General features: G+C 60.5%; 44 protein-coding genes and 2 pseudogenes. 27 read left to right on the top strand and 19 right to left on the bottom strand.

Features of this window, described 5'->3' with window-relative positions:
* The 6 genes and pseudogenes from Q4Q11_RS12470 to Q4Q11_RS12445 form a co-directional block, all read right to left on the bottom strand.
* Positions 1–366, bottom strand: a pseudogene (locus Q4Q11_RS12470) (cytochrome c); the annotation flags it as partial.
* Between the two features lie 126 nt (positions 367–492).
* On the bottom strand, positions 493–2,757 hold the full coding sequence (locus Q4Q11_RS12465; protein WP_498569666.1) for a xanthine dehydrogenase family protein molybdopterin-binding subunit: 2,265 nt from the start codon (positions 2,755–2,757) through the stop codon (positions 493–495).
* Positions 2,754–3,215, bottom strand: coding sequence for a (2Fe-2S)-binding protein (locus Q4Q11_RS12460; protein WP_498569665.1), 462 nt, complete (start codon positions 3,213–3,215; stop codon positions 2,754–2,756). Before Q4Q11_RS12460 ends, Q4Q11_RS12465 begins: the two co-directional genes overlap by 4 nt.
* Positions 3,216–3,491: 276 nt before the next feature.
* Positions 3,492–4,211 carry a CDP-diacylglycerol diphosphatase gene (locus Q4Q11_RS12455; RefSeq protein ID WP_498569664.1) on the bottom strand — a complete coding sequence of 240 codons (720 nt, stop codon included), beginning with the start codon at positions 4,209–4,211 and terminating at the stop codon, positions 3,492–3,494.
* A gap of 254 nt (positions 4,212–4,465) precedes the next feature.
* A pseudogene (locus Q4Q11_RS12450) lies at positions 4,466–4,618 on the bottom strand (IS6 family transposase); the annotation flags it as partial.
* A 13-nt stretch (positions 4,619–4,631) separates the two neighbouring features.
* Positions 4,632–4,979 carry an NIPSNAP family protein gene (locus Q4Q11_RS12445; protein WP_498569663.1) on the bottom strand — a complete coding sequence of 116 codons (348 nt, stop codon included), beginning with the start codon at positions 4,977–4,979 and terminating at the stop codon, positions 4,632–4,634.
* 538 nt (positions 4,980–5,517) lie between these two features.
* On the opposite strand from Q4Q11_RS12445, the gene Q4Q11_RS12440 reads away from it, so the two are divergent.
* Genes Q4Q11_RS12440 through Q4Q11_RS12430 form a run of 3 tightly spaced genes read left to right on the top strand, consistent with a single transcriptional unit; the run spans position 5,518 to position 9,259 of the window.
* The gene (locus tag Q4Q11_RS12440; RefSeq protein ID WP_113214381.1) at positions 5,518–5,991 is read left to right on the top strand and encodes a (2Fe-2S)-binding protein; all 474 of its coding nucleotides are present in this window, start codon (positions 5,518–5,520) and stop codon (positions 5,989–5,991) included.
* Entirely contained in the window at positions 5,991–6,974 is a 984-nt protein-coding gene (locus Q4Q11_RS12435) for an FAD binding domain-containing protein (protein ID WP_498569668.1), read from the top strand. Before Q4Q11_RS12440 ends, Q4Q11_RS12435 begins: the two co-directional genes overlap by 1 nt.
* Positions 6,971–9,259, top strand: coding sequence for a xanthine dehydrogenase family protein molybdopterin-binding subunit (locus Q4Q11_RS12430; protein WP_498569662.1), 2,289 nt, complete (start codon positions 6,971–6,973; stop codon positions 9,257–9,259). Before Q4Q11_RS12435 ends, Q4Q11_RS12430 begins: the two co-directional genes overlap by 4 nt.
* A gap of 83 nt (positions 9,260–9,342) precedes the next feature.
* Here Q4Q11_RS12430 and Q4Q11_RS12425 read toward each other — a convergent pair whose 3' ends face one another.
* The 4 genes from Q4Q11_RS12425 to Q4Q11_RS12410 form a co-directional block, all read right to left on the bottom strand.
* Complete coding sequence (locus tag Q4Q11_RS12425; protein ID WP_498569661.1) at positions 9,343–10,377, bottom strand: ABC transporter permease; 1,035 nt, start codon at positions 10,375–10,377, stop codon at positions 9,343–9,345.
* A complete protein-coding gene (locus Q4Q11_RS12420) occupies positions 10,377–11,858 on the bottom strand; it encodes a sugar ABC transporter ATP-binding protein (RefSeq protein WP_498569660.1) in 1,482 nt (493 codons plus the stop codon). The genes Q4Q11_RS12425 and Q4Q11_RS12420 overlap by 1 nt, the downstream gene beginning before the upstream one ends.
* Before the next feature lie 557 nt (positions 11,859–12,415).
* Positions 12,416–14,299, bottom strand: coding sequence for an MFS transporter (locus Q4Q11_RS12415; protein ID WP_498569659.1), 1,884 nt, complete (start codon positions 14,297–14,299; stop codon positions 12,416–12,418).
* A gap of 306 nt (positions 14,300–14,605) precedes the next feature.
* Complete coding sequence (locus tag Q4Q11_RS12410; protein ID WP_498569658.1) at positions 14,606–16,003, bottom strand: glycosyltransferase family 39 protein; 1,398 nt, start codon at positions 16,001–16,003, stop codon at positions 14,606–14,608.
* Between the two features lie 290 nt (positions 16,004–16,293).
* On the opposite strand from Q4Q11_RS12410, the gene Q4Q11_RS12405 reads away from it, so the two are divergent.
* Both Q4Q11_RS12405 and Q4Q11_RS12400 read left to right on the top strand, forming a co-directional pair.
* The gene (locus Q4Q11_RS12405; RefSeq protein ID WP_112509858.1) at positions 16,294–17,244 is read left to right on the top strand and encodes a glycosyltransferase family 2 protein; all 951 of its coding nucleotides are present in this window, start codon (positions 16,294–16,296) and stop codon (positions 17,242–17,244) included.
* Complete coding sequence (locus Q4Q11_RS12400) at positions 17,244–18,050, top strand: ChbG/HpnK family deacetylase (RefSeq protein ID WP_498569657.1); 807 nt, start codon at positions 17,244–17,246, stop codon at positions 18,048–18,050. Before Q4Q11_RS12405 ends, Q4Q11_RS12400 begins: the two co-directional genes overlap by 1 nt.
* A 166-nt stretch (positions 18,051–18,216) precedes the next feature.
* Here the strand turns inward: Q4Q11_RS12400 and Q4Q11_RS12395 are convergent, their stop codons facing one another.
* Positions 18,217–19,416, bottom strand: coding sequence for an MFS transporter (locus Q4Q11_RS12395; protein WP_498569656.1), 1,200 nt, complete (start codon positions 19,414–19,416; stop codon positions 18,217–18,219).
* Positions 19,417–19,851: 435 nt separating this feature from the next.
* On the opposite strand from Q4Q11_RS12395, the gene Q4Q11_RS12390 reads away from it, so the two are divergent.
* From Q4Q11_RS12390 to Q4Q11_RS12365, 6 genes are all read left to right on the top strand, one after another.
* On the top strand, positions 19,852–21,411 hold the full coding sequence (locus tag Q4Q11_RS12390; RefSeq protein WP_113217844.1) for a B12-binding domain-containing radical SAM protein: 1,560 nt from the start codon (positions 19,852–19,854) through the stop codon (positions 21,409–21,411).
* 407 nt (positions 21,412–21,818) lie between these two features.
* Positions 21,819–22,061 (top strand): DUF1127 domain-containing protein, encoded by a 243-nt coding sequence (locus Q4Q11_RS12385; protein WP_113217845.1) that lies wholly within the window; start codon positions 21,819–21,821, stop codon positions 22,059–22,061.
* 354 nt (positions 22,062–22,415) lie between these two features.
* Complete coding sequence (locus Q4Q11_RS12380; protein WP_498569655.1) at positions 22,416–23,090, top strand: response regulator transcription factor; 675 nt, start codon at positions 22,416–22,418, stop codon at positions 23,088–23,090.
* Positions 23,087–24,442 carry a sensor histidine kinase gene (locus Q4Q11_RS12375; protein WP_498569654.1) on the top strand — a complete coding sequence of 452 codons (1,356 nt, stop codon included), beginning with the start codon at positions 23,087–23,089 and terminating at the stop codon, positions 24,440–24,442. Before Q4Q11_RS12380 ends, Q4Q11_RS12375 begins: the two co-directional genes overlap by 4 nt.
* 102 nt (positions 24,443–24,544) lie before the next feature.
* Positions 24,545–25,135 carry a class I SAM-dependent methyltransferase gene (locus Q4Q11_RS12370; protein WP_112509844.1) on the top strand — a complete coding sequence of 197 codons (591 nt, stop codon included), beginning with the start codon at positions 24,545–24,547 and terminating at the stop codon, positions 25,133–25,135.
* Positions 25,132–25,752, top strand: coding sequence for a DedA family protein (locus Q4Q11_RS12365; RefSeq protein WP_498569653.1), 621 nt, complete (start codon positions 25,132–25,134; stop codon positions 25,750–25,752). The genes Q4Q11_RS12370 and Q4Q11_RS12365 overlap by 4 nt, the downstream gene beginning before the upstream one ends.
* Positions 25,753–25,773: 21 nt before the next feature.
* Here Q4Q11_RS12365 and Q4Q11_RS12360 read toward each other — a convergent pair whose 3' ends face one another.
* Complete coding sequence (locus Q4Q11_RS12360; RefSeq protein ID WP_498569652.1) at positions 25,774–26,805, bottom strand: class I SAM-dependent methyltransferase; 1,032 nt, start codon at positions 26,803–26,805, stop codon at positions 25,774–25,776.
* Between the two features lie 192 nt (positions 26,806–26,997).
* Here Q4Q11_RS12360 and Q4Q11_RS12355 point away from each other — a divergent pair, with 192 nt between their 5' ends.
* A complete protein-coding gene (locus tag Q4Q11_RS12355) occupies positions 26,998–28,986 on the top strand; it encodes a putative bifunctional diguanylate cyclase/phosphodiesterase (protein WP_498569651.1) in 1,989 nt (662 codons plus the stop codon).
* 34 nt (positions 28,987–29,020) lie between these two features.
* Positions 29,021–29,407: an ester cyclase gene (locus Q4Q11_RS12350; protein WP_498569650.1), complete on the top strand. Its 387-nt coding sequence runs from the start codon at positions 29,021–29,023 to the stop codon at positions 29,405–29,407.
* 32 nt (positions 29,408–29,439) lie between these two features.
* Here Q4Q11_RS12350 and Q4Q11_RS12345 read toward each other — a convergent pair whose 3' ends face one another.
* The 5 genes from Q4Q11_RS12345 to Q4Q11_RS12325 form a co-directional block, all read right to left on the bottom strand.
* Positions 29,440–29,688 carry a hypothetical protein gene (locus Q4Q11_RS12345; RefSeq protein WP_498569649.1) on the bottom strand — a complete coding sequence of 83 codons (249 nt, stop codon included), beginning with the start codon at positions 29,686–29,688 and terminating at the stop codon, positions 29,440–29,442.
* 106 nt (positions 29,689–29,794) lie between these two features.
* The gene (locus tag Q4Q11_RS12340; RefSeq protein ID WP_498569648.1) at positions 29,795–32,116 is read right to left on the bottom strand and encodes a cation:proton antiporter domain-containing protein; all 2,322 of its coding nucleotides are present in this window, start codon (positions 32,114–32,116) and stop codon (positions 29,795–29,797) included.
* A gap of 152 nt (positions 32,117–32,268) precedes the next feature.
* Positions 32,269–33,474, bottom strand: a complete 1,206-nt coding sequence (pcaF, locus tag Q4Q11_RS12335) for a 3-oxoadipyl-CoA thiolase (protein ID WP_498569647.1) — start codon at positions 33,472–33,474, stop codon at positions 32,269–32,271.
* Positions 33,475–33,588: 114 nt separating this feature from the next.
* Entirely contained in the window at positions 33,589–34,278 is a 690-nt protein-coding gene (locus Q4Q11_RS12330; protein WP_162701550.1) for a CoA transferase subunit B, read from the bottom strand.
* Positions 34,275–34,982, bottom strand: coding sequence for a 3-oxoacid CoA-transferase subunit A (locus Q4Q11_RS12325; RefSeq protein ID WP_498569646.1), 708 nt, complete (start codon positions 34,980–34,982; stop codon positions 34,275–34,277). Before Q4Q11_RS12325 ends, Q4Q11_RS12330 begins: the two co-directional genes overlap by 4 nt.
* A gap of 150 nt (positions 34,983–35,132) precedes the next feature.
* Here Q4Q11_RS12325 and Q4Q11_RS12320 point away from each other — a divergent pair, with 150 nt between their 5' ends.
* Entirely contained in the window at positions 35,133–35,888 is a 756-nt protein-coding gene (locus Q4Q11_RS12320; RefSeq protein WP_112509825.1) for an IclR family transcriptional regulator, read from the top strand.
* Between the two features lie 176 nt (positions 35,889–36,064).
* Here the strand turns inward: Q4Q11_RS12320 and Q4Q11_RS12315 are convergent, their stop codons facing one another.
* Complete coding sequence (locus Q4Q11_RS12315) at positions 36,065–36,949, bottom strand: helix-turn-helix domain-containing protein (RefSeq protein ID WP_498569645.1); 885 nt, start codon at positions 36,947–36,949, stop codon at positions 36,065–36,067.
* A gap of 112 nt (positions 36,950–37,061) precedes the next feature.
* Here Q4Q11_RS12315 and pobA point away from each other — a divergent pair, with 112 nt between their 5' ends.
* The gene (gene pobA, locus Q4Q11_RS12310) at positions 37,062–38,234 is read left to right on the top strand and encodes a 4-hydroxybenzoate 3-monooxygenase (RefSeq protein ID WP_498569644.1); all 1,173 of its coding nucleotides are present in this window, start codon (positions 37,062–37,064) and stop codon (positions 38,232–38,234) included.
* Between the two features lie 6 nt (positions 38,235–38,240).
* Here the strand turns inward: pobA and pcaQ are convergent, their stop codons facing one another.
* Entirely contained in the window at positions 38,241–39,167 is a 927-nt protein-coding gene (gene pcaQ, locus Q4Q11_RS12305; RefSeq protein WP_112509942.1) for a pca operon transcription factor PcaQ, read from the bottom strand.
* Between the two features lie 94 nt (positions 39,168–39,261).
* Here pcaQ and pcaD point away from each other — a divergent pair, with 94 nt between their 5' ends.
* The 12 genes from pcaD to Q4Q11_RS12245 form a co-directional block, all read left to right on the top strand.
* Positions 39,262–40,068, top strand: a complete 807-nt coding sequence (pcaD, locus tag Q4Q11_RS12300; protein WP_112509819.1) for a 3-oxoadipate enol-lactonase — start codon at positions 39,262–39,264, stop codon at positions 40,066–40,068.
* Positions 40,068–40,472: a 4-carboxymuconolactone decarboxylase gene (gene pcaC, locus Q4Q11_RS12295; RefSeq protein ID WP_112509817.1), complete on the top strand. Its 405-nt coding sequence runs from the start codon at positions 40,068–40,070 to the stop codon at positions 40,470–40,472. The genes pcaD and pcaC overlap by 1 nt, the downstream gene beginning before the upstream one ends.
* 12 nt (positions 40,473–40,484) lie before the next feature.
* Complete coding sequence (gene pcaH / locus Q4Q11_RS12290; protein ID WP_112509815.1) at positions 40,485–41,234, top strand: protocatechuate 3,4-dioxygenase subunit beta; 750 nt, start codon at positions 40,485–40,487, stop codon at positions 41,232–41,234.
* On the top strand, positions 41,234–41,848 hold the full coding sequence (gene pcaG, locus Q4Q11_RS12285; protein ID WP_112509813.1) for a protocatechuate 3,4-dioxygenase subunit alpha: 615 nt from the start codon (positions 41,234–41,236) through the stop codon (positions 41,846–41,848). The genes pcaH and pcaG overlap by 1 nt, the downstream gene beginning before the upstream one ends.
* 3 nt (positions 41,849–41,851) lie before the next feature.
* A complete protein-coding gene (locus tag Q4Q11_RS12280) occupies positions 41,852–42,904 on the top strand; it encodes a 3-carboxy-cis,cis-muconate cycloisomerase (protein ID WP_498569643.1) in 1,053 nt (350 codons plus the stop codon).
* Positions 42,905–43,049: 145 nt separating this feature from the next.
* Positions 43,050–44,222: an ABC transporter substrate-binding protein gene (locus tag Q4Q11_RS12275; RefSeq protein WP_498569642.1), complete on the top strand. Its 1,173-nt coding sequence runs from the start codon at positions 43,050–43,052 to the stop codon at positions 44,220–44,222.
* An 88-nt stretch (positions 44,223–44,310) separates the two neighbouring features.
* On the top strand, positions 44,311–45,174 hold the full coding sequence (locus tag Q4Q11_RS12270) for a branched-chain amino acid ABC transporter permease (RefSeq protein WP_498569641.1): 864 nt from the start codon (positions 44,311–44,313) through the stop codon (positions 45,172–45,174).
* A gap of 1 nt (position 45,175) precedes the next feature.
* Complete coding sequence (locus Q4Q11_RS12265; RefSeq protein WP_498569640.1) at positions 45,176–46,180, top strand: branched-chain amino acid ABC transporter permease; 1,005 nt, start codon at positions 45,176–45,178, stop codon at positions 46,178–46,180.
* Positions 46,177–46,941 carry an ABC transporter ATP-binding protein gene (locus Q4Q11_RS12260; protein ID WP_112509803.1) on the top strand — a complete coding sequence of 255 codons (765 nt, stop codon included), beginning with the start codon at positions 46,177–46,179 and terminating at the stop codon, positions 46,939–46,941. The genes Q4Q11_RS12265 and Q4Q11_RS12260 overlap by 4 nt, the downstream gene beginning before the upstream one ends.
* Positions 46,922–47,638: an ABC transporter ATP-binding protein gene (locus Q4Q11_RS12255; RefSeq protein WP_112509801.1), complete on the top strand. Its 717-nt coding sequence runs from the start codon at positions 46,922–46,924 to the stop codon at positions 47,636–47,638. The genes Q4Q11_RS12260 and Q4Q11_RS12255 overlap by 20 nt, the downstream gene beginning before the upstream one ends.
* A gap of 138 nt (positions 47,639–47,776) precedes the next feature.
* Entirely contained in the window at positions 47,777–48,169 is a 393-nt protein-coding gene (locus Q4Q11_RS12250) for a GFA family protein (protein WP_498569639.1), read from the top strand.
* A gap of 126 nt (positions 48,170–48,295) precedes the next feature.
* A partial coding sequence (locus tag Q4Q11_RS12245) for a hydantoinase/oxoprolinase family protein (protein ID WP_498569667.1) occupies positions 48,296–49,727 on the top strand: 1,432 nt, incomplete at its 3' end.

The following is a 49,727-nucleotide window of genomic DNA, read 5'->3' as shown; positions in this document are numbered from 1 at the left end:
CATTGCCGGATAGAGGCGGTGTCCGTCTCGCGCAACGCCCTGGCGGACGGCGCGGTCGAAATCGGCCAGCGTATAGTTGCCGATACCCGTTTCCTTGTCTGGAGTGATGTTGGTCGTGAAGATCGAGCCGAGCGGCGTCCCCATTTCGAGGCCGCCGGCGAAGGGGGCGCTCTTCGGCGTGCTGTGGCAGGCGACGCAGTCGCCGAGCCGTGCGACATACTCACCGTGCTGCAGCATGTCCTCCGAGGGAGCCTGCGCCGCGGCGACATTGTCGAAGGGAGATGCCGGCGTGCGCGTGACGAACCACGCGATACCGCCGGCCACAAGCACGACAATCAAAAGAAGAACCAGAAGAAATTTCTTCAAGGGTGTGCCCTCACATCTTTGCTTCGGGATTTCGTAGGCGGCTAATGGGGGAATCGACAAAACCGGCTCTCGGACCAGAAATGGGTCGAGAGCCGGAGCTGTACTTGGCGCAGGGTAAGCTGCGCCTTAGCTTTCAAAGGTGTAATTGGAGAGAGGCATGCTGCGTATTCGCTTGCCCGTCAGCGTGGACACCGCATTGGCGACCGCCGGCGGGATGGCCGGGAGTCCCGGCTCGCCGATACCGCCCATCTCGGCGCCGCTTTCGACGATGCGGACGTGGACGCGGGCCATGCGGTCCGGCGGCAGGATCGGATAAAGGTCGTAATTGCGGGCGACCGGCTCGCCGTTCTTGTAGACGGCTTCCTCCATCAGCACCTGCGACATTCCGAGTGCTGTCGCCGAATTGACCTGTGCTTCGATGATCGCCGGATTGACGATGCTGCCGGGATCGATCGCTTCCCAGACATCGTGCACGACGACCTGACCGTTGCGGATGGAGACTTCGGCAATCGCCGCCGTATGGCTGCCGAACGGAGAGGCCATGGCCACGCCGCGTGCCCGCCGCGAACCGTCGTCCGCGGTGAAGGGACCGCGCTTCCAGCCGCCGGAGAGATCGCCAGCTGCCTTCAACAGGTTGCTCAGCCGCTCGTTCTTCTGCAGCAGCTTGAGCCGCAGCTCATAAGGGTCTTGCCCGCCCTTGTCGGCCAGCTCGTCCATGAACGTCTCATAGAAAAAGTCGTTCATGGAGTTGCCCACCGAGCGCCAATAGGCGAGCGTCGCCGGGTTTTTCACATAGATCTGGGCGATGCGGTAGTTCGGGATGGCGTAGGATTTGCCGGTCAGACCCTCAAGAGCGGTTGGATCGAGCGAATCCTCCTTGTGACCGAAAACGCTTTCGGTCGGTCCTTCGCATGCACTGATTGCCTCGAGCGCGACGGGCATGCCGCTGGCATCGAGGGCGCCGCGAAAGCGCACGGCCGCCATCGGGCGCATGGGGTCGCGCAGAAATTCCTCCTCGCGGCTCCAGATGAGCTTCACCGGCCGCCCGACCTCCTTTGCAAGCTGGATGGCTTGCGGATAGGGATTGGCGGACGGATAGAGGAAGTGTCGCCCGAAGAAGCCGCCCAGGATGGGGCTGTAGAGCTTCACCTTCGATGGATCGAGCCCCGTCAGCTTGGCAATGTCGGCCTGGAATTGCTCGGGTGCCTGATTGGGCAGCCAGACTTCGAGACTGCCGTCCGGATTGAACCGGGCCAGGGTGGATGGCGGCTCCAGCTGCGCGTGACGCAGATATTGGCTCCTGTAGGTCGCCGAAACGACGGTCTTCGCACCTTCGAACGCTTTGGCGATATCGCCGACATTCTCCGCTTCCTTGCCGTTTCCCGGCTCGTTGGCGAGCTTGTCGTTGAAGGCCGAGGTCGCGAAATCCGCGGGCATATAGCGGAGGGCGGCATTGGCATCGGGACCCGGTTCGCGCCAATCGACTTGGGCCGCCTCGGCTGCGCGCTTGGCATTCCACCAGCGTTCGGCAACGACGGCAACGGCGCCGGGCAGGCTATGGACGGAATGGACGCCCGGCATTGCCTTGAGCTGGTCCTCGTTACGGATTCTGCCGATCGTGAGACCCAGGCGCGGCGCATGCTGGACGGCGGCATGCAGCATGCCGTCAACCTTGCAATCGATTGCGTAGACCGCCTTGCCCGTCGATTTGTCATGGATATCGAGCCGTTCGACCGGTTTGCCGATCCAGCGGAATTTGCTCGGGTCGCGGAGTGTCACGCTTTCGGGGGCGGGAACCGGCAGATCCAGTGCCTCGGCAGCAACATCGCCATAGGCGAGGCTCCGCCCCGATGCGGCATGGATCACGCGGCCGGGCTCGGTGGTCAGCTCGGCGATGGGTGCGTTGAGGCGCTTTGCAGCCGCCTGCAGGATCATGTTGCGCGCCAGCGCGCCCAGCCTGCGCATGGTCTCGTAGCTTGTGCGTACCGACATGCTGCCGCCGGTAATGCGCATCTTGCCGTGCACGACGAGATAGTCGCTGCCCGTCGGTGCATTTTCGACGACGAAGGTTTTAGGATCGGCATCAAGCTCCTCGCCGACGATCTGGGCCATCGCCGTGAAGACGCCCTGACCGCCTTCGACGAAGGGGCTCATGAAACGGATGGTGCCGTCCGGGCGGATTTCGAGGAATGCCGGAACGCGGGTGCCTGGAGGCATTGGGTTTGCCGCCTGCTGGGCTCGTGCGGAGCCGACTGGCACGCCGAAACCGAGGACGAATGCGCCGGCTGCGGCACCGGCCGAGGTCAGGAGAAAGTGCCGGCGCGAGATATTGACCGGAGATCCGATGGGGAATTCATTTTCGGGGACAAGGTTGCGGCTGGCTTCGGTCACAGCGTTTCTCCTTCTTTCGAGGAGAGATCTTTGACCGCCGCCTTGATCGCGTTGTAGGTTCCGCATCGACAGAGATTGATCATCGCCGCGGCGATTTCGTCATCGGAGGGATTGGGCGTTTGCTTGAGGAGCGCGGTCGCGGCAACGATCTGCCCCGATTGGCAGTAGCCGCATTGCGGAACCTGATGCTTGATCCAGGCGGCGACCACGCGCTTGCCGATAGGGTCGGCTTCGATCGCCTCGATCGTCGTGATCTGGCGGCCGGCGACGCTGTCGAGCGGCGTTACGCATGAGCGCACGACTTCTCCATCGACGAGGACCGAGCAGGCACCGCATTGTGCCAGCCCGCAACCATATTTCGTACCGGTCATGGCCAGCTCGTCACGGATGATCCAGAGGAGCGGCGTGTCTCCGTCCGAATTGACTTGGTAGGATTGATTATTGATCTGAAGATTCACGAGGCGCCTCCTGAGGCTTTCGATGGCGAGCCTTCGATGCCCGGCGCTACGCGATGATCTGAATGCTGGACAATCGGACGACGCATAGCTCAGGCTCACAACCCGGACCATAACACTGAACCGACCGCATCAAAAAGATTAGTAGGTGAATCGCGATAGACGTTAGAAGCCAGATTCATAAATCGGCTTTCAGCTCATTTCGATCGCTGAAGCAAGGTCCCCGCCGGCCGACGGGGCGGCGATGCAGTCTTCGAGCCGCGCCGTAACTTCCTGTTTCTAATGTGTAATCGCGCAGCTATGGTCCTGCACGTCCTCGCCGCCCATGCCGGGCGCTGCGACATCGGTGAGGACGATGAAGCCGGGACCGTCGGCGAAATCGGCGCCGACAACCACGAGATTGTGATCGCCCATTTCCTTCGCCGGGTCCTTCAACGTCTTGGCAAGCGCCAGGAACGGATTGAAGTCGCCCAATGTCTCGCCCTTGACCCGGACCGCCGTGAATTTATGGCCGGCGATGGTATCAGGAAGAGGTGCCCAATCGACACCGATCGTGTCGGCATCGGCCTTGAGCGCGGCCCGCGCATCGGCGCCCAGGCAATCGACGTGGATATGCAATTGGTTCTGCGAGCGCGCCTGCTGCGCGTTGACGGCCAGGCTGAGGCCGTCACGCGGGAGCGCGTGCGGCAGCCGAGCATCGACATCGCCCCGCTCGGCCCAAGCGTCGGCAAAGAAATTATGCGTTGCAGGATCGAGGAGTGCCGCGCTCTCCATGCCCGTGATCTTGTCGATCGGAATGAGCAGAACTTGCGCAACGCCCCGCAGATCCTTCAGCATCGCGTAGTGCTCGGTCGTATTTACCGAGAGGCAGGGCGCGGTCTGCACCACGCATTTGTCGTGAACGATCTTCCACAGCACGTCGGAGTCGGCAAAGGCCGGCGCAAAGAGGAGGGGAAGGAAGGATACGGCAAGAGCTGTGACGCGGCGCGAGTATGTCATGACAGGAAACTTCTCTGGTTCAAAAGGTTTGGCATTGTCCGGAATTCCGGTGGACTTATCACAGGTCTATTAGGCTCTTGTGACGGCTTGGACAAAGAACGGGAACCGGCCGCCGACAATGGCGGCGACCAGAACGGCCGACTGGAAAGCGGCAGCCACGCCTGCCAAAAAGATAGCTTTCTAAGCTGGAAGCCGGGCCTGTCCCGGCTTTCTGGTTCTCCGGCCATGGCTGCACCATCCCTCAATAGCGAGCGATAGCGCCACTTGCCGCGGATCTCGACGCAGGTCTCATCGATCCGGACCGAACTGCAATGGGATCGGCGAAACTGGCGCAACCGCTTCTCGATCATCGGCGCATCGGCGAGGACATAGCGGCTGATCGTGCTGTGGTTCACTTCGAAGCCGCTCTTCCATCCGTCTTCAGCCATCGACCTCGACGGAGATAAGAGGGCGAAAGAATCCAGTCGGCTGCAGGATCGAACTGGCGATGTTGGCAATGATCGGGCCTGCCGCCTCGCTCTTTGCGCTAGCCTCCTTCCAGGCCGGATCAGCCACGAACTCCGCCCATTTCCGCTCGCGCTCCTCCAGCGATTGCCATTCGAGGAAATAGACGAGGTCGTTGCTGGAAGGCCCGATCATGGTCGTCCAGAAACCGAGGGGGCGGATGCCGAGCCGGTCCCAGATCGCCAGCGTCGCCGTTTCGAAACGCTCCTTGAGGGCTGGCAGCTTGCCCGGCAAGCAAGTATAGATGCGCATTTCATGAATCATGGAAAATCCTCCTTGAGCGAATTCAGGATAAGCGGAGCCTACTGCTGAAAGCCCGATTCAAAAGCAGCTAAGCGATAACAGCAGGTTGGTGAATCAAAAGAAGATCCGGGGCTTGCGCCACTATTGCTCAGTTTGAGCATAATAGGGATGCGATTCATTTTTCAAGTGATTTCACGCACCGCAGATGGATGTTGATCGGTCTTTTCGATCCCATCGGTACGCAGCGGCGGCGATTGAGGACAAATAGCAGAGGCTCTTTCGGCTTCCACCTCTTCTCCCATCCTCCATCTCGGTCGGTTCAAAGCTAGATTTGCCCGTTTGCCAGGACTTGACGAAAACAAGCCAGGCATTAATTTAAACGGAGGCGCCTCCGTTTATTCGTGGCGCCCTTGCTTCCTAATTCAGACGAGAGCCGACCATGACGCCAGAATTCCATCGGCTCCGTCTTCCTGAAAGAAACTATAGCAACGGTAGGCCGACGGACAGATTCTATTCGATTCCGTAGGTCTCATCTTCGTGACGATGGCAGGAGCTTATCATGACACGAACCATCCATATCGCGCTCGACATTAACGGGCAGCGCCACGAACTCGATATCGAGCCGCGTGTGACGCTTCTCGATGCGTTGCGCGAGCATCTCTCGCTCACCGGCACCAAGAAGGGCTGCGACCAGGGCCAGTGCGGCGCCTGCACCTGTCATGTCGACGGTAAGCGCGTGCTATCTTGTCTGACGCTTGCCGCGCAGGCCGAAGGTCGCGAGATCACGACGATCGAGGGGCTGGCGAGCGAGGCCGGCGACCTGCATCCGGTACAGGCTGCCTTCATCGAGCAGGACGCCTTCCAGTGCGGCTATTGCACGCCGGGCCAGATCATGTCGGCCGTCGCCTGCATCCGCGAAGGGCATGCAGGTTCCGATGCGGAGATCCGCGAATATATGTCCGGCAATCTCTGTCGGTGCGGAGCCTATAACAGCATCGTTGCGGCGGTGCGCCAGGCTGCGGAGGTCGCATGATGCGAAACTTCTCCTATCTGCGCGCCACATCGACAGCCGAAGCCGCTCAGGCGGCGCAACAGGCCGGCGCCATGCTGCTTGCCGGCGGCACGACACTGCTCGATCTCGCCAAATGCGGCGTGGGTGAGCCCGATAAGGTTATCGATATCACTCATCTCTCCGGCATGAGCGGCATCACGGTCGACGCAGTCGGCGCCCGGATCGGCGCGCTCGCCAGGATGAGCGAGGTTGCCGACCACAAGGATATTCGCGCAGCTTTCCCGGCGGTTTCCGAATCCCTGTCCCTGGCCGCCTCCGCACAGCTTCGCAACATGGCGACCATCGGCGGCAACCTCCTGCAGCGGACGCGTTGTTCCTATTTCCGCGACCCCGGCGCCTTTGCAGCCTGCAACAAGCGTGCCCCCGGCTCGGGCTGTTCGGCGATCGGCGGTATGACGCGCAATCACGCCGTGCTTGGAACCAGCGAAGCTTGCATCGCCTCCTATCCCGGCGATCTGGCGGTTGCCCTGGTCGCGTTTGACGCCGTAGTCGAGACGGATGGCCGCAAGGTTGCCATCGACGATTTCTTCCTCCTTCCCGGTGACACACCGGATAGGGAGACCGCCCTGCAGAGCGGCGAAATCATTACCGCCATTACCATTCCTGGCTCCGCCGCTGCTCGGAACTCCACCTACATCAAGGTCCGCGACCGACAGTCCTACGAATTTGCTGCCGCGAGTGCCGCTGTTGGCCTAGAGCTGGAAGCCGACGGCAGGACAGTGCGCGATATTCGCGTGGCCATCGGCGGCGTCGCGACCAAGCCCTGGCGAGCGCGTGTCGTCGAGCAGGCATTGATCGGCAAGGCGCTCGTTCCGGAGGAGGTCGAAAAGGCTAGCCGTCTCGCCATGGAGGGTGCCGTCGCGCATGGCGGCAACCGCTACAAGATCGAACTTGCGCCGCGCGTCATCGCCCGCGCCATTCTGAAGATGGGAGGTCTTGCATGACCATGATGGAACCCCGCAAACATGGTGACGCGTCCGACGGTACCGTCGGCGGTCGTCAGTCGCGCTTCGAAGGCAATATGAAGGTGACGGGGGCTGCGACCTACGCGCTGGAATATCCGGTCGAAAATCTCGCCTATGCCGTTCTCATCCAGAGCACGATTCCGGCTGGCCGTGTCGTCAAGGTCGATGCTTCGGCAGCGCTTGCGATGCCCGGCGTACTGCTGGTGCTGACGCCGGAGGACGATCTCGGTCTCAAGCTTTCGGCTGACTGGGGCGGCAACAAGCCCGCCGACGGCCCTTATTATCCGCTGCCGCGCGAGGTGCGTTTCAACGGGCAATCGATCGCAGCCGTTGTCGCCGAAAGCCGCGAACTGGCGACGGAGGCTGCCAGGCTGGTGCGCATCACCTATGAAGAGAGCAGGCATGTCGCCGACCTCAACGACCCGAATGCCGGCGAGGGTAAGCTCATGGAGCCGCTTTCGATCGCCTGGGGTGATGCCGAGGCAGCTCTTGCCGCATCCGCGGTGAGGATCGAAGCGGAATATTCGACGCCGCGCGAATATCACGTCGCGATGGAGCCGCACGGGCTGACGGCGAAATGGGATGGCGACCAGCTGACCATCTGGGAACCCAGCCAATGGTCGCATGGCATGGCGCGCATGTATTCCGAATGGTTCGACATGCCCTATGACAATGTCAGGATCATCTCGCCCTTTATCGGCGGTGGCTTCGGCTCCAAGGGGCAGCCGCTTGCCTATGGCGCGGTGGCTGTCGCGGCCGCCAGAAAGCTCGGCCGGCCGGTGAAACTCGCGGTCACCCGCCCGCAGAATTTCACGAGCTATGGCGGGCGCGCTGCAACCAGACAGAAGATTGCGCTTGGCGCGACGCAGGACGGTATCCTCCAGGCGATCGTCCATCGCGGCGCCAGCGAAACCTCGCTCGATGCGGACTGGCCGGAACAGACGGGGGCGGCAACGTCGATCCTCTACAAGGTCGAGAATTTCTCCTCGCAGCATCGCGTCGTGCCAGTCAACAGCGTGACACCAGGCGCCCTGCGCGGTCCGGGCAAGAACCCGAGCGCCTACGGCATCGAATGTGCGATCGAGGAGCTGGCCTACAAGCTCGGCATGGACCCGCTCGAGCTCAGACTGAAGAACTATGCCGATCACGACTACCAGTCCGGCAAGCCATGGTCGACGCGCTGGCTGCGCGAGGCGCTGACGGAAGGGGCCGAAGCCTTTGGCTGGTCGAAGCGCAGCCACGCGCCGCGCTCGATGCGTGACGGCAAGACGCTGATCGGCTGGGGCATCGGCTGCGGCACGTTCCCCGTCATCCGTGCCCCGAGCGAAGCTATGATCCGCATCCTTGCCAACGGTCGGGTGGAGGTCGTCAGCGGCGCCATCGACATGGGGCAAGGGACCTATACGATCCTTGCGCAAGGCGCCGCGGAAGTCTTCGGCATTCCGGTCGATCAGGTGGACGTCCATCTCGGCGATTCGCGCCTACCGGGCTCGGCGATCGCCGGCGGCTCGATGCTCGCCGGCTCGATCATGGGAGCCGTGCACAAGGCTGCGGTCGCGGCCCGCGACGAACTCATCGGCCTTGCTCTCAGCGACGGCAATTCACCATTCCGCGAGACGGGGGCGAATACGCTGAATTTCGCCGAGGGGCGCATCGCGGCCCCCCGCGGCGAGGCACCGTCGCTGACGCTGGCCGAACTGATGTCAGCGCTAAAGCGCGAGGAGATCGAAGTCCGGCGCAACACCTTGCCTGACGGCACGAATGCACAGGAGCAGCTTCAGGCCTGGACCACCATGGCTAGAGTTCAGGGGCCGACCATGGGCGATTATTCCATGCATAGCTGGTGTGCCCATTTTGCCGAAGTGCGGATCGACGAGGATTTCGGCACGGTGCGCGTCTCCCGTATGGTCTCCGCCTTCGATTGCGGCCGCCTTTACAATCCCAGACTGGTCGAGAGCCAGTGGCGTGGCGGCATCATCATGGGCATCGGCCAGGCTCTTCTGGAGGAAGGATTGGTCGATCCGCGCAACGGACGAACCGTCAACAACAATGTGGGCGACTATCTCGTGCCGACGAACTCCGACATCCCGGATATCCAGGTGATCTCCGTCGGCGTGCCCGATCACAATGCCTCGGCGCTCGGCGGTAAGGGCGTCGGCGAAGTCGGCATCGTCGGCGTGGCGCCTGCGATCGCCAATGCGGTGTTTCATGCAACCGGGCGGCGCGTGCGTGATCTGCCGATTACGCTGGAAAAACTGCTGTAAGGGAAGTGAGGTTCGAGCCGCATTGCAATCGGCAAGCGGCTCGAATGTCTACTCGGGAGTGGTTTATTCTCAATTTTTGCAGATCAATTTCTGCTCCGGCCGATCCCATAGGTCAGTGCAAGCGCACCGACGAGAACGGCACCCTTGATGAAGTCCTGCGTATAATAAGGCGCGTTCAGCATCGTCAGCCCGTTCAGAAGAACGCCGACGAAAACCGCGCCGATCGTCGTCCCGAGAACATTGGGCCGCCGCAGTCCGAGCACGGCAAAGCCGATGAGCGAGGCTGCGACGGAGTCCATCAGCAGCGAGGCGCCGGAGGAGACATCGCCGCGGCCGACACGGGCGGCAACGATGATGCCGCCAAGCGATGCGAGAACGCCTGACAGCACATAGGCGAAGGTCTTCAGGCGGGCGATGTTGGCTCCGGCCAGCCGTGTTGCCGCTTCATTGCCGCCGGTCGCATAAAGCAGGCGGCCAAGGCGTGTGCGCTCGGTGAGGATGTAAAGCACGAAGGCGACGATCAGCATGAGAATGACGGGGAGGGGGATGGTGCCGAAGAGGCTCGAGCGGCCAATCGTCAGGAAGGCGGTATCGACCTTGCCCGTCGCCGTCGTGCCATCTGGAAGGATGAGGCCCACCGAGATCGAGCGACCGGCCGTCGGGATGAGCTGGAGGCCGGTCAGGAGGAACATGGTGGCGAGGGTTGCCAGCAGATCCGGCACTTTCAACCGGACGATCAGCAAGGCATTGACGAGCCCGACGATTGCGCCGAACGCAAGAACCAGGGGCACTGTCTGATAGGCGTCGAGATTGAGCACGATCATGGCATAGCTTGCGGCCATGACGCTGAAGGCAGCCACAGCGCCGACGGACAGATCGAAGCCGCCGATGGCAAGCGTCACGGTGACGCCCGCGCCGATGATGGCGACCACAGAGACGGCCTGCAGGATGCTCATCAAATTGTTGATGTTGATAAAGGCCGGCTGAGCGAAGCCGAAGATGATCACGAGGGCAAACAGAAGAAGAAATACGGCTCCCCGCCGCACGAGTTCCTGCGGCGATACCGTGCCGTCTGCCGTCCTTCGCTCTTCGGGGATGTCAGCGGTTCCTTCGCTCATCAGGCATATTCCTCGTTTTGCCGGTCAATGGCCTTCGCATCGGCACCATCCTTCAGGCCATGATCCTCCATCACCAGAACCCGGTCGACGACTTCGAATGCCTCTTCGGGGTCGGATGTCGCGATCAGCGTGGCGCGATCGCCATGGGCGCGTATGGCGGCAATAATGTCCTGGCGCGCGCCGACGTCGACGCCCTGAAAGGGTTCGTCGAGCAGCAGCAGGCGGCTCGGCTCGGCCTCCCAGCGTGCGAGCACGACCTTTTGCTGATTGCCGCCGGAAAGCGACCAGACGGATGCATCCGGGCCAGGCGCCTTTATGCCGAGGCGCCGGATGGCCTTTGCGCCCTCGCGAGCCTCTCGTCGCGAAAACAGGAAGCCGGAGGGATACCATTGCTTCAGATGCGGCAGGCTGATCGTCGCCGCAATGCTTTCTCCCGGCCAGTCCGGAGGCATGAGCGAAGAGCGATGCCGATCGGCGGCAGCCATGACGACGCCGCGCGCGATCGCATCCGCAGGCGAGCCGGGCTGAAAGGGGAGGCCATCGAGAAGTGCGGTGCCCGCGGCGGAGCGTTCGAGGCCGAAGAGGATCGAGAGAAGCCGGCTCTTGCCGGCTCCAAGAACGCCGGTAATCGCCACGACTTCGCCGGCATGGAGCTTAAGATCGATCGGCGGGCTGTCGGCAAACAGCCGGACATCCCGAAGTTCCAGTATGGTCCGGTCGAACTGCTCGCGGCGATGCGGACGGGCTGCCGTCATCGATCGCCCGATCATGGTTTCAATGGCGGCGCCAAAATCGATGGGACGGGTAAAGGCACCGACATTGCGGCCGCCCCGCAGGACGACCGCGCGATCGGCAAGCGCATCGAGATCGCCTGTTCGATGCGAGATATAGAGAATACCCAGGCCACGGGTTTTCAGCTTGCGGACGATATCGTAGAGCCGGGCCGTTTCGCGCGCGGACAGGCTTGCCGTCGGCTCGTCCAGGATCAGCAACTGCGCCTTGTTGGAGAGGGCGCGGGCAATGGCGACCATCTGCCTGTCCGCCGTGCCGAGTTCGGCAAAATCCCGGTCAAGCGGCAGATCGAAGCCGGCTTCCGACAGAATGGCTTCCGCTTTCCGCCGCAGCGAACGCTTCGACAGAAAGAAGGGTTGGCGCCCGTCGACGAATTGATTGAGCAAAAGGGCATCCGCCACGGAAAGACCGGGCACACCGACGACATCGGTCGACTGGTGCACGGTCACGATGCCCTGGGCGCTTGCCGCTGCCGGACTGTCGGCCCGATAGTCACTGCCATTCCAGAGGATACGGCCCGCGTCTGGACGATGAATACCGGAAAGAATCTTCACCAGCGTCGACTTGCCGGCGCCATTGGCTCCCATCAGTGCGACGATCTCGCCGCGATCGATGGTCAGGGACGCATCCGCCAGGGCCCGCGTCGAGCCGAAGGCAAGCGAGAGATTTCGAACATCAAGCAAGGTCATGGGTGCGGGTTCGGTGATCGTTCGTGACTCATAAGCCACAGCCACCCAATCACAAGGATCGGCCTTGCTTTGTTCATTTATTCTATAGAATAAATTTTCATTTGATTTCGGCTTGCGCTCATTGACAGTTTTAATGAGCAGACCACGAGATCGATCAGACGATGTCCTGCCCGCAACGGATGGGTTTTTATTTGTCCGAAATGCCAGGGAAGCCGGAAAAGCTTTTCTTTTGTCTATTAAATTTATAGACAATAAAAAGGCTCCAACATTCCGGATTTCCGCACTTGCGACGGCGTTCGTCCAGCTTATGCGGATGTTTGCGTCAGGAGTCTTTATGGACACGGTTCTCTATCTTGCTTCTCTTGCAACTCGGCCAAGCCGCGCCGCATCTGGTCGATCCTGCAGCACCTCCTGGCCGGCCTCATGGTTTTCTTTTCCCTACTATTGTTGCTGCACGCCCTTTGCGGGACCTGAGATCAGCGTTTCGCCAGAAAGGGCTAAGGATAAACCAACGAAAGGCCCGGCGTGCCGCATCTGAACGCCGGGCCTTCATGTGGCTATTTGATAGTGTGAAGATCGACGCCCTTGGTGTCGCGAACGAAGATAAGGCCAATGACGAGTGTCATCGCCGCGATCGCGATCGGATACCAGAGACCATAGTAAATATCGCCCTTGGCGGCGCTCATGGCGAAAACCGTTGCCGGAAGCAGACCGCCGAACCAGCCATTGCCGATATGATAGGGCAGCGACATGCCTGTATAGCGGATGCGGGTCGGGAACATCTCCACCAGGATTGCGGCAATCGGGCCGTAGACCATGGTCACATAGATGACGAGGATCGTCAGGATCAGGATGGTGAGCGGCCAATTGATGGCCGCGGGGTCGGCAACCATCTTGAAGACGCCGCCGTTGGCGATGGTGTAGACTGGCATGTCCGTGGCGCCGCCAGCCTGATCCGCCGTCAGAAGCTTCGCCTTCACCAGATCGGCGACGGGTGTCACTGTCTTTTCGCCCGCCCGAACAGTCGCCGCGTTGAGCCCCAGTTCGGGGTTGGCGGCGATGAAGGCGTCCAGCTTGGCGTCCGGCACCTTGGCAGGATCGCGCGCCAGCGGGAAACCTGCCTTTTGCAAGGCGAGGTTCATGTCATGCGTGAATGCGCCGCTCTTGGCCGCAGCACCGGCTCCGGCCGCCGTTGCGTCGTAGGAGGTCACGGTCGCGTCGCCGAGCTTGACGGTTGCCGGCTGCCCGGCTGGGCCTACGACGATCGTATAGGGCACGGACGACTTCGACAGGAAGGATGTGGCGATGTCGCATGAATTGTTGAACTTGGCGGTGCCGACCGGATTGAACTGGAACGTGCAGTCGCCAGGAGCAGCCGTCACCGTGGCCCGGACGGTCTGCTCCGCTTGGGCGAGCGCAGGGTTTGCGGCATGGGTCAGCGCTTTGAACAGCGGGAAATAGGTCAGGATCGCCAGCGCAAGGCCCGCCATGATGATCGGCTTGCGGCCGATCTTGTCGGACAGCCAGCCGAAAACCACGAAGAACACGCTGCCGATCACAAGCGCGATCGCGATCATGATGTTGACCGATTGGCCATCGACCTTCAGGACGTTCTGCAGGAAGAACAGCGAATAGAACTGACCGGCATACCAGACGACTGCCTGACCGGCGGTGAGGCCGAGCAGCGCGATTAGGGCGATCTTCGCATTCTTCCACTGGCCGAAGGCCTCGGAAAGGGGTGCTTTGGAGCCCTTGCCCTCTTCCTTCATCCTCTTGAACGCCGGCGATTCACTGAGTGACAGCCGGATCCAGACGGAGATGGCGAGCAGAATGCAGGAGAGAAGGAAGGGAATGCGCCATCCCCAGGTGGCAAAGGCATCCTTGCCGACGGCATTCTGCACGATGAGGATGATGATCAGCGACAGGAAGAGCCCGAGCGTCGCAGTCGTCTGGATCCAGGACGTGTAGTAGCCGCGCTTATTGTCGGGCGCATGTTCGGCGACATAGGTGGCGGCACCACCATATTCGCCACCTAGCGCCAGGCCTTGCAGCATGCGCAGGGCAATCAGGATGACCGGAGCGGCCAGACCCCAGCTCGCCGAACCTGGGAGGACACCGACCAGAAACGTCGACAGGCCCATGATCAGGATCGTGACGAGGAAGGTATATTTGCGGCCGACGAGGTCGCCGATCCGTCCGAAAACCAGTGCGCCGAACGGCCGGACAAGGAAACCCGCGGCAAAGGCCAGCAAGGCGAAGATGTTACGGGTTGCTTCCGGATAATCGCTGAAAAAGGTCGCGCCGATGAAGGCGGCCAGAGACCCATAAAGATAGAAATCGTACCATTCGAACACGGTTCCCAGGGAAGAGGCGAAGATGACCTTCTTCTCTTCCTTGGTCATGCCTCGACTCGTCGTCTCGGCTACGGACGTAGTTGCCATGAATCAATCCTCCCAATTGCACCAGGGACATGGTCAAAAGACCCGTGTCATGTCCCCCATGATGACATTACGCAGGACTTTCCCGCCGATGTACGCGGAAAGTCGCGCCAGTGGGTGCTCTCCTGATTTCCTCCCCCAGGAGATCACGCACCTGATGCATTTGCGAGTGTTGGCCAAAAATTGAAAATTGCAATGGCTGCAACTGCCGCCGCTTATGAAAAACTGTGTGTAGGCATCAAGAAATACGGATATGTCGGGCGTTTCTCAATGCGCCGTGCGGGGCCGAGCGCTTCTGAGCGGCAGGCCCTATTGCCGGGCAGACGCATCAGCCGGATAGCAGGCCGTGGCATATAGGGGCGGAATATGCCGGTTCGAAAGCTGGATCTCGTGGCTGGCCCCGTGAGCGATGCAATAGGGCGGCAACTGGTCGTCCTTGATATCAGACATATAGAGCATGCCCTTGGTCGCCACGTCGCTTGCCGTAACCCACGGCGAAAGCCTGAGATCACGATCGACGGCAACGTCGGGCCTTTGCGGCAATCCGAGTGAAACCAGGCCGGCAAGCCAAATCGTTCCTCCCGTGATTTGCAAGGGCGTGGCGACTTCGGTCTTCCACACGGCGTTTGCCTTGTCGGCAAGTTCCTGCATCGGCCAGGATGTTCTCTGCGGTTTATGCGATTTCGACCAGACGGCTTCGCCGATAAACACGGCTGCGGTGAGGGAAACACACACCACAGCGCCGGCCGTCAGGCGCTTGATCATGGTCTCGCTCCAATCGCCGCCGATTTCGGCAACCAGCCAGAGTCCGACGGTGGTGAACATCGGCAATCCCCACATGGTGACGAGCCCTTTTCCGGTTGCGAGTGCGCCAATGACCAGCATTGCCAATGGGGTAAACGTGAATAGTTGGAGAAACAGTTTTGCCGCAGACGGGGTGTTGCCGTCGCGCGGCTTACGGAAGGCCGAAAAGCCGACGCAGCTCAAAAGGAGAAGCATGGGCATCTGGTTTAGGATTTGGGTGAGCAGGAATATGAGCGGCTCTTCGGCAAATCTGCGGCCAGAGGTGCGATCTGAGACATATTTGAAGGTCAGGAAATCGGTCTGAAACAACCATAGAACATGCGGCAGGAAGATCAGCCCGGCGATCGCGACCGCGATATAGGGTCTCGGTGTCTTCAGCTGTGCCCTGACGTCCGAAAAGACGAAGCCGGCAATGGCTGCCGTGGTTGCGATGACGCCGACGGAATATTTGGCGTACATGCCCGCGCCGACGAGCACTCCCAGCATGATCCAGAGCGATGTTTTTCCCGGTCTTTTCGTTATGTGTGCAAAAACTAAAATGATCGCTGACCAAAATGGCAGCTGCAGAACATTATGATTAAACTGCGTGGAGAAGTAGTTGAAATATAGCGATCCGGTCAGCAGCAGGGTGCCGGCCAATGCACGCCATCTGCTCATGAAGACGCAACCCGTAAGATAGACGAAGAGATAGGTCAGGGCTACGGCAATCTGTGACAGCAGATAGGGACCCAGCAAATAGCCAGGTATCAGGGAGTGCATGATTTCGATCGACCAGGCCGGCCCGGGCGGGTGCTTGTACGTGCCGATCAGCCAGTGGGGTGCCCAGGTCCAGCCTTCGACAACGTCGAGCGGGGGCGCAGAACTGAATATGGTCGGGACGATCGTTAGAAGGAAAATTTGCAACGCAATGAGAAGCCACAGAATATTCGTGGGACGTTGGAAGATGCTGCTGAAAGCCGTTGGCAAAGACTATTCCCTCAAGTTCGGCGCCGCAGCGATGCTCCGCGGCGAAATGCGGCAACGGATTACCTTAATCCATTGTTTATTCAAGCATCCGTCATCATCGATATCTTTTGTAAGATTTGCGGCTGCATGCGGGAAGCATTTACCGCAAAACTCAGTTTTAATTCACCAAAATGTGCAAGGGTTCAATCCAAAATTGGACGAATCTATTCTGTCGATATGAGTATCAAATGCCAGTCTTATCCCTAGTCGCACCGTTTCTGAACGAGCAAGCCTCGGCTGAAGCTTTCGCGCAATTCACGAAAGCAATAGCAACCGATGTCAAAAACCGCTTTGGCCTCGATCTGGAGGTTGTGCTGGTCGACGACGGCAGCACGGATAACAGCATCGGCCGCTATCGCGAGGTCCTGGATGGCAATTGGCGGATTGTCGAACTCAGCCGGAACTTTGGCAAGGAAATAGCGCTTTTCTCCGGCATTGAAGAAAGCAAGGGCGATTTTGTTCTGATGGTCGATGCCGATCTGCAGCATCCCTATGAGGTCTGCATCGAGATGATCTCAACCCTGATGGCAGACGATGATCTCGACGTCGTCTATTCCGTGCGAAGCGACCGAAGGGACGAATCCTGGGCCAAGGCGTTTGCGAGCAAGCTTTTCTACAAGGTGATCAATGCGGGCCAGCGCTTCGACATGCCGGAGAATGCCGGTGATTTTCGCATCATGCGCCGCCAGGCAGCGACGGCTCTTTTGAGCATTCGCGACAAGAGGCGCTTCAACAAGGGGCTTTATGCCTGGATGGGGTTCCGGCAGAAGGGCATACCCTATGTTCCCGCCCCGCGCGCGGCAGGCAATACCAAATGGTCAAAGCGAGCTTTGGCAGCCCTCTCACTTGAAGGCATCACGTCCTTCTCGTCGCTGCCACTGCGTTCCATGTCGGTCGTTGGCGTCATTATCGGCATTCTTGGCATGCTCTACGGGGCCGAAATCATCGTTGAGGCTTTGCTATTCGGTACCAATGTGCCCGGTTATCCGAGCCTGATGGCGTCGATTTCCGTGCTTGGCGGCTTCAATCTCGCTCTTCTCGGTCTGCTTGGCGAATATGTCTGGGTGACGATCGGCGAGGTGAAGGATCGGCCGCTCTATATCGTGCGGCGGATCCATCGATCGGACGACGCAGCTTGATGACGCCGCAAATCCCGCAAATCAATGTCATTGCCGACGACTACGGCCTTTCCCCCGGCGTCAGCGGCGCTATCAGGGAGCTGATAAGTTGCGGCAGGCTGACGGGTACCGGATGCATGACGCTTTTCCCGGAATGGCCGGAGCAATCGCAGCTGCTTCGCCGGCTCAACCCCGAGTCCCGGGCCGACATCGGCTTGCATCTGACGCTGACCGATTTTGCGCCGCTCTCCCGACCGGGCGCGGATAAGAAATTGCCATCGCTGCCACGGCTGCTCTCCGCAAGCCTCCTGCACCAGCTCGATCAGGAGATGATCAACGCGGAACTCGATGCTCAGCTGGAGCGCTTCGTTGATGGCATCGGGCGGCTTCCCGACTTCATCGATGGGCACCAGCATGTGCATTTCCTGCCCGTTGTGCGCCGCTGGCTGGAAGCCCGCATCGACAGGCTTCGACGTGACGGCAACCTACCGTGGCTGCGCGGAGCGCCCTCGATACTGTTGGGCACAAGTGTCGGGATAAGGGCGAAGATCGCTTTCGTCGAAACGGTCGCGACCGGTTTCGATCGCCGCATGACGGCAGCCGGTTTCCCCGTACGCGGTCCCTTGGCCGGTTTCTACAATTGGAACCGGCCCGGCGATTTCTTGACGGTTATCGGCCAGCTCCAAAGCGGACTGCCGCAGAATGCGGTTTTGATGTGTCATCCGGGTTGGATCGACAATACGCTGGTCGATAGGGATAAAATGGTTCAGGCGCGACCGGTGGAGTTCGAAGCTCTAGAGCGGTTCAGTTTTTCACGGAATCTATGAACCGCTCTATCTCTTTGTTTTCACACGATTCCGGACGGAAAACCACTGCGCACTTTTCCTGGAATTGCTCTAAAGGGCAACCTGTGGAACAGGCTCGCATACAGGGCATGACCGCCGGCCCGCCTCGGACGCGAGCCGGGCCATCAGGAACCAGTTTCGATATGCTTCACGCCGGCTGAAGCCGCAGGCGCCGTATCGGCGGAAAGGCAAGGGCAATGGCGGCAGCCCCCAATCCGACCATGGACGAGCCGATGAAGAGCCAGGAATAATTGGCGAAGGTGTCGAATATCCAGCCGCCGATCAAAGGTCCCGCCGCCATGCCGATGCTCGACAGCATCGATGCCGCGCCGAAGACGGTGCCGATGACGCGTGGCCCGAAATATTCGCGCGCAAGTACGGCATAAAGCGGCATGACGCCGCCATAGGCGCTTCCGAAGATGACCGCCAGCGCATAGAACTCGCCGAGTTGGCTCACCAGCAGATAGGTGGCAAGTGCTGCCGCCTGCACCAGCAGGCCTGCAACCAGTACCGGCTTTACGCCGAGCCTGTCGGCCAGGGTTCCGTAAAGAAGACGGCCGCCAAGCCCGGCAAGCCCTTCGACACTATAGATGCTGACGGCAGCCATCGGCCCCACGCCGCAGATGGTGGCGTAACTGACCATGTGGAAGATCGGTCCGGAATGGGCCGCGCAGCAGGCAAAGAAGGTCGCGCCGAGAACAAGGAACTGCGGCGAGCGGAAGATTCGGCCAAGCGGCAGATCCTGCTCCTGCCGCTGCCCGTTTACTCCCGAGCTTTCGGCAAGGACAGGCGCCCGCCGTACGAACAGTGCCGCGGGTATTAGCAGAACCCACGCCATGATGCCGATGACAAGCATGGCGAAGCGCCAGTCATAGGCCGAGATCAGATAGCGGGCGAAAGGCGATACCGTCATCGGCGCGACGCCCATGCCCGCCGATACCAGCGACACGGCCAGGCTTCGGCCTTCGTCGAACCAGGCTGTCGTCGCGGCAATCATCGGTGCGAAAAAGGCGCTGGCGGCAAGGCCGACGAGAATGCCGTAGGTCAGCTGGAATTGAAGAAGCGAGCCGGTTCGGCTCGCCAGGACCAGCGCCAGCCCGAGCAGCAGAGCGCCGATTACCACCACGACGCGGATGCCGAAACGATCGCTTGCCGCACCCCAGGCAAAGGCACCCAAGCCCATGGTCAGGAAATTGAGCGTCATGGCGGTGGCGATGCCGGCATGCGACCAGCCGGTATCGGCCGCGATCGGTACCTGAAAGATCGCCAGGGAAAACATTGCGCCGAGCGCAACGCAGGTCATCAGCGCGCCGGCGGCGACGATGACCCAACGGTAGGACGATATCATTTCGCAACTCCCTTTATCCGGTTCACCTCAAACCCCGAAAGACCGGATCGTCGCCTTTCGCGGCGTATCTGGAATAAAGACGATCGCCTCTCGCCGATTTCGACATTGCCGCTCAAAAAAAATTCGATAGGCACTATGGTGGAACTTTAAGATGCCGCCGGGAAGCGCCAGCGCGCAATGATGTCGTCAAACATCCGTGCCGTGGCGAGAGCTTGGGAGTTCAGTCAGGTATCGCGCACTGAGAGCACCGCCGCACTTCACCGCTTGTAGATCCTCCAAATTTAATTCTGGGCTCATATAGGGCTGCTAAGACAGCCGCCTTGATGCTGAAGAACCCTGCTTCGCGGCCGACGGGCTGTGCCGGCAGGCGGGAATGACATGCAGGCTTAAAGCAATACCGAACCAGATCGTCAAAGTCGTGGAGCGGCATATTCAATGGCTCATATCGTCATCATCAATCCGCGTTTCGAAACCTCCTATTGGGGCATGGAACACGCTCTGCCGCTATTCGACGCAAAGGCCAACCTGCCGGTGGCCTGCCTGCCGCTGCTGGCGGCGCTGACGCCTGCGGAACATACCGTTACCCTGGTGGATGAAAATATCGAACCGATCGACTATGGTCTGTGCGAGCGGGCCGACATCGTTGCGCTGACGGGCATGATCGTCCAGCGCTTCCGAATGACGGAAATTCTGACCGAGCTCAAGCGGCGCGATTGCTTCACCGTTGTCGGCGGTCCCTGGATCACGGTCAAGGAAGATTATTTCGGCAATCTCGTCGATGTCTCCTTTATCGGCGAGGCGGAAGAAACCTGGCCGAAGTTTCTGGAGGAGTGGCAGCAGGGACGTCATGACCGGCGCTACGAACAATCCGACAAGACGGACATGAGCAAGGTGCCGGTGCCGCGTTTCGATCTGTTGAAGATGAACGAATATGCCGTCGGCAGCGTCCAGTTCTCGCGCGGCTGTCCCTTCACCTGCGATTTCTGCGATATCATCGTGGTTTTCGGCCGCAAACCGCGCATCAAGACCAGCGCCCAAGTCATCGCCGAGATGGAGGCCTTGCTGGCGGCCGGAATGGATACGGCCTTCATCGTCGACGATAATCTGATCGGCAACAAGAAGGCCATCAAGGAAGTCTTGCGCGACGTCGTCGCCTGGCAGGAGCGCCATCACTATCCGATGACGTTTCTGACCGAGGCGTCGATCGATCTGGCCGACGATGCGGAGCTGATGCAGCTGATGGTCGACGCCAATATCCGCGTTGTCTTCATCGGTATCGAGACGCCGAACGAGGAGGCGCTGCGCGAGACCAAGAAGCTGCAGAACCTGCGCAAAGGCGGAACGATGCTGGAGAAAATCCACACGATCCAGCAGACCGGCATGGAGGTCTGGTGCGGCATGATCCTGGGCTTCGACAGCGACGATGCGACCATCTTCGACGCGCAGCGGGTCTTCATCAAGGATGCGCGCATCGTCAACGCGATGATCGGCATGCTGGCCGCCATCCCGAAGACACCGCTTTATACGCGTCTCGCCAAGGAAGGCAGGCTCGATCACGACGATCCGCCTGCCTTCGGCACCAATGTCATTCCGCTCAATCTCTCGCGGGAAACATTGCGGGACGGATATCTGTCGGTCCTCAGCGATCTGCATGAACCGGCCGCCTATTTCGACCGGTTGGATGCGCTTTATATCGATGCCCATATCGAGCCGGAAAGCACTCGCTTACGGCATCTTCGTCGCCATCCCTTACGTTTGCTTGCGCTCAATGCAACATGGGCGCTGGAGGCGGCCGGCATCTTTGTCAGACTGATGCGCCGGGTAAAGGAAGCGGAACTGCGTGCCGTCTATCGCCAGCGGTTTATCAAGCTTCTGCTCCGCCGCCGCTCCCCGATCATCCTGCAAATCTACGCGATCAAATGTGCCATGCACTATCATGCCCATATCATGGTTCAGCAGATGCGTACCGGCGGCGGCATCGTCAATTCGTTCTAGCCGAACTTCAAGGCGCCGCCACCAAGCAGCGCCCATCTGTTGCGCTGATGCAACAGATGAGGCCGGATTTCTGCAATTCGAAATTGTGGGGTTGCCGATTTGCGGATCTTGCGTATGATACGCTCATCCGCAAATCGAATAGGGAGGCGTGACATGAATCATACACAGATGTTTCCATACGCCTTCGGCGGAATGATCTCGACGGCCTTGGTGTGTGCCTGGGCGACCGCGCGACGATTCTTCGATCTAAAGCTCTAAAAGGCTTTGTCTGCCGCCATTTGGGCGTTTTCCATATAAACCCATATGACTTGCCGAAGGAATGATTTGGTGCGTCTTCGACGTATCCGCTCCTGAAGCCGGTCAAGCTTCAAGAGGACCTGGCTGCGTCGTTGCGCCAGGAAAAGACGATGACTCATTCACAATTTATGGTTGCCGACAGCTTGACGGCAACGGTCGACGAACTGTACCAGGAATTCGGCGTTTGGAAGACTGCGCGCGCCTTGTTCCTTGTCGCCTGGAGGCGGCGGCAGACCTACAAGCAGGTATCCGAGCTTTCGAACTACCAGCTTCGCGATATCGGCCTCCCCGAGCGCGAGGACACGCAAAGCTTTCACAATCTGCTGGCGCTGCATGTGACCCGCCTCAAATGACGTGGCCTTGATGCATGCAGATGCTTCACAGCCTATCATGCTCGATCCTGATTGGCTCGGGCATGATTTTGCTGCTGCGCAAACACATGAGAACGGCAAGCTGTCCGCATGACGCTTTGCCGATTTCGTGCGTTACGGCTTACCTATTGAGTGTTCGGCGGTAGACACCGCACGGCGCGAGGCCTTCTCTCTGCCATGTTGCTGGCACTGAAGCCGGAATGTATGGACGTATTCTGCCTAAGCACGGTAGCGGTGCGAATTCTCCAATGAATAATTGGGCCTTGCCCCCAAGGGGTCGCAATGTTCTCGCAATCCGCCTATGCAATCTAGTCGTTTTGCCGGCGGGGGTGTTCATTGCGGATTTTGTTGCTTGAGGACGAGCCGGAAATGGCTTCAGCGCTCAGCGTCGCGTTGCAGGCGTGCGATGCCGTTGTCGATCATGTGTCGATGCTGGCCGATGCGGAGGAAGCCGCAAGAAATCTCCCCTATGGTGTCATTCTTCTCGATCGTCAGGTTCCGGACGGCGATGGCTTGGCGATCATTCCGAAGCTGCGTGCGGCGGGGATCGCAACGCCGGTGATCGTATTGACGGCGCGCGGCGACCTCGATGACCGCATTGACGGTCTTGATACCGGTGCCGACGACTATCTCGTCAAGCCGTTTGCCGTGGAGGAGCTTCTGGCGCGATTGCGCGCCGTCCTGCGCCGCCCGGGTGATGTGCGCAGCGAAATGGTGAGTTTCGGCAGATTGTCCTATGATTTCGGCTGTCATGACGTGCTGATCGGCGGGGAGCGGTTTGAGCTGCCGCGTCGCGAACTGCTCGTCTTCGAGGCACTCGCGCGCCGTATCGGGCGTACCGTGCCGCGCCACGCGCTGGAAGAGGCCGTCTACGGCTTTGCGGACGATATCCAGTCCAACACGCTGGATGCACATGTCTCCCGGCTGCGCCGCAAACTCGCTTCCGTGGAAGCCGGTCTGGAAATTCATCCGGTTCGCGGCATAGGCTATCTTATGAGACTGACATCATGAGCGGAAGCCAACCTTCTTTGCGATGGCGTCTCGTCTTGCGCTTGTCGCACCTGCAGGCGGCATTTCTGACCGTCCTTGCGGTCCTCATCGTTGCCGCTCTGTGGATGACCGGAAGCTTCATCTCCCTCCAGCCGGAAGATGAAACCATCGATGCAATCGCGCAGTCGATGGCTCGCGATCGGATTGGTGCTCTGGTGCTGAAGGAAACACCGGCGCTTGCGGCGCGGCGCAATGATTGGCCCGGTCTCTGGTTCGTCGTGCGGGATCGCGATGGTGCGATGATAGCCGATGGAAGCGTGCCGAAAGCCTATGCGACTATCGGCGGGGCGCTTGATGACATCGGGCAGGCCCGTTTCGGCAGCAACCTCGGCGGAAGTGCCGTGCCTGCCGCGCGGCTCCGATGGGTAGCGTCTCCGGCCGGCGAAGTGCAGGTGCTCACGGGCGTAGACGGCAGCGTATCGACCGTTCGCGTCGCCAAGGCAGCGGGCATGGTCTTCTTCAGCGCCCTTCTGCCGCTTCTTGTCGTCACGGCGATCGCAACGATCGTCGCCGCACCGCTCGTGGTTCGCCGCGCTTTTTCCTCGCTCGATTCCGCTGTTGCCCGCGCCGGGCAGATCGATATCAACAGGCAGGGTACACGGCTGCCGGTCCAGGATGTCCCGCAAGAGATCCTGCCGCTTGTCGAAGCCGTCAATGATGCACTCGGCCGGCTGGACGAAGGCTATGAGCGGCAGAAGCGCCTTTTTGCTCATCTTGCCCATGAATGGCGGACCCCTGTCGCGATCCTGCAGGCGCGCCTCGATGGGCTGCCGCCCGGTCCTTTGAAAGAGCGGATCTTCGAGGATACGGTGCGTCTTGCGACCTTGGCCGAGCAATTCCTCGATCTTCAGCGCCTCAATCACCGTTTCGAGCCGGCTGCGATCGATCTCGTCGATGTCGCGCAGCATGTCGTTTCGGAGCTTGCGCCGCTCGCCATTGCCGCCAACTATGAGCCCTGTTTCGTCAAGGACGAGGAGGTGGTTGAAATTCTCGGCGATCGCGTGGCCATCGGCCGAGCCGTCACCAACCTCGTGCAGAACGCAATCCAGCATGGCGGCCGCCGCGGCAGGATAACGGTCCATGTCGGCCGTGCCAGCGGCATCACCGTAACTGACGAAGGCGGCGGCATTCCGCACGAGGAGCGATCCCGCATCTTCGAACCGTTTCATCGTGTTCATGGACACGGCAAGGGGTTCGGTCTCGGGCTCAACCTCGTCCAGGAAATCGTCAGGCTTCACGGCGGACAGATCACCGTCCTGGAAGGGCCGACCGGCGGTGCAGCCTTCAGACTGAGCTTCCCGACCGGCGCGTAGGCTATGCGCGGGCTTCCCTGTGCAATGTTCTCGCAATCGGCTCCCTTTATGGAAAAGCCTGCCGCACAGGCGAATCTCTGAAAGCCTTACGGGTGGGGTCATATGTCGAACACGTCATTATTTTTCCGAACTCTGCTGGCCAATCCACGCATGGTGGGTGCGATAGCTCCCTCCGGTGCGATGCTGGCCAATCTTATTACGAGCGAAGTCGATCCTTCCGCCGGGCCTGTTCTGGAGCTCGGTCCGGGAACGGGGGTTTTCACGGAAGCCCTGCTTGCGCGCGGCGTATGCGAGAAAGATCTGATGCTGGTGGAGCATGCCGCCAACTTTGCCAGCATGCTTCGAGAGCGGTTTCCGGCTGCTCGCGTCATCTCAGCCGATGCGGCGCGGCTCGAGGCTTGCGACCTGCCGGAAGGCATGCTGTTCGGCTGCGCGATCAGCGGGCTGCCGTTGCTGAACATGTCGCCGAAGACAGTCGTTGCCATTCTGACCGGCACCTTGTCGAGATTGCGCCAAGGCGGTGCGCTCTATCAGTTCACATATGGTGTTCGCTGTCCCGTGCCGTACCGGCTGCTCGACCGGTTCGGCTTCAAGGCAACGCTGCATGGCCAGGTGCTGCGCAACTTTCCGCCTGCCCGGGTCTACAAGATCGTTCGGCGCAGGCCGTTCGGTCACGCGGCGACCGGCAGATGAGCGATCCATCTTATCTGTTGGGTGTCATGCCGGCCCTGGCTTCATGGGGGTTGCTTGGTCTGGCGCTGTGTTCGGCGGTCGAGAAGCTTCTGCCTATCATACCTTCCGTCGGCATGTTCATCATGCTTGGCATGTTGAGTATCAGCGGTCCGGGCGAGCTGCCCTTGGCGATAGCGATTACGGCTGCGGGTTCAACGGCCGGCTCGTTGTTCTGGTATGGAATGGGCCGGTGGCTGGGTCCCGCGCGCGGCGACGCCCTCGTGATAAAGATAGGCAGGGGTTTGTCCGTCGAAGACGAATGGTACTGGCGGCTGAAGAGCCGCTGTCGCCGCCGCCGGATATGGTTGACGTTTGTCGGTCAGCTCATTCCGGTGATAAGAGCTTATATGGCGTTTCCTGCCGGCATGCTGGGTATGCCGGTCGCCGGCTTTGCCATAGCGACCTTCTTCGGTGCGGCTGTCTGGAATACACCGTTTCTGGTATCGGGTTATCTGCTGCGCGAGCAGATATTCACGCAGGATGCGGCGACGTCCGTTGCCTTGGCAGCGATCGTTCCGATCAATCTTCTACTCGTTGTCCTGTTCTGTCTTTGCCGGCCAAGCCGCAACGCGGCTTAGCCGATCGTGCCGTCTGGCAAGCTATACGGTCAGCACTGCATATATGACGCCGCCGTTTTCACCGCGCGTAACGGAAATGTCGGCAAGATGATGTCTGACCTTGTTGATGATCGCCTCAACCTCCTCGTCCGTGCGCCAGATCAGCGGCCAGTTCATGAAGGTTTCCATGTAGCCTTCGACACCGATACCCCGAGCGAAGTTCGCGAGCAGGAACTTGCCGCCCGGCTTCAGCATCTGCAGGCAACGCTCCGTCAGCCGGACGGCTACGTTTTCAGCGAGATAGTCATAAAGGCCGGCTGCGTAGATGAAGTCGAAGGTGCCGAGCTTCTGCGCGCGCCCCAGGATGGTGCGAACGGAACCATTGATCGCCTCGACGCGGCTTCCGTGGAAGTTTGAACTCACGGTCCCGACGCTGACAGGGTCCTGGTCGAGCGCCACCCAGCGCTTGAGTTTGTCGCTTCGCAGCGCGTGGGAAAGCTCCGCTTCGCGAAGATGTCCGGCGGCAATCGCCAAAATTTCCGCATTGTCATTCGCATCGGCAACGGCATCGACATGCGCGGCGAGAAGATCGCGTCTCTCGCGCACGGCGACGGCGGACGGTGATCTTCTGGTGAAGTCGTAAACTTCGGCGCCGAGCGGCGAGGCCGCCTCCACCTGTGCGGCAACGGTCGGATGTTCGTAGATGAAATCGAGAAGATAGGCGTCACCGCTGTAGCCGCGGGGCTTTTCGAACGACCATCGCGTCAAGGGATCCTGCAGCAGGAAGGATGAAACAGGATGGCTCTGCGCGACAGAGGCCAGATGGGTCCAAACGGCAGGTGCCGATTTGTTCATCAATGCCTGCAGCCGTTCCGTCAAGGCCTTCATGATGCCTTGAACGGGCGCGTTCGTTTCGAAGCCCTGTTGTGTCAAAGAGAGAATGAGGGCGAGTTCTGCTTCGCCCTCCTTAATCTGATCGATTGTGTAATTGTTACCCGCTGATCTCGCATGTTCAGAAATGGATTGCGCGGTAACGAGGCTGTAGCCGTCGAGAGCAGTTTGCAATTGTTTCAATTTTAAAGGTTTCCGTGAACACTCCGAAAACCATAACTCAATTAAAAATTGAGCGCTATGGTTTTGTTAATGTCAGTGCGGCAACGCTGTTGTTATCAAACGGATCAGATTTGTCGCGTTGAGGCGAGCGATTTGGTCAATCGAGCGGCGCAAAGGTAACGCGGTGACATGAAGTCTCGGGTGATGATGAGCATGCGTCGATTTTGGGGGGAAAGCGATACTGGCGTGGGGAATGTGCGCCTTGCTGGTCGCCCCGTCGAATTGCGCGCTCTCTACAATGATTACAGCAACGAGGCACGCCGTGTCCTGGCCCGCAGTGGTTTGTGGCTTGCGGTGCCCGTCTATGTTCTCTTTCTGATAACGGATCTGATCTTCATACCGGACGTGTCGCATGTGACCATTCCGGCGCGCTTTCTGATCGGCGGTTTCTCGCTCGTCATTCTGGAATTCCAGTTCTTGCGTCAGCGCCGTGCGGGCGAACTCGAGGCGACATGTGCGGCTGCCGTAGTGTTGGGATATGTGGTGTGGCTCGTGCCGGCGCTGCAGACGGCCAATGCCGAAGCCTTCTCCTATTATGCGGCTTTCGGCGCCATCTTCATGATGGGCGTCAACCTGTTCTTCAGTCTCGAATTCGGCCTGGCGCTGGCTTCGTCGGGGCTGATCTTCGCAACGTTCCTGCTGTCGCTCACCGAATTTCACTATAGCTCCGCCTATTGCCTGGCCTTTGCGACCTTCTATCTCTGCTGCTTCGTCTTCACCTCCTATGTGAACTGGAAACTGAACACGGAGCGTTTCAACGTCTTCCTCAATGCCCGGGAAGCCGAACTGCAGCAGCGTCAGGCCACCGAACGCGGGGAAGCATTGCTGCGCCTTTCCATTACGGATTCGCTCACCGGAATGGAAAACCGGCGCGCTGCCGACATCAGGCTGAAGCAGTTCTGGGAGCGATGGCGTCAGGACGGAGTGGCATTTGCCATCCTGCTGGTCGACGTCGATTTCTTCAAGAAGTACAATGATTATTATGGGCACCAGGAAGGCGACTATTGTCTTGTCACCGTCGCCAATGCCCTGTCGGATATCGTCACCCCCTTGGGCGCCAGCGTCGGACGATATGGCGGCGAGGAGTTCATCGTCATTCTCGATCTGGACCGTGGTGAGGACGCACTGGCTTTGGCGGACGCCATCTGCCAGGGGATCGAGGCGCTCGATATCGTCCATGCGCAACGGCTTGATGGCTTCGGGCATGTCACCGTCAGCGTCGGGGCGACGATTACCAGAGACGTCGTCGGAACAAAGCTGGAAAACGTCATCAACGAAGCCGACCGGGCTCTGTATTCAGCAAAGGCCAGTGGGCGCAACTGTGCGAGGATATTCGACCCGAACGAGTTGCCCGGCGGCGATGCGAGCGAAAATATCGCTGCCATCCTGAAAATCGCCATTCAGCAGAACCTCGTTTCGCTGGTCTATCAGCCGATCCAGTATCTCGAGACCGGAGAGATCGGCGCCTATGAGGCGTTGATGCGTCTGCAATTGCTCGATGGGTCGAATTCATCTCCTGCGGTCTTCATCCCGATAGCGGAGCGCACCGGCGCCATCATAGAGCTCGGCTACTGGGCGATCAGAAGGGCCTGCCGCGACCTGCTCACGCGCGATATCGTCGAGACGGTCAGCATCAACGTCTCTCCGATCCAGCTGCGGGCTCCTGGTTTTGCGGCACAGGTAGCCGCCATCCTGGCGGAAACCGGCATTTCGGGCTATAGGGTGGCGTTCGAGATCACAGAGGGCGTCGATATGGAGATACGCCCCGATGTACTCGGCAGCATTCAGGATCTGAAGCGGCTTGGAATCAAATTCTGGCTGGACGATTTCGGCACCGGCTTTGCCGGCCTGTCGTGGCTTCGCCTGATGGAGTTCGAAACCGTCAAGATCGACAAGTCCTTCCTCCACGATGCCACGGGCAGCGACGGCGCCAAAATTCTTCTCGAGGATATCATCGGCCTCGTGCGTAATCGCGGCCATCGCATCCTGGTCGAGGGCGTCGAGAACGAGGAGCAGTTCGATCTGGTCAAATCCTTTGGTATCGACGCCGTTCAGGGATACTATATCGGCCGGCCGGCGCCCCCGCTGAAGCATCCAATCGCGGTTAGACACGCGGGCCGCCGTCTGCAGGCATCGGCCTGAAGGGCAGAGCGTCACCAGATCGAGGGCGATGGGAATGGCAAGCGTCGACCTATCCGAAATCTACCGGAACTACATTGCTTGCCTGAATAAGCAGGACTGGCCGAACCTGGGCAAATTTGTCCACGAAGACGTTCATTACAACGACGCCTACCTCGGGCTGTCTGGCTATCGCGCTATGCTTGAAGCCGACTTTCGCGCCATCCCCGATCTCCATTTCAACATCCGCCTGCTGATCTGCGAACCGCCGCAAGTCGCAAGCCGCCTTCAATTTGACTGCACGCCAAAGGGGATGTTGTTCGGTATGGCGGTAAACGGCAGAAGGGTGCAGTTTGCCGAGAATGTCTTCTATGAATTTCTGAATGGGCGGCTTCGGAACGTCTGGTCGATCATCGACAAGGCTGCCATTGCCGCCCAACTGTGATACAGAACTTGCCGCAGGAACGACCGCTTCGGTCAGCAGCCATCCAGCGCTTTGATCGCCTGAATGAAATTGTCGCCGCCACGCTGAACGGTGGTGATCGCCGTCTTGCCGTCGCATAAGCGCTTTGCCGATGTATAGCGATAGTGCGCAATGAGCGTCCCGTCATTGCTTTTCGAGATGTCCATGAGTTCGATGGGTTTCGTCAAACTTCCGTAACAAGCGGTCAGCGCTTCCGCCGGCACGAGGCACGCCTCCGTGCAGGCAATGCCAGAAATCCACATTTCCTAGAGCATTTCCAGGAAAAGTGCGCAGCGGTTTTCCGTCCGGAATGCGCGAATAAACAAGAACGTAGAGCGTTTTCGCGATTCAAAGAAAAGCAGAAACGCTCTAGCCCGCGACCGGCGGAGCGTTTGCCAGATCGGTTTCGATGAAAATGCATGATCTGTCTGTTGTTTGCAGCAACGTATCGGCCACGCTGCCATAGGAGAGGCTGCCGCTCGCCCGCTTGCTGACCCCAAGCACGATCAGATTATATTTGCCGCTGCGGGCATGCCGCAGGATCGACAGTTCCGGCGATGGCCCCTGCTGAACCACTTTCTCGATCTCGACGCCATAGTATTCCGCGATTGCGCCGACCCTGTTCAGAACGTCCCAATGGTCGTTGCCGTGGTCGCTGATGCGCGGAACGGCTCTGACCTGCCGAGGCTCGACGATCAGCAGCAGGGCGCAATGGGCGCTTGCCGCCTTCGCAACAGCAAGCCCGAATTCGGCCGCGCGGATGGAGCGCTCCGTGCCACTGACCGGGAGCAGGATTCGCAAGCTTTGTGGGCGATCGGGAAGCGCGCCGCGCGCCGTGACGATCGCGGAAGTTCCCTGGAAGGCGGAGGTCATGACCTGCAAAGCCGCGCTGAAGCGGCCGTCCTCTCCCATGGAGGGTTCGATGCCCGTGAAGAGAAGATCGTGACCTGCGTCCGATATATCGCCAAGCATGGTTTCCAGCTTGTCGTTCTTCTCGCGGACGGTAACGTGGATATCGCTTTCCGTCGCCATGTTCTTGCCGGCCGGTGCCGACGAGAGCAGGTTGGCAGCACATTGCCGTAATTCCTCGGCGAAGGCTTGCGCTTTCGAGGACGATGGTGCGGCCGTCTCCGAAGCTTCTCCGGTGGCATCGGGTTCGCGCACGTCGAGAACGGTGACAGGCATCTTGCGCGCGACAGCGAAGAAGGCGGCGATCCAGGTTGCGAGGCGACTGCTTTGCGAACCGTCGACGGTCAACAGAATGCGTTCGAAAGCCGCAAGGAAGCTTTCGCTTTCGAATTCTTCGCGCTCCAGCCGATCACGCTCCTCTTCGCGCAAGGGCAGGCGGGCCAGCGCCCAGCGAAGCGTGGGCGGCATCGCCATCGTCGTGATCACGGCCATGGCGACGATGACCGAGAAGAGTTTTTCATCCAGAACGCCGACGCTAAGGCCTATGGTTGCGACGATCACCTCCGTCGATCCCCGGGCGTTCATGCCGCAACCGAGTGCGAGAGCCTCCGGCGCCGAATAGCCGCCAAACCTGGCGGCGGCGAACGCCCCTCCAAACTTGCCGATGCTGGCGATCACGACCACCGCGACCGTCAGCAACAGGATCGAGGGATCGGCAAGCACGGTCAGGTCTGTCTGCAGGCCGGTCAGTCCGAAGAAGACGGGCATGAAGAGTGCAGTCGTCAATCCGCGAAGCTGCACGTCGATCTGGCGTGTGAGGATTGGTGACTGACCGACCAGAATGCCGGCGACGAAGGCGCCGAGCACGGTGTGGACGCCGATGAGGTTCGTGATGATCGCCATTCCGCCCATGATCGCGATAATGGCGCTGAGCACGGGCAGATCGCTGCGGAAATTGTCGTTGGTCCATCGGATGATTTCGAAGACGACCTGCCGGCCGACGGTGAAGCTCACGGCCATGAAGGCCAACGTGCCGATCACGCTGGTTGCCAGCGTCGCAAGATCGACGGTTCCTTTTTCGGCAAGGCCGAAGGTGATGGCGATGATCACCCACCCCACGGTATCGTCGATGATGGCGGAAGCGACGATCAGCTGGCCGATGTTCCGGCGCAGGAAGTCCATTTCGCGGACGACAGAGGCGACAATCTTGACCGAGGAGATGGAAAGCGCGGTTCCCAGGAAGAGAGAGGTGACCAGCCGTTTTTCGGGATATGGAAGAAAGGCATCCGGTATGAACTCGCCCAGGATGAACCCCGCGGTAAAGGGAATGACGATGCCTGTCAGCGAGACGCCGGCCGCCGATTTGCGCAGGCGCTTTGCCAGTCCCAGATCGGTTTCCATGCCGGCGAGCAGCAGCAGAAAGAGAATGCCGAGCTGACCGATTGCATCGGCCATGCTCTTTTGCCCCTCATTGGATGGAAAAAGGCTTGCCTGCGCATGCGGGAAAACCAGGCCGAACAGGGAAGGGCCGAGAATGATGCCGGCGATGATCTGACCCATGATCGACGGCTGTCCGATACGCACCATCAATTCGCCGAGCAACCTGCCCGATACGACGAGCAGGACGATCTGAACCAGAAACAATCCTTCCGAAGGATGGCTGGCTTTCTGTCCCTCTGCCGCGGAAGCGGTTTGCGCAATCGACAGCAACAGGATGACAGCAACGAGAATGATAAAGGCGCTTGACGGAAATGACTTCGGGAAATTCGGTCGCGACGGCATGGATCGATCCCACTGGACAGCAGGAAAACGCGCCAGAGCCGCTGGCGTTCCAGATCATACCGGTAATTGCTGACTTAATCGGCACATCCGCCGGGATTAGCCGAAAAACAAGCCTGCCGTCCATATGGCAGCAGGCTTTCGCCGATCGGAAATCAGATGCGCTCGAGCGCGATGGCTATTCCCTGGCCGACGCCGATGCACATGGTCGAGAGCGAATAGCGCCCGCCGGTTTCCTTCAGCTCCAAGGCAGCCGTGCCGGTGATGCGGGCGCCAGACATGCCGAGGGGATGGCCAAGTGCAATCGCGCCGCCGTTGCGGTTGACGCGGGCATCGTCATCGGCAATGCCGAGTTCGCGCAGCACGGCAAGCCCTTGCGAGGCGAAGGCTTCGTTGAGTTCAATGACGTCGAACTGTTCCTGGCGCATGCCGAGACGAGCCATGAGCTTGCGTGACGCCGGAACCGGGCCGATGCCCATGATGCGCGGGGGCACGCCTGCAGCAGCGCCGCCGAGGATGCGGGCGATCGGCGTTAGGCCGTATTTTTGGGCTGCTGCTTCGGAGGCGATGATGAGCGCTGCGGCGCCGTCATTGACGCCGGATGCATTGCCTGCTGTCACCGTGCCGCCTTCCTTCTTGAAGGGCGTGCCGAGCTTGGCGAGCGCTTCCATCGTCGTTGCGCGCGGATGTTCGTCCTTGCCGACAACGACCGGATCGCCCTTGCGCTGCGGGATCGTGACCGGGATGATTTCCCTGGCAAGCCGACCGTTTTCCTGTGCTGCCGCGGCCTTTGCCTGCGAGCGAACGGCGAAGGCGTCCTGATCTTCACGGCTGACCTTGTAGTCTTCGGCGACGTTCTCGCCGGTTTCCGGCATGGAATCGACGCCGTACTGCTTCTTCATGACAGGATTGATGAAGCGCCAGCCGATGGTGGTATCGTAGATCTCGGCATTGCGCGAAAAGGCGCTTTCGGCCTTGGGGATTACGAAGGGTGCGCGCGACATGCTCTCGACCCCACCGGCGATCATCAACTCGGCTTCGCCGGCGCGGATGGCGCGGGCGGCTGCGATGATCGCATCCATGCCCGAACCGCAAAGCCGGTTGATCGTCGTGCCAGGTACTGAAATCGGCAGGCCGGCAAGCAGGCTTGCCATGCGCGCGACGTTGCGGTTGTCCTCACCGGCCTGGTTGGCGCAGCCGTAGATGACATCGTCGACGGCATCCCAGTCGACCGAACTGTTACGCCCGATCAGCGCCTTCAGCGGGACGGCGCCAAGATCGTCGGCACGGACGGAGGACAGCGATCCGCCAAAGCGGCCGATCGGCGTGCGGATATAGTCACAGATGAAGGCTTCGGTCATGGTCTTCTCCCTACTGCATGTCGCTCGAAAACGTGCGGCGGTTTTGCTAAGGCGATCTGCAAAATATTATAAGCTTAAAGCATCTTGGGCGGATCCGAAAGACCGCAGCACGCTTTAAAGCGTCGGCACGATGAGGTCGGCAACGACACGGTCGGTATGCAGCGGAGCGCCGGTCATCGCCTGCAGCTCGTCCATCGTCATGGCGGCGAGTTTCTCGCGCACGACGAAACCTTCCTTGGCGATGTCGATGACCGCGTGGCTCGTATAGACGCGGGTGATGCAGCCGACACCCGTCAGCGGGAAAGTGCAGGCTTCCACCAGTTTCGGCTTGCCGTCCTTGGTCACATGTTCGGTAATGACGAAAACCTGCTTGGCGCCATGCACCAGGTCCATGGCGCCGCCGACGGCAGGCACGCCCTTTGAGCCGACGCGCCAGTTGGCGAGGTCGCCATTCTGCGCCACCTGATAGGCGCCGAGGATCGCGACATCCAGATGGCCGCCGCGCACCATGGCGAAACTATCAGCGTGATGGAAGAAGGAGGCGCCGGGCTTCAGCGTCACGGCTTTCTTGCCGGCGTTGATCAGGTCCCAATCTTCCTCGCCTTCCGCCGGCGGCTCGCCGAAGTTCAGGATGCCGTTTTCGGTGTGGAAGATCGCCTGACGGCCTGGGGGCTGGTAGCGGGCGACCATTTCCGGAAAGCCGATGCCGAGATTAACATAGGCACCATCTTCGATATCCTGTGCCGCGCGCCAGGCGATCTGGGCATTGGAGAGCTTGATGTCTTCGCGTGTATCGATGGTCATGCGTATACCACTCCGGCCCGAATGAGATTTTCTTCCTGCTGCGGATCGGCGACCTCAACGACGCCGTTGACGAAAATGCCGGGGGTGACGATGTGTTCGGGATCGAGCTCGCCCGCGGCAACGATTTTCGAGACCTGTGCGATCGTCTTGGCCGCGGCCATGCACATCAGCGGATTAAAATTGCGACCGGCCTTGTTGTAGATGAGATTGCCCTGCACATCGCCGACTTCAGCCTTGACGATGGCGAAATCGGCCTTGAGCCAGCGCTCTTGAACATAGTGGCGGCCGTCGAATTCCGCGATGACCTTGCCATTGGCGAGTTCGGTGCCATAGGCGGTGGGGGTGTAGAAAGCCGGAATGCCGGCGCCGCCGGCCCGGATGCGTTCCGCAAGTGTCCCCTGAGGCACCAGCTCCAGCTCGATTTCGCCCGCCAGGTAACGGTCCGTGAAAGCGCGCGGATCGGATGAGCGCGGGAAGGAGCAGATCATCTTTTTGACCATGCCTGCATCGATCATCGCAGCGATGCCGATACGCCCGTTGCCGGCATTGTTGTTGATGACGGTCAGGTCCTTGGGGCCTTTGTCGATCAGCGCATGGATGAGTTCGATCGGCGCGCCGGAGCCGCCAAAGCCGCCGATCATGACGGTCGCACCGTCGCCGATGTCCGCGACGGCGGCTGCCGTGCTCGCAATTGTCTTGTCCATGCGGAAACTCCCACTTGCCATTGCGGACGGCCAAGGCGCCCCATCCTCTTCCTTTCGAATAGATCAGCATGGGCTGGACGGCAATCAATTTGTGCGATATTTGATATTTGTTCATATATCGCACAAACGATACGAGGGTTGGAGGCTGTTATGCGGGAAACGGACTTCGTCAGCGGCTTTGCCAAAGGGTTGAAAGTTATCGAGGCTTTCGGTGAGACGCGGCAGCGCCTGACGATCGCCGAGGCATCGAAATTGACCGGCCTTGATCGTGCCACCGTGCGCCGTTCGCTGCTGACGCTCTCCGAACTCGGCTATGCCGTCTATGACGGCAAGTTCTTCACGCTGACGCCGAAGATCCTGAGGCTCGGCCATGCCTATCTGGCCGCGACGCCGCTGCCCATCATCATCCAGCCGCATCTCGACCAGCTTGCCGAGCGCGCCGGGCAGAATGCGTCTGCTTCGGTGCTCGACGGCACGGAAGTCGTCTATATCGCCCGTGCCTCGCAGCGCCGGGTAATGTCGATCAACCTGACGCCGGGCAGCCGCCTTCCGGCCTTCTGCGCCTCGATGGGCCGCGTTTTGTTGGCCACTCTGCCGGAACGTGAGGCGCGTGCGGTGCTTGGGCGGACCGACCTCAGGGCGAACACGCCGAATACCAAAACCGATCCCGAGGAGTTGATGGCGGAGTTCCGCCGGGTGAGGGAGCAGGGCTACGCCGTCATCGACCAGGAGCTGGAGATCGGCCTATGCTCGATTGCCGTGCCTGTCGAAAACGATCGCGGTCAGACCGTGGCGGCGATCAATATCGGCGCGCCGGCTGCCTATGTCGCGGCTTCCGACATGGCGGAGCGATTCCTGCCATTGCTAAAGGAGACGCAAAAGGCGCTGCGGTTGGTCCTGCCGTAACTTAATGTGCTTGGGGGCATCCTTGTCCTTCGAGGCTCCGCCTTCGGCTACGCACCTCAGGATGGGGATGCAGCATTTTTTTGGTGAAGCGAGAAGATCAGCCCTCATGCTGAGGAGGTCCGCAGGGCCGTCTCGAAGCACGGGGGCGGGTGGCCGCCCGCGATCCAGATTGCTATTCACATCCCAAGCCTCTCCCGCTCCTTAATCCGCCAGGCGCGCGGCGTTTGGCCTGTCTGCTTGACGAAGAAGCGGGAAAAGTAGGCGGGATCGGCAAAGCCGAGGCGATAGCTGATTTCCTGGACGGTCGCAAAGGTGAAGACCAGTTCGCGTTTAGCTTCGTCCAGGAGCTTGCGCGTGATCAGCTCATGCGCGCCGTATCCGGTTCGGCTGCGAACGATGCGGCTGAGATGCGTCGATGAGATGCCGAGGCTTTCTGCATAGTAGGCAGCCGGCTTGTGCGAACGGAAGTGGCGCTGGATAAGGCCTTGCAGCATCTCCATCCGGCGCTCGTTTTCATCGCCCGGATTGGCCCCGTCGGCTTTCTGGGCAACGCGCGCCGTCAACAGCAAGGCCGAAGTCAAATAGGCATCGAGCAAATCGTTGCGGCCGCTGCGATGACTGGCAAATTCCTCGCCCAGGCGCTTCAGCGTATTGGCGGCATGCGCCGCGTCTTCGGTTTGAGTGTCGAGCAAGGTCAGATGCGGCTCGGCAAGCCATGTACCCAGCCGGCTGCGATCGCCGGGAGAGGCCTTCAGATGCGAGATCAGCACCGTGATGACGAAACCGTCTATATCGCGGGAAAACCGGAAGCCATGGTTGACCCGTGGCGGCACCGTAATGACGGCGGGCGGCGTTATGGCATGGGGAGTTCCGTCAAAGACGGCGTCGCCCGATCCGGCATGTATGTACAAGATCTGAAAGAAGCTGTCATGCCGGTGCGGACGGATTTCCCAGTGGTGAAGGCTGCTGCGGGAGGGAATCGTCTCGCAATGTAGCCAGAAATCCGGCTTTCTGCCGGTATTCTCGCCATATAGCTCATAGGTCGGCACATTCTTCGTCATGGCCTTTCTCCTTCGCCATGTTCGATTTGTGCAATTTCATGACCGAAATGTCCATTGCGAACATGCGACGCGCCGACGAGAGTTGAAGCAAGATCACGCATGGGAGGAGACGATGCGCACTCAAGTCGCCATTATCGGTTCGGGGCCGTCCGGGCTTTTGCTCGGCCAGCTGCTGACGGGGGCCGGTATCGACAACGTCATTCTCGATCGGGTCGGAAAGGATTACATCCTCGGCCGCGTGCGTGCCGGCGTTCTAGAGGAGGGCACCGTACGGTTGCTGGACGAGGCGAAGGCGAGCGAACGCCTTCATGCGGAGGGTTTGCCGCATGACGGTTTCTCGCTTGCCTTCGACGGCCGCGATCATCGTATCGACCTTCATGGTCTCACTGGCGGCAAGCGCGTTGTGATCTACGGCCAGACGGAGATGACCCGCGACCTGATGGCCCGCCGCGAGGAAAGCGGTGCTCCGACGATTTATGGTGCGGCCAACGTCCGGCCGCATGGTTTCGACGGCGATACGCCCCGTCTGACCTATGAAAAGGACGGCGTTTCTCATCGCATCGATTGCGACTTCATCGCCGGCTGCGACGGATTTCACGGTGTCAGCCGCAAATCGGTTCCGGAAAGGGCGGTTCGCAGCTTCGAGAAGGTCTATCCCTTCGGCTGGCTCGGCGTTCTGGCCGAGGTGGCGCCCGTCAATCACGAACTGATCTACGCCAATCATCCGCGCGGATTTGCGCTATGCTCCATGCGGTCGATGACGCGCAGCCGCTATTACATCCAATGTCCGCTCGGAGAGAAGGTCGAGGACTGGAGCGACGACCGCTTCTGGGACGAGCTGCGGCGCCGGCTGCCGGTTCACCATGCAGAGGCTCTGGTCACCGCGCCGTCCTTCGCGAAATCGATCGCGCCGCTGCGCTCCTTCGTAGCCGAGCCCATGCGATTCGGTCGTCTTTTCCTCGTCGGCGATGCCGCTCATATCGTGCCGCCGACCGGCGCCAAGGGGCTCAATCTCGCGGCGAGCGACGTGCATTACCTATATTCGGGTCTTGTCGAGCATTATCAGGACTGCTGCAATTCCGGATTGGAAGCCTATTCCGCGCGTGCGCTTGCCCGGGTCTGGAAGGCGGTGCGCTTCTCCTGGTGGATGACGACGATGATGCATCGCTTTCCCGATACCAGCGATTTCGACCAGAAGATTCAGGAAGCCGAGCTCGACTATCTCACCCATTCGCGTGCTGCATCGACTGCACTTGCCGAAAACTATGTCGGCCTGCCGTTCTAAACGACTTTAGCGCTTCTTGGCGATCTCGCCTGCCGCCTCCCGGATCGTCTGCATCAGGATCGACAAGGGAAGGGTGGGGATGGCGTCCGTGCGCATGGTCAAGCCGACGGGTCCCTTCGTCTCGCTGGTGTCGATCGGCAGGAGAGCAAGCAGTCCGTCATCGACATCGCCGGCAACGACGCCGGCGGAGATGATCCAGATGGCGTCGCTCGAGCGTACGAAGGCGCGGCCGAAGGAGTCGGAAACCGTCTCGATCTGATTCGGCAACCCGCCGGCGCCGTTGGCGATCAGGAAGCTCTCGACGAAGGGGCGGATGATCGAGCCGCGCGTCGGCATCAGGATCGTGTAGCGGCTGAGATCGGAAAACAGCGATTGCTTGCCCGCCAGCAGCGGATGGCCGGCCCTGACGGCGAAGACCACCTGTTCGGAATAGAGATGCTCGAAGGAAAAGCCCGCCATCTTGTCGGGGCTTGCCAATCGGCCGACGACAAGATCGAGATCGCCGATGCGCAATTGCTCGAGAAGGACGGCGTTCTCGCCGGTCACGATCTTGATGCGGCTCCAGGTCTCCTCCTTGAGAAACAGGTCCATCGCTCGCGGCATGATGCGCGTCGAAACCGTCGGCAGCGCGCCGACTCGGATCGGCGGCGCTTCGCCGGAGCGTTCCTGTGAGACGGAATCGAGCCCCTGGCGCAGGGCCGTCAGCGCCGCGCCGGCATGTCGGAGAAAGACCTCGCCGTAGCGGGTGATGCGGATGCCGCGCCCGTCGCGTTCGAAGACGGCGACGCCGAGTGCTTCTTCCAGTTCGCGGATCGTCTTCGTCACCGCCGGCTGGCTGATATTCAGCAGCCCGGCCGCCTTGATCACGCTTTTCTGGCGCGCAACCTCGACAAAAGTTTGCAGATGGCGGAACTTGATGCGCGCGTCGAGCATGCTCATTCATAACCCTGGAGTTATCGTATAGCAAAGAAATATCATTTTACCTAACCGGATTATAGATCCAATCTGATGGCCGAGGAGATTTTCAGTGCAGTTTGCCCGCATCAACGACGTCACGATCCACTATCAGATCATCGGTGGCCCCGCCGACAAGCCGGTGCTTGTCTTTGCCAATTCGCTGGGCACCGATTTCCGCATCTGGCGCGACGTGATCGTGCGCCTTGCCGGCGATTTCGGCATCGTGCTCTACGACAAGCGTGGCCATGGTCTCTCCGATCTCGGCCAGATGCCTTATTCCATCGAGGATCATGCGACCGACCTTGCCGGCCTGCTCGATTTCCTTTCGGTGAAGAGTGCCATCGTCTGCGGCCTTTCGGTCGGTGGGCTGGTCGCTCAGTCGCTCTATCAGCGCCGCTCGGATCTGGTGCGGGCGCTGATCCTTTGCGACACCGCTCCCAAGATCGGCTCCTCGGAAAGCTGGAATGCCCGCATTGCGCAGGTCGAGGCTGATGGCATCGAATCCATCGTCGATGCCATCATGGAGCGCTGGTTCACGCCCGCCTTTCGCCGTCCGGAAAACATCGCCTTCGCCGGCTATTGCAACATGCTGATCCGTCAACCGGTTGCGGGCTACGCGGCCACCTGTGCGGCCCTTCGCGATGCCGATCTCACCGAAGCCGCGACCAAGATCGCCGTGCCCACCATCTGCATCGTCGGCGATCAGGACGGTTCGACGCCGCCCGATGTGGTGCTAGCGATGGCCAAGCTCATTCCGAATGCACGCTATGAAGTCATCAAGGACGCCGGCCATATTCCCTGCGTCGAACAACCCGAGACGTTGACCGAAGTCATCCGTGCCTTCGTCGACGTCGTCCTGCGTGGAGAACAAGCCTGATGAATGACCCTACTGCGCCGTCCAAGCGCTATTTGCAGGGCATGGCGACGCGCCGCGCCGTGCTCGGCGACAGCCATGTCGATCGCGTCCAGCAGGGATCGACTGAGTTCGACCTGCCTTTCCAGGAGCTGATTACAGAAGCGGCTTGGGGACATGTCTGGTCGCGCCCGACGCTCAGCCGGCGCGAGCGCTCGATCGTGACGATCGCACTGCTTGCGGCACTTGGTCAGGATGATGAGGTGGCCATGCATGTGCGGGCCACGCGCAATACCGGCGCGACGCGCGACGATATTTGCGAGGCGCTTCTGCATGTGGCGATCTACGCCGGCGTGCCGGCGGCAAACCATGCGATCAAGATCGCAAAACAGGTTTTCGAACAGATGGACGCCGAACAGGCGGCATGAAGCGAGGCAGACATGTCCGATAGAAGCAACAGCAAGCCCGAGACGGGCGCCTTTTTCGCGAGAGATCGCGCCTGGCATCCGCCAGCCTTTGCGCCGGGATACAAGACTTCGGTCCTGCGCTCGCCGCAGCGCGCATTGCTCTCACTCGACGGCACGATCTCCGAAATCACTGGACCGGTCTTCGGCCATTCGATGCTGAACGAACGCGACAACGACCTGATCCATAATTTCGCCAAGCCGGGGGAGAGCGCCATTGGCGAGCGGATTATCGTCCATGGCCGCGTGCTCGACGAGCGCGGCCGGCCGGTACCGGGCGTCTTGCTCGAATTCTGGCAGGCCAATGCCGGCGGTCGCTATCGCCACAAGAAGGAAACCTATCTCGCCGCCATCGACCCGAATTTCGGCGGCTGCGGCCGCGCCATCACGGATGAGGAAGGCCGCTATGCCTTCCGCACGATCCGTCCCGGCGCCTATCCCTGGCCGAACGGCGTCAACGACTGGCGCCCGGCGCATATCCACTTCTCCGTCTTCGGTCATGGCTTCGCGCAACGGTTGATCACGCAAATGTATTTTGAGGGCGATCCGATGATTTGGAAATGTCCGATCGTCGGCACGATCCCCGACAAACGGGCGATCGAGCAGCTGATCGCACCGCTCGACTGGGGCAACACGATCCCGATGGATGCCCGCGCCTATAAATTCGATATCGTGCTGCGCGGTCGCCGGTCGACCCTGTTCGAAAACCGGCTGGAGGGCAATTGATGGTACAGGATCTCGGCTATCTCAAGGAAACGCCGTCGCAAACGGCAGGGCCTTACGTCCATATCGGCCTGACGCCGAACTACAGCGAGATCGGTGGCGTCTACGAAACCGACCTCGGCTCCGCCATGGTCAACGACAAGACGCTTGGCGAGCGCATCACGGTGACGGGCAGGGTTCTCGATGGCGCGGGAGCGCCGGTCAAGGATGCTGTCCTCGAGATCTGGCAGGCCGACAGCGCCGGATTGTACAACAGCCCCTCGGAGCTGCGCGGCACCGCCGATCCGAATTTTACCGGCTGGGGGCGTTGTCCGACCGGTTCGACCGACGGCGTTTTCCGTTTCGAGACCATCAAACCCGGACGCGTCCCCTTCAAGGACGGCCGCAAGATGGCGCCGCACATCACTTTCTGGATCGTGGCGCGCGGTATCAATATCGGCCTGCATACGCGCATGTACTTCCCGGAGGAGACTGCCGCAAACGCCGAAGACCCCTTGCTCGCCCGCATCGAGCACAGGGATCGCGTCGCAACGCTGATTGGCGAGAAGGAGGGCTCCGTCTACACCTTCGATATCCATTTGCAGGGCGACAAAGAAACGGTTTTCCTCGATATATAGGCCATGAGCGTTTCTCCCTTCGACCACCCCTTTCTGTCCGGCCTTCTCGGCGACGAGGAGATCGCGGCCTATTTCTCGGCCAAGGTCGATGTCCGTTCCATGCTCGCCTTCGAAGCAGCACTTGCCAGGGCCGAGGCGCAGCATGGGGTGATCCCCCAGGCTGCCGCTGAGCGCATCGCGGAGGTCTGCGCGAGTTTCGAGCCCGATCTGCAAAGCCTGAAGACGGCAACGGCGGCAGATGGCGTCGTCGTGCCGGGGCTCGTCCGGCAGCTGCGCGAGGCGATCGGTGAAGAGGCGGGCAGCTACGTCCATTTCGGCGCCACCAGCCAGGATGTTATCGACACCAGCCTGATGCTGAGGCTGAAGGCGGCGACCTTTATCCTGAGCGGCCGTCTCTTTGCGGTATCGTCCGCACTTACCAAACTGGACGAGCGCTTTGGATCGAACAGGCTCATGGGCCATACCCGGATGCAGGCCGCGATCCCCATTGCCGTCTCCGATCGGCTGCGGGCATGGCGCCATCCGCTCGATCAATATCGCGATCGGCTGACGCAAGAGAGTTTTCCGGTGCAATTCGGCGGTGCGGCGGGTACGCTGGAAAAATTCGGGCGGCAAGCGGCCGAGATCAGGAGCTCGCTGGCGCAGGCACTCGGCCTGACGGACGAGCCACAGTGGCAGAGCCAGAGGGCAGGCATCGCCGAACTGGCCGGACTACTTTCGATGATCTCCGGCAGTCTCGGCAAGATCGGTCAGGATATTGCGCTTCTGGCGCAGGCGGGCGGCGAGATCGAGCTTGCCGGCGGCGGCGGTTCCTCCGCCATGCCGCATAAGCAGAATCCCGTTTCGGCCGAAACGCTGGTCACGCTCGCGCGTTTCAACGCTGTGCAGCTTTCCGGCATTCATCACTCGCTTGTACACGAACAGGAACGATCGGGCGCCGCCTGGACATTGGAATGGCTGCTATTGCCGCCTATGGTCGTGGCGACAGCGGCCTCTCTTCGCCATACGCTGCAACTGGTCGGTTCCATCGAGCGTCTGGGAACGATACCTGCTTAGGATCTTATCACCATTCATAACCATATGGACATGGGTGGCGGCCTTTATTTCATTTTACATTACCATTTCCTATGGGAAATTGGTGATGATCAGGATTTAAATGATCGAGGGCGGCTCAAAAAGACGGCTGCCGGGAGGAGAGAAAATGAAACGCTTTGTCTTGGCCGCTATTGCGGCTGTTGCTCTTGGCGGCGCTGCTTATGCCGATACCATCAAGGTCGGTGTCATTGGTCCGTTTTCCGGTCCGTTCGCGCTGCAGGGCAAGAATTTCAAGGCTGGCATCGACGCCTATATGGCCATGAACGGCAAGAAAGTCGGCAATGACGAGGTGGAGGTGATCTACCGCGATTTGCCGGCGGCCGATCCTGCCCAATCAAAGTCGCTCGCCCAGGAGCTTGTCGTCAAGGAGAAGGTGCAGTATCTCGCCGGCTTCTACTTCACGCCGGATGCGATGGCGGTGACGCCGATCCTCAAGCAGGCCAATGTGCCGATGGTGATCTTCAATGCCGCGACCTCGGCCATCGTCACCAAGAGCCCGCTTGTCGTGCGGACCTCGTTTACCACCTGGCAGACCTCGACGCCGATCGCTAAGGTCGCCTATGACGCCGGCGTTAAGAAGGTCATCTCCGTCGTCAGCGATTACGGTCCGGGCGTCGATGCCGAAAATGCCTTCAAGGCCGGCTTCGAGAAGCAGGGTGGCGAAGTGGTGCAGGCGATCCGTATGCCGCTCTCGACCAACGACTTCAGCCCGATCATGCAGCGTATCAAGGATTCCGGCGCGCAGGGCGTTTTCGCCTTCCTGCCTTCGGGTCCGACTACGCTCGGTTTCGTCAAGGCCTACAATGAAAACGGTTTGAAGTCCGCCGGCATCAAGCTGTTTGCGCCGGGCGACCTCACGCAGGAATCCGATCTGCCGGCGTTGGGCGATGCGGCACTCGGCATGCAGACAACCTTCCATTACGCCGTCTCGCATGACTCTCCGGAAAACAATGCCTTTGTCGCGGCCGCCGGCAAGGCGATCGGTAACCCCGCCGAACTGACTTTCCCGGCCGTCGGCGCCTTCGACGGCATGCATGTCATCTACAAGATGATCGAGGCGACCGGCGGCAAGCAGGATGCGCAGAAAGCCGTCGATGCGGTGAAGGGCCTGTCCTGGGTCAGCCCGCGCGGTCCGGTGACCATCGATCCGGAAAGCCGGCATATCACGCAGAACATCTATCTGCGCGAAGTCGCCAAAGGCAGCGACGGCAAGTACTACAACAAGGAAATCCAGACCTTCGAGAAGCAGGGCGATCCCGGCCTTGCCGCCGCGAAGTAAGCGCTCCAGAACCTCGCCCCCCTGAGCGGAAGCCTTCGTTCAGGGGGGCGATGGCGGCCGCGCAACAACAACCGGACCAGCGATATCAATGCAAACCGTGCTCAGCATAGCAGTCGATGCCCTCGCTTACGGCATGGTGCTGTTCGTCATCTCCATCGGGCTTTCCGTCACCATGGGCCTGATGCGCGTGGTCAATCTGGCCCATGGCGCCTTTGCCATGATCGGCGGCTATATCGCCTCTTATGCTGCCCATGATCTTGGTCTGGGTTATGGAGCGGCAGTGCTCCTGGCCGTGGTCGGCACCGTCATCATCTCCATCCCCATCGAGCGGCTGCTTTATCGGCGCATCTATGGTGCGCCTGAACTGACGCACGTGCTGATGACGATCGGCATCACCTTCTGCATCATCGGCATCGCCAACTATGTCTTCGGCCCGACCCTGAAGACCATTCCCCTGCCGGGCAGCCTGCAAGGCTCCGTCGATCTCGGCTTCCGCACCATCGGCACCCACCGCATCTTCGCGATCGTCTGCGGCCTCATCGTCGCGCTGGCCCTCTGGTACACGATCGAAAAGACTTCCTTCGGGGTAAAACTGCGCGCTTCCGTCGATAATGCCGCAATGGCAGCCGCGCTCGGTGTCAGGACGGAAGTGGTCTATGCGGTCAGCTTCGCGATTGCCGTCGGCTTGGCCGCCTTCGGCGGCGTCGTAGGCGCGGAGCTGCTGCCGGTCGAACCCTATTATGCCCTGCGCTATATGGTGACGTTCCTCGTCGTCGTCTCCGTCGGTGGCGCAGGTTCGATTTCCGGCGCGCTGCTCGCCTGTCTCATCCTCGGCTGCATCGATACGACGGGCCGTTACCTCATGCCGGAATATGGAGAATTCTTCTTCTATCTGGCCGTCATTGCCATCGTCTGCGTCTTCCCGCGCGGCTTTGCCGGGAGAATGAAGTAACATGGCTTTGACCCTGGAAAGAGAGGCCGCACCGATCGTGAGCAGACATCGTGTATTCGGGCAGGACCTGATCGCGGTCGCGGTCGTCATCGTCGTGGCTGCCGCCGGCTACCTGCTGTTTCCGGATAACCTCGCCCTCCTGACGCGCTTGATTGCGATCGCGCTCCTCGTGCTGTCGCTCGATCTCGTCACGGGCTATTGCGGCGTTGCAACTCTCGGCCATGCGGCACTCTTCGGCGCCGGCGCCTACGCGGCCGGCATCGCATCCGCCCACTATGGCATCAACGATCCCCTGCTGATGACGCTTGCCGGCATTGTCGCCGGCGCCATTACCGGCCTGGTGTGCGGCGTCGTCATCCTGCGAGCGCATGGATTGCCGCAGCTCGTGTTGTCGATCGCGCTGATCTATCTGTTCCATGAATTCGCCAACAAGGCGTCGAGCTGGACAGGTGGCAGCGACGGATTGTCGGGCATTTCAGCTGATCCGCTGTTCGGCACTTTCGAATTCGACCTCTACGGACATACGGCATATTTTTTTGGTGTCGCGCTGTTGCTGATTGCGCTGATGCTGTTGCGCATTCTGGTCCGTTCGCCCTTCGGCATGCTCTGCCGCGGCATCCGTCAGGATCCCCTGCGCATTCGTGCCATGGGAGCCTCGCCAAAGATTGCGCTGATCAAGATGTACGTGATTTCCGGCGCCGTTGCCGGCATCGGTGGTGCCTTGAATGCGATCTCGACGCAGGTCGTCGGTCTCGACAGCCTCTCCTTCACACAGTCGGCCGAGGCGCTCGTCATGCTCGTGCTCGGCGGCACCGGTTCGCTGTTCGGTGCGCTTGTCGGCACGCTGATCTTCATGCTGTTCGAGGATTACGTCTCCGCCGCCAATCCCTTCCACTGGCTGACGATCGTCGGCGCGCTCTTGATTCTCGTGGTTCTCTTCGCGCCCAAGGGGATCTACTGCACGGCCGCCGCCTATGTCGCCCGCCGCAGAGAGGCACGGACATGAGTGCTATTTTCGAGGTCATCAATCTGAAGAAGGCGTTCGGCGGCCTGACGGTGACGAACAATGTCAGCCTGTCGATGGCGCCGGGGGATCGCGTGGCTCTCATCGGCCCGAACGGTGCCGGCAAGACCAGCTTCGTCAATCTCGTCACGGGTAATCTGCAGGCGGATTCCGGTGAGGTGCGCATCGGCGGGCAAAACGTCAACAAGGTCGATGCCATCGGCCGGGTGAGGCGCGGCCTAGTGCGCTCGTTCCAGGTAACAAGGCTATTTCAGGATATGACGCCGGCCGAACATCTTGGCCTGGCGATCCTGCAGCGGACAGGCCGATCCGGCCGCATGTTCGGCAATTTCCTCGCGATGCGCGATGTCATGGCCGAGACCGAGGAACTACTCGGCACGCTCGGCCTCGCGGCGCTTGCGCATCGCAAGGTCAGCGAGATCGCCTATGGCCAGCAGCGGCTTCTGGAAATCGCCGTCGCGATGGCGCTGAAGCCGAAAGTGCTGTTGTTGGATGAACCCGCCGCCGGCGTGCCGCAGAGCGATACCAACCGCATCGAGCAGGCGCTGGCCGATCTGCCCGCCGATCTCGCCGTGCTGATGATCGAGCATGATATGGACCTCGTCTTCCGCTTTGCCAAGCGGGTGGTTGTGCTGGCCGCCGGCACGATCGTCTTCGACGGGTCGCCGAAAGACGTGACGCAGGATGCGCGGGTGCGCGAAGCCTATCTTGGGAGCTACGCCAATGCCGGCCACGCCGCTTGAAGTCGAAAATCTGTCAGCCGGCTATGGTCCGACGCGGGTGCTGGAAGGGGTTTCCTTTTCCGTGCCGGCCGGCGGCCGGCTTGCCGTGCTCGGTCGAAACGGCATGGGCAAGAGCACGCTGCTTGCGACCCTTGCCGGCCAGACGCGGCGTTACGATGGCCGCATCCGGCTGGGCTCGGCCGATATTGCCGGCTTGCCGAGTGCCAGACGCGCCCATCAGGGCCTTGGCTATGTGCCGCAGACGCGCGACGTCTTTCCAACGCTGACGGTGGAGGAAAATCTCTCCGTCGGGCTCAAGGCGCGGCCGAAGAGCGCCCTGCAGGAAGCCTATGATATGTTCCCGCGCCTGAAGGAGCGTCGCAGAAACCTCGGCGGCCAGCTTTCCGGCGGCGAGCAGCAGATGCTGTCGACTGCCCGCACCATCCTCGGCCGTCCCTCCGTCCTGCTTCTCGACGAACCGCTAGAGGGGCTTGCCCCTGTCATCTGCGAGGAGCTGATGGCGGCCTTCGCCAAGCTCGCCAAATCAGGCGACATGACGATCCTGCTGGTGGAGCAGCGCATCCAGAGCGCGCTGGATTTTGCGAGCGACGTCATCATTCTGGAGCGCGGCCGGCTTGCCTGGAAGGGTACGCCGAAGGCTCTGGCTGCCGATCATGGCGCAGTCGAGCGTCTGCTCGGGGTCGGCGGATTGCATTAGCACGTCCGCGCTTTGGCCGTGTGCGGCCGCAGCGCGGCCTTGCCATTGAAGGACACTCTTCGATCCACGGCGTGCAATTGCGGTGATTGCCCGTTTTGTCGTAACATTTCGTCTGCTTGTCTCGGAAGGAGGTGCGACATGGACCGTTTCACCGGTGGTTGCCTGTGCGGGAAAGTACGATTTGTGGCGTCCGGGCGCCCTTATCGGGTCGGCATTTGCCATTGCCTCGACTGCCGCAAGCATCACGGCGCGCTTTTCCATGCCTCCGCGATCTTTCCCGAGGATGCCGTGACGATCGAAGGCGAAGCGCGTGACTATACCGGCCGCTTCTTCTGTCCGCACTGTGGCTCGCCCGTCTTCTCGAAAAGTGCAGATGAAATCGAAGTCAATCTCGGGTCTCTCGATACACCGGATCAGCTGACACCGACATACGAACTCTGGACGGTGCGCCGCGAATCCTGGCTGCCGCCGTTTCCGCTCGCGCGGCGATACGAGCGCGATCGTGAGGCGACGAGCCGCTTTGAGGAATAGCGAGCCCTTCGAGCCGATGACAAAGCCTCTCGAGAACGCGTGAACTCGTTAATTCATGTTGACGATAAAACGTTGACGATTTATCGATATATTATCATCGTTGGCGTCGTTCTGCTGGAGGCGAGTTTGTCGGAGAATATTTCGGGTCATTGGGATTTCTGGATCGATCGCGGCGGCACCTTCACTGACGTCGTCGGACGCGATCCGTCCGGCGCCCTCCATGCCCGCAAGGTTCTTTCCGAAAATCCCGAGGCCTATCGTGATGCGGCCGTCCACGGCATCCGCCTCCATCTTGGTCTCGGCAAGGGCGAGCCGGTTCCAGAAGGTGCGATCGGCGAGGTGCGCATGGGCACGACGGTCGCCACCAATGCGCTGCTCGAGCGTAAGGGTGAACGCCTCGCTCTGGTGACGACGAAGGGTTTCAAGGATGCGCTGCGCATCGGCTATCAGGAGCGCAAGAAGATCTTCGCGACCGAGATCGTCAAGCCGGAAGCGCTTTACCAAGATGTCGTCGAGATCGAGGAACGCGTGCTTGCCGACGGCACCGTCGAGCTCGCTCTGGACGAAAAGGCCGCAGAAACGGCGCTGCGTGATCTGCTCGGCAAGGGCTATCGCTCAGTCGCTATCGTCTTCATGCACGCATATAAATTCCCGGCGCACGAGGCTGCCGTTGCCAGCATCGCGAGATCCCTAGGCTTCGAGCAGGTCTCCGTCAGTCACGAAGTTTCGCCGCTGATCAAGCTCGTCGGCCGCGGCGATACCGCCGTCATCGATGCATATCTTTCGCCGGTCCTCGGCCGCTATATCCGCCAGGTCTGCGATGAGCTCGATGTCGAGCGCACCGGCGCGCGCGTCATGTTCATGATGTCGTCGGGCGGGTTGACGGCCGCCGATATGTTCCAGGGCAAGGACGCCATCCTTTCCGGCCCGGCCGGTGGCGTGGTCGGGCTTGCCAAGACCGGCGAACAGGCGGGCTTTGCCCATGTGATCGGCTTCGACATGGGCGGCACCTCGACGGACGTGGCGCATTTCGACGGCGAATATGAGCGCGCCTTTGAAACGGAAGTGGCCGGTGTTCGTGTCCGCGCGCCGATGATGCTGATCCATACCGTTGCCGCGGGCGGCGGCTCGATCTTGCATTTCGATGGCGATCGCTTCCGTGTCGGCCCGGATTCGGCCGGCGCCTTTCCGGGTCCCGCCTGCTACCGCAACGGCGGGCCGCTGGCCGTCACCGACGCCAATGTCATGGCCGGTAAGCTGCTGCCGGAATTCTTCCCGTCCATTTTCGGCCCCAATCAGGATCAACCGCTCGATGTCGAGACGGTGCGGGCCATGTTCGCGGCGCTCGCAGCCGATATCGGCGATGGCCGCAGCCCGGAAGATGTCGCCGACGGCTTCATCCGCATCGCGGTTGCCAATATGGTCGAGGCAATCAAGAAGATCTCGGTGCAGCGCGGCTATGACGTGACGCGCTATGCGCTGAATTGCTTCGGCGGTGCAGGCGGCCAGCATGCCTGCCTGGTTGCCGATGCGCTCGGCATGAAGAGCATCCTTCTAC

This window comes from Rhizobium sp. UFLA01-1127 (assembly GCF_059803845.1).
Note: the sequence above shows the minus strand (reverse complement) of the source record. Positions and strands in the feature narration are given on the sequence as shown.

What these genes read in the sequence shown, in the direction of transcription:
- Q4Q11_RS12270 (WP_498569641.1), top strand. Translation starts at nt 44,311, where the DNA reads ATGCAAACCGTGCTCAGCATAGCAGTCGATGCCCTCGCTTACGGCATG.
- Q4Q11_RS12420 (WP_498569660.1), bottom strand. Translation starts at nt 11,858, where the DNA reads ATGACCTTGCTTGATGTTCGAAATCTCTCGCTTGCCTTCGGCTCGACG.
- Q4Q11_RS12320 (WP_112509825.1), top strand. Translation starts at nt 35,133, where the DNA reads ATGCGGGAAACGGACTTCGTCAGCGGCTTTGCCAAAGGGTTGAAAGTT.
- Q4Q11_RS12325 (WP_498569646.1), bottom strand. Translation starts at nt 34,982, where the DNA reads ATGGACAAGACAATTGCGAGCACGGCAGCCGCCGTCGCGGACATCGGC.
- Q4Q11_RS12260 (WP_112509803.1), top strand. Translation starts at nt 46,177, where the DNA reads ATGAGTGCTATTTTCGAGGTCATCAATCTGAAGAAGGCGTTCGGCGGC.
- Q4Q11_RS12365 (WP_498569653.1), top strand. Translation starts at nt 25,132, where the DNA reads ATGAGCGATCCATCTTATCTGTTGGGTGTCATGCCGGCCCTGGCTTCA.
- Q4Q11_RS12255 (WP_112509801.1), top strand. Translation starts at nt 46,922, where the DNA reads ATGCCGGCCACGCCGCTTGAAGTCGAAAATCTGTCAGCCGGCTATGGT.
- pcaC (WP_112509817.1), top strand. Translation starts at nt 40,068, where the DNA reads ATGAATGACCCTACTGCGCCGTCCAAGCGCTATTTGCAGGGCATGGCG.
- Q4Q11_RS12400 (WP_498569657.1), top strand. Translation starts at nt 17,244, where the DNA reads ATGACGCCGCAAATCCCGCAAATCAATGTCATTGCCGACGACTACGGC.
- Q4Q11_RS12395 (WP_498569656.1), bottom strand. Translation starts at nt 19,416, where the DNA reads ATGATATCGTCCTACCGTTGGGTCATCGTCGCCGCCGGCGCGCTGATG.
- Q4Q11_RS12425 (WP_498569661.1), bottom strand. Translation starts at nt 10,377, where the DNA reads ATGAGCGAAGGAACCGCTGACATCCCCGAAGAGCGAAGGACGGCAGAC.
- pobA (WP_498569644.1), top strand. Translation starts at nt 37,062, where the DNA reads ATGCGCACTCAAGTCGCCATTATCGGTTCGGGGCCGTCCGGGCTTTTG.
- pcaG (WP_112509813.1), top strand. Translation starts at nt 41,234, where the DNA reads ATGGTACAGGATCTCGGCTATCTCAAGGAAACGCCGTCGCAAACGGCA.
- Q4Q11_RS12330 (WP_162701550.1), bottom strand. Translation starts at nt 34,278, where the DNA reads ATGACCATCGATACACGCGAAGACATCAAGCTCTCCAATGCCCAGATC.
- Q4Q11_RS12375 (WP_498569654.1), top strand. Translation starts at nt 23,087, where the DNA reads ATGAGCGGAAGCCAACCTTCTTTGCGATGGCGTCTCGTCTTGCGCTTG.
- Q4Q11_RS12345 (WP_498569649.1), bottom strand. Translation starts at nt 29,688, where the DNA reads ATGTGGATTTCTGGCATTGCCTGCACGGAGGCGTGCCTCGTGCCGGCG.
- Q4Q11_RS12355 (WP_498569651.1), top strand. Translation starts at nt 26,998, where the DNA reads ATGCGTCGATTTTGGGGGGAAAGCGATACTGGCGTGGGGAATGTGCGC.
- Q4Q11_RS12415 (WP_498569659.1), bottom strand. Translation starts at nt 14,299, where the DNA reads ATGGCAACTACGTCCGTAGCCGAGACGACGAGTCGAGGCATGACCAAG.
- pcaQ (WP_112509942.1), bottom strand. Translation starts at nt 39,167, where the DNA reads ATGCTCGACGCGCGCATCAAGTTCCGCCATCTGCAAACTTTTGTCGAG.
- pcaF (WP_498569647.1), bottom strand. Translation starts at nt 33,474, where the DNA reads ATGACCGAAGCCTTCATCTGTGACTATATCCGCACGCCGATCGGCCGC.
- Q4Q11_RS12275 (WP_498569642.1), top strand. Translation starts at nt 43,050, where the DNA reads ATGAAACGCTTTGTCTTGGCCGCTATTGCGGCTGTTGCTCTTGGCGGC.
- pcaH (WP_112509815.1), top strand. Translation starts at nt 40,485, where the DNA reads ATGTCCGATAGAAGCAACAGCAAGCCCGAGACGGGCGCCTTTTTCGCG.
- Q4Q11_RS12440 (WP_113214381.1), top strand. Translation starts at nt 5,518, where the DNA reads ATGACACGAACCATCCATATCGCGCTCGACATTAACGGGCAGCGCCAC.
- Q4Q11_RS12435 (WP_498569668.1), top strand. Translation starts at nt 5,991, where the DNA reads ATGCGAAACTTCTCCTATCTGCGCGCCACATCGACAGCCGAAGCCGCT.
- Q4Q11_RS12445 (WP_498569663.1), bottom strand. Translation starts at nt 4,979, where the DNA reads ATGATTCATGAAATGCGCATCTATACTTGCTTGCCGGGCAAGCTGCCA.
- Q4Q11_RS12265 (WP_498569640.1), top strand. Translation starts at nt 45,176, where the DNA reads ATGGCTTTGACCCTGGAAAGAGAGGCCGCACCGATCGTGAGCAGACAT.
- Q4Q11_RS12385 (WP_113217845.1), top strand. Translation starts at nt 21,819, where the DNA reads ATGACTCATTCACAATTTATGGTTGCCGACAGCTTGACGGCAACGGTC.
- Q4Q11_RS12315 (WP_498569645.1), bottom strand. Translation starts at nt 36,949, where the DNA reads ATGACGAAGAATGTGCCGACCTATGAGCTATATGGCGAGAATACCGGC.
- Q4Q11_RS12250 (WP_498569639.1), top strand. Translation starts at nt 47,777, where the DNA reads ATGGACCGTTTCACCGGTGGTTGCCTGTGCGGGAAAGTACGATTTGTG.
- Q4Q11_RS12370 (WP_112509844.1), top strand. Translation starts at nt 24,545, where the DNA reads ATGTCGAACACGTCATTATTTTTCCGAACTCTGCTGGCCAATCCACGC.
- Q4Q11_RS12430 (WP_498569662.1), top strand. Translation starts at nt 6,971, where the DNA reads ATGACCATGATGGAACCCCGCAAACATGGTGACGCGTCCGACGGTACC.
- Q4Q11_RS12280 (WP_498569643.1), top strand. Translation starts at nt 41,852, where the DNA reads ATGAGCGTTTCTCCCTTCGACCACCCCTTTCTGTCCGGCCTTCTCGGC.
- Q4Q11_RS12340 (WP_498569648.1), bottom strand. Translation starts at nt 32,116, where the DNA reads ATGCCGTCGCGACCGAATTTCCCGAAGTCATTTCCGTCAAGCGCCTTT.
- Q4Q11_RS12350 (WP_498569650.1), top strand. Translation starts at nt 29,021, where the DNA reads ATGGCAAGCGTCGACCTATCCGAAATCTACCGGAACTACATTGCTTGC.
- Q4Q11_RS12405 (WP_112509858.1), top strand. Translation starts at nt 16,294, where the DNA reads ATGCCAGTCTTATCCCTAGTCGCACCGTTTCTGAACGAGCAAGCCTCG.
- Q4Q11_RS12390 (WP_113217844.1), top strand. Translation starts at nt 19,852, where the DNA reads ATGGCTCATATCGTCATCATCAATCCGCGTTTCGAAACCTCCTATTGG.
- Q4Q11_RS12455 (WP_498569664.1), bottom strand. Translation starts at nt 4,211, where the DNA reads ATGACATACTCGCGCCGCGTCACAGCTCTTGCCGTATCCTTCCTTCCC.